The sequence below is a fragment of the Campylobacter sp. CNRCH_2013_0671h genome (assembly GCF_025773055.1).
Lineage (GTDB): Bacteria > Campylobacterota > Campylobacteria > Campylobacterales > Campylobacteraceae > Campylobacter_D > Campylobacter_D lari_D.
The window spans coordinates 57,672-115,342 of sequence record NZ_JAKMTG010000001.1 but is presented as its reverse complement, the minus strand read 5'-3'; the positions used below and the strand labels follow the sequence as shown (position 1 = coordinate 115,342).

Genomic DNA, 57,671 nt, shown 5'->3' with positions numbered 1-57,671 from the left:
TAGGACATTTTTTAGCTGCAAAACATATGAGGGTTGATGTAGAAATTTTTAGCATAGGTTTTGGAAAAGCTATTTTTAAAAAAACTTACAAAAATACAGAATATCGCTTATCTGCCCTACCATTTGGCGGTTATGTTAAACTTAAAGGACAAGATGATTTAAATCCTAGTGAAAAAAATTATGAGCCAAATAGCTATAACACTTTAAATCCTTTAGCTAGAATTTATATACTTTTTGCGGGACCATTTTTTAACTTTTTTCTAGCATTTTTACTTTATATAGCCATAGGTTTTTTAGGGGTTCAAAAACTTGCACCTGTTGTTGGAGATATAGCGCCAAACTCAGCTGCACAAAAAGCAAATTTACAAATTGGAGATAAAATCCTAGCTATAGATGGAGTTAAAATTCAAAGTTTTGAAGAAATTGGCAAACTTGTTCACGCAAAACCAACCCTGCTTGACATAGAACGCGATAATAAATTTATCAATATCACTTTAACACCGCAAATTGACCAAGGCTATAATGAGTTTTATCAAAAAGTTCAAAAACCTCTTATTGGTATAGCACCTAAGGGTGAGTTTGTTACTATTTATCACTCAGGAATTAGCAGTTTAAAATATGCTTATGAAGAAAGCATAGAAGCTTCTTTGCTTATTTTTAAAGGTCTTGCTAAAATCATCAGCGGGGAATTAGATGCTAAAAATATGGGTGGAATCATCACTATGGTGGATATAACCTCCAAAGCAGCAAATACTAGTATAGTAGTTTTATTTTTAATCACAGCTTTAATTTCCATCAATCTTGGAGTATTAAATTTACTTCCGATACCAGCACTAGATGGAGGACATATACTTTTTAATCTTTATGAATTAATTTTTAAAAAAGAAGTACCAAAAGTATGTTTTGAATATCTTAGTTATTTTGGCATGGCTTTACTTTTAAGCTTAATGGTATTTGTAACTTACAACGACATTACTCGTTTTATGAGCAATTAATAAGTCCTAGTAGCAAAATCATAGCGATTAAACTCGGCTATACTATTTTTACGATAAAAGCTATTATAAAATTGCTTACTTAAACTTTGCTCATAATTTAGTCTAAACTTAACCCACATTGCTGTTTGATCTTTTGCACTTGTTTTTTCATCTTGATAATTAAGCGATAAATCCAAAATAGAAATTGGAGAATAAGTAATGTTATACTGATTTTGTGTTTCTTTCATGTTAGAATTTACATTTAAAACATTTAAATAAGGTAAATCAAATATAACCCCAAACTCTGTACTATCATCACTATTATTTTCTTTTATATCATAATGATTAGCATATGCTTTAAAATATTGACTAAATTGCAATTCAGCGCCAAAACTATTTTTTGCATAAGCTTGTTTATATTGATCATTGAAATAATTAAAACCAAAATTGATTTCATCAAATTCATAACGATTAATAATTCCCAAAGAATAAGCTTGCTCTAACTGCCCTATTCTTGCTTGTTTTTCTAAAAGTAAAGTAGCATTATCATAATCTAAAATTGAGTTGATATTTTTAATATTTACATTTAAAGCGTTATAATCTAAACTAGCTTCTGTTTTGTCCTTTGAGCTTAAATTTAAAACCTGTGCTAAAGAATTACTAGCAAAAGTACCAAAATCGACATTTTGAGCTTGATACTCCTGCGGTTTTTGAAAAAATACTTGTTTAGAAATTGCATTTGTTTTTTGTTCTTTAGTTATATTAACATCACCCTCACTTAAGCTTTCTTCTAAATTAGAAGCAAGCGCATTTAAACATATACAACTTAAAAAAATGTATTTTTTCATTTAACCTCTTATTAAATATGTTTTTTATGCTCTATTTCGCTTATCATTTTTTCATTTATATCTTGAATTTGCTTAATATGTGCATAAATTTTTCTTTCCTCTTTGACTATTTGATTGTTTCTTATACAATCAAATAATTTTTCTATATAAGAATTTAAATTTTGATTTAAAACATAAATATTACTTGTAGAATCAAATTTGGCTAAATTTTTATCTTCTATATCTTCTATTTTGGAATTAATCACACAAGAGCAAGCTAAATATGTTTTTAAACAACACTCTAAATAAAGCAATATTTTATTAGTATCAACACTTGTCTTAGAAATCTCATCTAATAAAATTTTAGCTTTTTCATCAACACCGGTAAACACCTCTTGGAATTCTTCTAAACTTGAGTTAGATTTTTTAGCAACTTTATAAGCTTCATTAGTTATGTTTTTAATATTACTCATTTGCTCTATTGATACTTTAATCATCACAGAAATTTCTTTGGCGGCCTCTTGAGTTTTTTCAGCTAAATGTCTTACCTCGTCTGCAACTACCGCAAAACCTCTACCATGCTCTCCTGCACGAGCTGCCTCAATAGCTGCATTTAATGCTAAAAGATTGGTTTGCTCTGTAATATCTTCTATAATAGATATAAAAGAAGAAACATTATTAATTTGCTGTGAAAAAGTATCCATTAAAGTATGAATTTGAGTGATATTTTCACCTAAATTTTGCAAATCGACTGAAATTAATTCTGCATTTTTGGCACTTTTTGAAGAATGAGTAGAAATATCATTTGCTTGCTCATATATATCATGCATAGTGCTTGCATTATCATTTAATTTCACATTAATCAAAGCTAATTCTTTTTGCAAAGAATCTGACATATCCTTAGAAACATTTTCAACGACAATACTTCTTATGGATAAATTTTGAGTTTTTTCTATTTCTAAAGTAGCTTCATTAATAATTTTAGCATTATATGCGAAAGTACCCATTAAGCCTTCTAATCTTGCTTTTCTATAAAATCTTTGTTCTTTTACAGCTAAAATAGCATTAAGAATTTCTCTATTAAAAGCCTCCATTTGATCGGCTAAATCATTCACAACCCAACTTAATTTTCCTACTCCAGATTTTGGAACAGCTATATGAGTAATTCTTGCTTCCAAATTTCCTTTTGTAAGCTCATTTAAAACTTGAGTAATCCTTAAAACTTCTTTATTTCTATAATAAGCACTAGCAAGTCCAAATAACACCACTAAAGTTCCAATCACACAAAAAATAAAACCAAAAATATTATTTTCTACTATTTCCAAGATTGCCATCAAACAAAATAAAAATAAAGCAAAATAATTTACAGATTGATTGATATTATATTGATAAAACCAATTCTTCATAACTCATCCCTTTTGTATTTAAATAATCATCAAGTTTCTTCCTTGATGCACCTTTTCCACCTTTTTGCTCTTCAATCAAAAGCTCTTTGTATAATTTTTCTATTTTTTCAACTGCTTCTTTTTTGGGTTTTAAACGCATAGAATAATACCCAACAACTTCTCCTTTGGAATCAAACGAAGGACTAACAAAAGCCAAAACCCAATAAAATGATCCATCTTTTGATAGATTCTTAACATAAGCTATAATCTCTTTTTTACTCTTAAGTCTTTCCCAAAGTAATTCAAAAACAACTTTTGGCATATCCGGATGACGCACTATGTTATGAGGTTTTCCCAATAATTCTTCCTCACTATAGCCCGAAAGAGAAATAAAGATTCTATTGCAATATATGATTTTTCCTGTAGTATCTGTTTTGGAAATAATCATTTGTCCGTCATTGAAAAATTTTTGATTATTATTTGGCAAAATTTTTCTTTTCATATACCCTCCTTAAAATATTAATTTTAATATATCAATATATAAAATTAATAAATCAAGGATTAAATAAGTCCTTTTTTAAGCTTTCTAATTAAGAATCTTGCAGGATGTAAGGCATATAAAAATTCTTTTTTTATTCTTGGCTCATCAAAAATCAATGAGCTCATCACTCTAGCACAAACAATAGCACTAGCAAAAGCTCTAGATCCATGAGCAATAGAAAAATACAAAGGAATAAAATCATTTGGTATGACTTGATTTTTATTTTTATGCCATAAAAGTGCTTTATAATTTTGCATATAAAAATTTTCATCATAGGCTTGACCTGCTATGGCAAATCTATCACTAGAATATGATCTAAATCCTACTTTACCGCCCATTATCTCTAAATTTTCATCGTGCAAAAACTCTTTTACATTTTCAATATTTTGCAAATCATCATTTTTTAAAAGCGTTGTATCTTGATTAAGCCTATCATAACTTGCGCCAATAAGTTGTAAATTAAGCTCCTCATTAATAGGACAAATATATCCTTTAGAAGATAAGGCATGCGGGTTTTTTAAAAATGGTTTTAAATGAGTACATTGACCTCTTACACTACTTAATTTCATATATTTATACTCTAAAAATTTCTTAGCATCAGCACCTTGAGCATAGATTAACACATCATAATCTTTTAAAATTTTTTGATTATTAAAATTTAAAGAAAACTTTTCATTTTTATAAGAATAATCTTTAAATTCATACTCAAAAAATACCCTAGCCTTGCTTTTTTGCAAAAGTGTCTTCACAAGCTCTTGAGGTTTTATACAAAATCCATCTTTTAAAAAGGCTTGATTGTTAATAATTTCAAATAAAACATTATCTTTTTGACTATCAAAACGCTCTTGCATAAGCTCATTATGAGCAAATTCATAAACCCCTTGTGGAGTTAAATTTAAAATTTGTCTATAAAATCTACTTGCTTCTAAAAAAGCATATTGTGAAAACTCACCCAATAAAACATCGGGTTTTAAAATCAAAGAGCTTAAAATTCCATTGATATTTCCAGAAGCGCCTTTTCCTAATGAATTTTCTTTTTCAAAAACATCTACTTGAACATTTCTTAAAGAAATCTCATAAGCCATGCTTGCTCCGGCTATACCTGCTCCGATAATAGCTATTTTTTGAATCTCTTTTTTTAAAGATGGGGTATTAAAATATGCAAATTTATCTTCAAATTCTAAACCATTAAAAATGGCTTGTATCATTTCTCTTTTTCTAAAACCTTTTATCTTTTGTACTTGAAAATTGTTGTTAATTAAAGCCTTTTTTAAAACACTAGCAGAAGAAAAAGTTAAAACCTTAGCATTTATTTTTGAATTTTTAGCAACATCGTTTATAATATTATCATCAAACATATCTTGATTTTTAGAAGGTGAAAAACCATCTAAATACCAAATATTTGCCTTAAAGTCTAAATTTTGTAGATTTTCTTTAGCATCACCAAACACCAAATCTAAAAAACAATCTTGAAAATAAAACCTATAAACTCCATCCTTACATGGAGGATAAAAATTTAAAAATTGCTCTAAAACTTCTTTAAATTCCTCATAAAAACCAAGTTTTTTATAAATTTCTCTTAATTTATCTTTTTCTATATAAAAATTTTCAAAGCTAAGATAAAAAAGTCTTTGATTATGTTTTTTTTCTTTTAAAAAACGCTTTAATGTAAGAAAGAAATTTAAGCCTACACCAAAACCAAGTTCTGCTACAATAGTTTGTTTGTTTTCAAAGTCAAAAGCATTTGTATATATAAATTTGCTTTCACTTAAACCATCACTAGAATTAAAATAATAATCATCAAAATCCAAAGAAAAAGGCGCATTATTTTTTATAATAATATTTGCTTTTTTCATTGATTCTTATAAAAATAACTTTCAATTCCATTGGCAATACCAATGGCTAATAATTCTTGGAAATTTTTATTTGTCAATCTATTTCTTTCACTAGGATGGCTAATATAACCTGTTTCAATCAAAATCGCTGGCATTTGTGCTCCTACTAAAACCCAAAACGGAGCCTCTCTAACCCCGCCATCAACAACTTTATATTTTTTTCTTACATTGCTCAAAATTTTTTTCTGCACATCGATAGCTAATTTATTTGAAGCAACTATTTTTTCACGATTTAAAAAATTTAAAAATGTTTGCTTGGAAAAATAATTCATTTCTTCAAAATCTGATTGATTTTCTGCTTCAGCAGCTTTTTTACTTCTTTCGCTTCTTGCAGGAGATAAAAAGAAAGTTTCAATTCCTTGTAAAGTCTTAGCTCTTTGTTTATTTGGTGCTGCATTTGCATGGATAGAAATAAACAAATCTGCCATTTTCTCATTAGCCATGGAAGTTCTATCTCTAAGGTTTATAAATTTATCAGTACTTCTTGTGTAATAAATTTTATATCCTCTTTTTTTTAGCTCATTTCCAAGTTTTAAAGCCACACTTAAAACTACATCCTTTTCTCTAACACCCTTATCTCCTAAAGTTCCTGGATCCTTACCTCCATGACCTGGGTCAATTACTATAATTTTGCCTGATTTTTTGATAGTAGCTTTTGCTGCTTTTGAAGTATTTTTTACTGGCGTTTTTTTAATCTTTTTCTCAAATCCTACAAATAGCTCATCATCATCCAAATCAAGACTAGTCTTAAAATCACTAGTAGAATTTAAAACAATTCTTACTGTAGTTTTATTAAACTGCACTATTGTGATAGATTGATTTTTATTAATATCAATTTTTTTTCTATCGCCTTCTAGAATGGCTTCAAAACTCACAATAGAGCGATACATTTTACCATCTTTAAAAGAGTTGATTTTAATATCTTCAATATCAATATCATTATTTAATTTTAAATTAACACCACTTTTATCTTTACTTGATTTTAAAATATATAAAGGTTCATTTCTAACAACTTCTTTTTTAACTTCTGTTTTTTTAATCTCGCTTTGTTTTTTAACTATAGGTTTAGGTTCTTCTTTTTTTTCTATTTTTTCAAGTCCCATAAAAAGACTTTGATCTTTAAGCTCTATTTTTACTTTTAACTCTTTTTTAGAACTCAAAACTAAACGCATGCTAGTTGGATTAAATTGTGATACAATAATATCAAAATCTTTAAATTCAAAATTTCTCTTTGGCCCTTTTAAAATTCCATCAAAATCTGCAACATAACGAAAATTATCACCTTTTAAAGTAAAATTTTTTATATCTTTTTGGCTAATTTTTTCACTCAAATCAAGCAAAATACCATTATCTAATTTTTTAACATCAAGAATAAAAAGCTCTTTTTGTGCCGAAGTTTTTTTATCTTCTTTTTTATCTTCTTTTTTATCTTCTTTTTTATCTTCTTTTTTATCTTCTTTTTTATCTTCTTTTTTATCTTCTTTTTTATCTTCTTTTTTATCTTCTTTTTTATCTTCTTTTTTATTAGTAAAAGCCGTAGTATTAGTTTCGTTTTTTACTAGCTCTTTTTTTATTTTTTGATCTTGTATAACTTTTAAAGCATTTTTTAAACGCGAAATTTCTTCTTCATTTACTCCGCTTTCTTTAAGCTCTTGCACATAAGCCTTATCATCAAAACCTAAAAAATTTGAACTAATGATTAATCTTTTTAAAATCTCATTTTTTTCTTCATTATTATCATTAATTACGCTTTGTATATATAAAGATTTTAGTTGTTGATGTAATTGCAATTTTTCTTCTGCATTAGAGGTTAAAAAGTTTTGATCAAATTTTTTAACCTCTACATTAGCAAAAACACCAATATAAAATAATAAAAAAATAAAAAATATTCTAAGCATCTTCACCATAAACTAATTTTTTCACTAGTTCTTCTACACTAATAAGTTTATCTAATCTATATCCATTAGCTCCTGTAAAAAATAAACCTGTTTCTTTTTTGCCACTCCAAGCATCGTATAATCTATCCGCTATACAATAACCTACTTTAGTAGCTTCCTTGCCTCTACCACATGGTGCAACGCAGTTGCTCACACAAGAAATTTTTGGCCCCATTCTTTTATCTACTAAATTTAAAAGATTAGTTCTTACTCCTCTTGCAGGATAACCAACCGGGGATTTTAAAAGCTCAATATCTTCTTTTTTACAATCAAGTAATACTTGTTTAAAATCATCACTCGCATCACACTCAAAAGTTCCTATAAAACGAGTTCCCATTTGAACGCCACTTGCTCCTAAAGACATCATCTTTTCTATATCTTGCTTATCCCAAATTCCACCTGCAGCAATCAGTGGTATATCACCCCAATTTTTAATTTCTTGCGCAACTTGTGGCACCACATTTTCTAATTGATATTCATCCATTAAACATTGCTCATAAGTAAAACCCTGATGTCCGCCGCTTTTTGGTCCTTCAACTATAACTGCATCAGGTAAGCGATTGTATCTACCTTGCCATCTTTTACAAATAATTTTTAAAGCCTTAGCTGATGATACAATAGGTACCAAAGCAACATTAGGATAATCTTGTGTAAATTCAGGTAAATTTGTAGGAAGTCCTGCTCCTGAAACTATCACATTAAAACCAACCTCACAAGCATTACGAGCAATTTGCGCATAATTATTACTTGCATATAAAATATTACAGCCCAAAGGTGCGTCTTTGCAAACCTTTCTAGCATTATCTATCAAAGCTTTTAAGCCTGCTTTTGAGTAAAAATTATCACTACCATAAGGTTTTGCATTAAGTTCTTTATCTATATGTGTTCTATTTTCATAATACCCAGTTCCCACTGAAGAAATAATCCCTAAACCACCATTTAAAGAAACTGCAGAAGCAAGCTTATCCCAACTTATACCAAGCCCCATTCCACCTTGAAAAATAGGATATTTTATCTCATGCTTTCCAATTTTTAAAGCTTTAAAACTCATTATATTACCTTTAATTTTGCAAATTTTCTTTTTCCAACTTGTATAATATATTCTCCACTTTCTAGTTGGTATTGTTCATTTTGAACTTTTTCTCCATTAATACTTACTGCATTAGAACTAATCAATCTTCTAGCAGCTGAAGTAGAGCTTTCCATTTTACATTCCACTATAGCTTTTGCAAGCCAAATACTACCTTCTAAAGTAAAGCTTGACATATCACTAGGAAGCTCTTTTGCACTATGAACTTTGTCAAATTCCTCCTTAGCTTTTAAAGCACATTCGCTTGAGTGAAAACGCGCAGTAATTTCTAAAGCTAAATTTTCTTTAGCTTTTTTAGGATGCAATGAGCCATTTTTAATATCATCTTTTATTTGTGAAATTTCATTTAAGCTTTTTTCACTTAAAAGCTCATAATATCTAAACATCAACTCATCACTTATACTCAAAACCTTAGCATACATATCTTTGGCATTTTCAGTCACACCGATATAATTTCCTAAGCTTTTACTCATTTTATTTACACCATCAAGACCTTCAAGCAATGGCATCATCATCACCGCTTGTTCTTTTTGACAATTATATACTCTTTGAAGCTGTCTACCCATTAAAAGATTAAATTTTTGATCCGTTCCACCCATTTCTATATCACTTTTTAATGCAACGCTATCATAACCTTGTAAAAGTGGATATAAAAACTCACAAATTGATATAGGACTTTGCTCTTTAAAACGCTTAGTAAAATCATCTCTTTCAAGCATTCTAGCAACACTAAAAGTCGAAGTAAGTTCTACTATACCAGCAGCACCAAGCTCATTTAGCCATTTAGAATTAAAATGAATTTGAGTTTTACTTGGATCTAAAATCTTAAAAACTTGCTCTTCATAAGTTTTAGCATTTTTAAGCACTTCTTCTTTATCAAGTTTTTTTCTTGTTACACTTTTTCCTGTTGGATCGCCTATTTGAGCAGTAAAATCACCTATTAAAAATTGTACTATAGCTCCATGCTTTTGAAGTAAAGCCATCTTGCTTAAAACTACAGTATGACCCAAATGCAAATCAGCGGCCGTAGGATCAAAACCAGCTTTTACAAAAAAGTTTTCACCTTTTTCATAATAATTTTTTACCAAAGAAATCAATCTTTCCTCATCAATAATTTCTGCTATTCCTCTTTTAATTTCTTTAATAATTTCTTCAATATTCATTATAAAACCTTTTTTAGTGATTATTATATGCATCATTTAAAGATGTAAAATCTAAAATTTTATACCTAGCTTTTAATCTTTCTTTTGCATTTTCAACATCTATATTATTAGGTAATTCAACTTGCACTTCAAAATAATTTGCCACCACAGGCTCTGAATCGGCTGAATTAATACTTAAAACATTAATCTGCATTTTAGCCAAAGTAGTTAGAAAATCCGCTAAAGAGCCTTTTTTATTTTCTATAGAAACAATGATTTTGTAACTTTTTATCGAGCTATCATTCCAAGAAACAAAAACCATTTCTTTGTTATCTTCTATCATCTTCATTGCTTGTTCGCAAAGTTTATGGTGTATTGTAGCACTAGTTGAATGTCTAAAAGCGATGATTTCATCTCCTCTTTTAGGTCTACAACAATAATCAAAATTAATAGTAGTTATTTTATAATTAGAACCAATCACTATGCTTTCAAATTTTTGTTCATTTTGTTCAAATTTAGCTGCTTGATTTTGTCCTACATATTTTCTAAGAGCTATAATTACCTCTTTAAAATAATTAAAATCTAAAGCAATTTGTCTGAGCTTTTTATTAAATTTTTCTTTTTCAAGCCATTCTTCTATAAGTTTAGAATCTTTATTAAATGCCGTAGATAAAAGATTAATGGCGATTTTATTGTTTAATTCTTTTTTCTTTTGCTTACAAAAATCTCTTATACTAGCTCTAGCTTTTCCTGTTTTAACACTATCTATCCAAGAGCATCTAAAAAATTCTTCCTCTGAAGTTTCAATACTAACTATATCTCCATTTTTAAGCACAGTTAAAAGCGGAACTCTCATACGATTTACAAAGGCGGTTTTTGCATGAAGTCCTACTTTAGTATGAACCTCATATGCAAAATCCAAAGCCGTAGCTCCACGCGGTAAGGTAAAAATTTCACCTTTAGGAGAATATACTGCTATATCCTCAATATATAAACTATCCTTTGCATATTCATAAAGCTCAATAGCATCACAATCTTGTATATTATTTCCTTCTTCTTTACCATGCATAGAAATATCTTCAAGCCAATCTAAATTTGGTGTTGCAATATTTCCTTCTTTATATTTCCAATGTGCTGCAACGCCAAATTCAGCAGTTTTATGCATATCAAAGGTGCGAATTTGAGCCTCTATGATATTTTTTGCATCAAAAAGTGTTGTATGTAAGGTTTGATAACCATTTTGTTTTGGCAAGGCTATATAGTCTTTAAATCTTGAAATCAAAGGATTAAAATGCGTATGTAAAATTCCCAAAGCCAAATAACAATCATAAACTTTTTCAACCAAAATTCTTACACCCAAAAGGTCTAAAACTTCATCAAGCCCCACACCTTTTCTTTGCATCTTTAAATAAATAGAATAATTATGTTTAATTCTTTTATGTATAACAAAACTACCTTGTCTAAACCCATTTTCCAAAAATAACATTTCTATTTTTGAAATAAATTCATTAAATCCAAGTTGAATTTGTTGATCTTTTGCATTTATATAATTATCAATTTGTGCATATTCATCAGGAAGCAAAAATTTAAAACTTAAATCCTCAAGTAAATTCTTTATACTTGAAATTCCAAGTCTATGAGCTATAGGTGCATATACCACCAAGGTTTCTTCGCTAATTCTTTTTTGCTTATCTTCTCGTAAATAATTTAAGGTAAGCATATTGTGCAATCTATCACAAAGCTTTATTACAAGCACACTCACATCTTCAACACCCGCTAAAAGCATATTTCTAAAAGTCAGAGCAGATTTTGCAAGTTTCTCATTAGAATTGGAATGAGTAAGATGATCTTCTCTAATACTAACTATTTTAGTTAAACCTTGAACTAATTTTGTTACTTCTTCGCCAAAATTTGCATTTAACTCTTCTTCATTACAATTTGTATCTTCTAATACATCATGTAATAATGCGGCTATAATCATAGATTGTATAGGACTTAAAAAAGCTACAAAAGAAGCTACTAATATAGGATGAACCGCATAAGGTTCTCCACTCTTTCTAAATTGTCCTTCGTGTTTTTGGATACAAAACTCCACTGCTTTTTCCAAAACAGCAGATTGTGGAAAAACCATAAAAAGAATTTCTTTTGCTCTTTGTAAATCCCTGCAATTTTTTACATCATCAACAAGTTTATCTAGCAATAACTCATCATTTACCAGCTTCAATAAATCCCTCTAATACGATTTTATCTTCTGCTATTTCATATAAAGCAATATCAGTATATTTATATTTATTTTTATCTAAATTTACTAAAGGTTCTGCGCCATTTGCAAGCTCTTCAGCTCTTTTAGCTACTACAAGAGCTAATTTGTATCTATCATCTTTTAATTTTTTTAATGCCTTTGCAGCTATTTGTTCTACTCTCATTTTTTACCTTTAATCTTGATTTTTAACAATAGAGCATAAGCTCATATCGCCTTGGATAATTTTTAATAAATTTCCTTCTTTAAACATATTACATACCACAATAGGTAAAGCATTATCTTTAGCTAGGGCTATTGCCGTATCATCCATAACTTTTATATTATCATGTAAAGCTCTTTCATAGCTTAACTCATTAAGCATAATAGCATCATCAAATTTTTTAGGATCTTTGTTATAAATTCCATCTACCTTAGTTGCTTTAATGATCATATCTGCTTGAATTTCAACCGCTCTTAAAGTTGCAGCAGTATCTGTAGTAAAATAAGGATTGCCAGTACCACAAGCAAAAATAACTATGCGTCCTTTTTCTAAATGTCTATGTGCTCTTCTCATAATATATGTTTCGCAAAATGCTTCCATTTGGATAGCACTTTGAACCCTCACATCAAGTCCAGCACTTTCTAATGCTTCTTGCATAGCTATAGAATTAATTACAGTAGCAAGCATACCCATATGATCGCCACTTGTTCTTTTTATCAGTCCATCTCTTGCAGCAGATACCCCTCTAATGATATTACCACCACCTATTACAATACCTACTTCAACATTTTCATGAATCAAACTTTTTATTTCAGAAGCTATATATTTTAAAATAGAATTTTCTATACCAAATCCATTTTCTCCAGCCAAAGCTTCTCCAGAAAATTTAACCAATACTCTTTTTCTTTTATTGTTCATTAAATTTCTCCTTTGATTTAAAACTATATCAAAATTCGCATTAAAAAAAACTAATTTATTTAATCATTTCCAAAGGATTGATATGAAAATTCTTTTGGGTTACTTCAAAAGTTAAATCACTTTCAACCCTACCTATAATATAACCTTTCTTGATATTTCTACCTACTTTAACCCCAGGAGCAATTTTATCTAAATGTGCATAAATAGTATGTATACCATCTTTATTTTCAACAATCACAACTTGCTTTAAAGTTGGAGTTGCTTTTGCAAAAACTACTTTTCCATCTAAGACATTTCTTACCGCAGCATTAGCACTATCACTTTTTAAAACTACATTTTCATTATAGATCTTAATATTATAAATAGGATCTATATAATTTCCAAATTTTTGCTTTACTGTATAAGATTCTAAAGGAGCTATTGTCTTAGGACCATTATATCGCTTAACACTGCTTGTTTGATAGCTTGAACCCACTTGTTTTATATTTGAATTTGGCTTTTGATCATCCTTTTTTTGTGCTAATTTTTCTTCTTCTTTTTCTTTGATAATTTTTAATTTATTGAGTGTTTTTCTTAATTCTTGCTGCTGGGCTTGCAAATTAGAAAGTTTTCTAGTATAAATTTCTTTATCAGTTTTTTGTTTAGCTATTTCTTGCTCTTGTTTTTTTCTAAGATTTTTAAGCTCATCAATTTGATCTTTATAAACTTTTAAATTATTATTAATTGTAGTAATTTGTCTTTGCTTTTCTTCTATTTTTTTGCTCACATCTTCATAATCTTTTGAAATTTGATAAAATTCTTCTTTGAAAATTTTATCCAAAACCCCAACTAACTCCAAAGCAATAATACTATCTTCACTTTCAATATAATTTTTAGGGATTGCTAAATCATAAGCAAAATCTTTAGCAATTAAATCAATTATTTTTCCTTCGATCTTATTTTTATTTTGCAAAAGATCTTTATTTTGTGCATTAAGCTGTTCTAATGCTTTTATTTGAGTTTTCACAGATCCTTCAAGTTTAGAAGTTTTTGAAGTTAAGGTGCTAATTTCTGAAGCAATTTTTTTTAAATTTTTCTCATTATCTAAAATTTCACTAGCTAAATCTTCTAATTTTTTAGATAATTGCTTTACTATGCGTTCATTTTCTTTAATATCTTTTTGCTTTTGTGCAATTTCATTTGCAAATAAAACAGAAAAGGAAAATAAAAAAAGCAAAAAGCATTTTTTCATTTTCTAACCTTAAACATCACAAAATTCACACAAGCAAAACAAACACAAAGCATTGCTAAAAAAATCAAAAATAAATGCGTGAAAATACTTATTTTAGGTAAGCTAATGTCTACACTCTGTAAAGCTAGTTTAATGGATTCAAGATCATAAACTTGGGTAAAAAATAATACAAGCAATAAAAATGCTATAAAACAATCAATAAAAACTATCTTATAAAGCATAAAAGATCTAAACCAAAATGGGGCGCCAAGCAAGCACATGATTTCCACTCTTTGAGTATGCTCGAAAAGCCAAATTTTCATTTGTTTAAGCAATAATACAAAACTAAGCAATATTATAATAAACAAGAAAAACCATAATAAAAATTTCACTAAAACTAAAAGTTTATAAATTTTTGTATGCGTTTTTGCAAAAGTCTCCACTCTAGTAATGTTAGGATTTTTTAAAAGTTTATCTTTTAAAATGTTTAACTCATCTTCTGACAAAAGCTTATTAAGCTTCAAAGTATAAAATTTTGGCAATGTAGCCTTTAAAACCTCTATGTTTTTAGCTGATATATCATTTTTAAGTCTATCTATCATTTCATTTGGATTTAAAATTTCTAAAGACTGAAAATGACTAACCTGCTCTTCTATGCTTTTTTTATCTAAGTGAGTTTTTCCTACTAAAATGATATTATAGTCTTTATTTAAAAGTTTTTCATAATATTCAATAGTTTTATTTGTGATAATCAAAAACTCAAAAGCAAACATCATCACCATTAAAGCAAATATCAAAGAAAGATGATTTTTAAAAGATTTCATTCATTCTCCCATTTTCTATATTAAAACGACGATAATCAAGTCTTAAATTAGTAGGAATTCTATGTGTGACAACTACCACGCAAGTTCCAAGTATTTCTCTAGCTGATTTTAATAAAGTCCATATAATATCTGAAGAATACTCATCTAAATTTCCCGTTGGCTCATCGCATAAGAGTAATTTTGGATTATGTGCTAGGGCTCTTGCCATAGCCACGCGTTGCTGCTCTCCACCTGAAAGTTGAGCTGGCTTTTTATCAGCTTTGAAAGTTAAATTTACATGCTTTAAAAGCTTTGCAGCTTGTTCTTTACATACATTTTTACTATAACCTTTAATCATCAAAGGTAACATTACATTTTTTTCTACACTAAATTCTTGAACCAAACGATAATCTTGAAAAATAATTCCTATTTTTTGCCTAAGCTGCAAAAGTTCAGCATTAGAAATATCCACTAAATCATTATTGCAAACCTTTAAATTTCCACTTATTGGCTCCAAATCCCCATAAAAAGATTTTAACAAAGTTGATTTTCCACTACCACTTTTTCCTGTGATAAAAACAAAATCATTATCTTTTAGCGAAAAACTAGCATTTTCTATAACAAGCTCATCATAACCAAGACAAAGCTTTTTGGCTTCTATCATCACTGCTTTTTCCTTATCATTTGTTTGATAATTATTTAAATCATTATTATTTAATATAAGAATACAATATTTCTCTTAATTTTTCTATAGCTTTTAAATTTTCTTTAGTTTTAAAAGGTTGCTCAAAGATAAATTCTATCTTTTGTAAGTTTAATACTATATAAACATGTTCAGGTTTATAAAAAGCACCAAAAGCTATTTTAATAACAAGTTCTTCATCTTTAATATACATTTTTTCAAAATGCAAGAAAAAATCTTCGCCTTTAAAAACTTCATTTTTAAAATTCTTTTTTATACAAGCTAATTCTTTTGTATTTAATTTTAAATCCTCAATAGCAAATTTTTGATTTTTATTCAAGCTTTTACTCTTGCTAAAACCACTAATGATTAAATCATATATATCTTTATTTTGTCTTTTCCAACGATCTTCATATTTACTTGAAATTTCTAAATTTTCATTTTTTTTGATTAAAGCTTTTAAATGTGAGAAAGTTAAAAAAGTCTCCAAAGTAAAATCAAAATACAAAAAACTATCCGTTCTAAGTTCAAATTGTCCATCTTCTTTTAAAACCCTAGCGCATTCATTTGCAAAATTTAACCCCACTACTCTACGGTGAGGCTTTTTATCCCAAGGAACAGGAAAATGCAAAAAGATTTTATCCACAAGATTAGATTCAAGTACGCTTAATAATAATCTTGCATCAGTTTCTATTAATAAAACATTGTTTAAATTTTCACTTAAAGCAAGTTTAGCTACTTGTTCTAATGCAGGAGTGTAAATTTCTATACCAATTATCAGTACATTAGGATTTTGCCTAGCTTGATAAAGCAAATGTCTACCGCTTCCAAAACCTATTTCAATATAAATTTGTTTTTTATTTTTTATTTGTTCTAAAATTTCTTTTAAATCATTAGCAATTAAAGGTGTTTTTTGGATTAACCTTGTGTGTTTTAGCGCCACAGCTTCACAAACTACATCTTGAGTAAAATTTTCTTTAAATACAAGTAAAGCCTTTTGCAAATACCCAATTTGCGAAGGCTTAGTATGTTTTTCACCCTTTATAAGCCATTCTTGACTTTTTTCATCTTTTTTAATTTGTAAAAAAAATTTTTCTTGGTTTATACGCGTAAAAAGCAAATCAACATTTTCACCTTTAGCAAGCCATAAGAATTCAACTCCATCTTTTTCAAAAGGAAGTTGAATTTCTTTTAAAATTTTACACTTAAAATTTGGCATTATTTTACTGCTGTAAATTTATCAGAAGCTTTTGATTCTATGCCATTTGCATCGATAGCAATAACTTCATAACTATATACTTTTCCAGGAGCTGCAGTAATATCTTTTAATTGTTTAGATTTAATCTCTTTAAACACAGCATTACTTCCACCACCACTTCTTTTAACTATGTATTCTTTAGCTCTATCATCATTATCAATCCACTCTACTCTAATACCATCATCTTCAACAGCACACAAAACAATACTTGGCGCTAATGGTGCTCCTAGGGTAATACCTTCCACAGGCTCACTTGCTATAGGACTTTCTAGGCCATCTTTATCGACCATACTAACTTTATAATATCTTTTTTCAGCCACACCTTTAACCACATCTTCATAAGTATTTTCAGAAGTTTTAGCTACCACACTAAAAGGTAAAAAAGTAGTTGAACTTGAATAAATTTTATAATAAGCAAAATCAGCATAATCAATTTTATCCCAAGTTAAAATAATTTTTCTTGGTGCGTCTTTACTTGCTTGTAAATTACTTACCATAGGAGGAAGGGCTTTGGTAGTTGATTCTACTATTTTACTTGGAGTGCTTTTAATACCATCATAAGTTAAAGCTATGATTCTATATTGAAAACTTTCATCAGGTTTTAGCGAATCATCTATATATTCAGCACTTAAGCGATTTTTGATTCTAGCTAATTCTTTAAATTTCATATCTTTCATATTTGCACGCTCAATGATGTATGAATTTACTCTTACATCAGGGTGTGGTCTCCAAACTATTTTTACACGATTTGGCAAACCAACAATAGCTTGCACAAAAGGCACTGGATCAATCACTCTATTTGTAAAAGCTTCTATACTTACACCATCTTGAGAAACTTGTCCAAGTTCATTAAAGGTTTTCATAGAATAATAATATCTTGTATTTGGTGCTAAATTTGTATCAGTATAGTGAGTTTGAAATTTATTTTTGATTTTTGCTATAAGCTCCATAGGTGCACCAGCTGCATTTGCTCTATAAATATAATAACCTGCTATATTTTGATCATACAAAGGTTCCCATTCAAACGCTATACTTGTAATATCACTTATATTTTTAATACTTGATATTTTTGGTAAAGTATCATTTACTTGAGCAATTTGCGGTGAACTTACGCTACAAGCACTAAAAGCTAAAGCAGAACTTAAGATAATCCAATGAAGTTTTTTCATCTATCTCTCCTTGTGTAAAATTTTCTTTTAAAATTTGATAAAAATCATCAAACATAGGAGCTTTTACAAACATCAACTCTTTAGTCCTAGGATGAATAAAATAAATCAAATACGCATGAAGCATTACTCTATTATACTTTATTTTTCCTTTATATCCGTATAATTGATCTCCTAAAATATATCGATTAAAATCTGCTAAATGCACCCTGATTTGATGAGTTCTTCCTGTGTATAACTTAGCAGCTATCAAAGAGCAATTTTTAGCGCTTAATAAATTTATAAAATCTGTTTTTGCATTTTTTGCTAAAGGGTTTTTAGTATTTGTAGTAATTTTTTTAAGCCTATTGCTAGGACAACGCATAATAGCTTTTTCATTACTCATTTTATCATTTTTCAAAGGCAATTCACTCAAAGCAAGATAAAATCTACCCATACTTTTATCCAAAAGCTGATTTGCTAAAAATTGATGTGCTTGATTGTTTTTAGCTATGATGATAGCTCCACTTGTGCCCTTATCAAGTCTATGCACAAGCCCTGCTCTATGTTCTCCATTTAAATTTGACAAAGCATAGCCCTTATGCAAAAGCCAATCCACCAAAGTCGCTTCTTTAACACTACTTGCACCATGCACGACAACATTAGGAGCTTTGTTTAAAACCAAAACATCATCATCTTCATATAAAATTTCTATATCAAACTCAGGCGTGTAGCTTTCTTTGGCTTCTTTTACTAAAGGTAAAAAAATACTTATTTCATCTTTTTGTTTTATTTTTTTAGAACTTTTATTTTCTATTTTTTCATTAATATATATGCAGTTTTCTTTGATTAGTTTAGCAACTTGCGAACGACTTTGCTTAAGTATATCTGATAAAAAAACATCCAATCTTTCTTCACAAAGTGATGAAATTTTTAGCATATTATATTTCCTTGTGATAAAATTTGCAATTTTAGCATATAATTATGTAATATTTTATAAAAAGGGTAGCTTTGATAAAACTTGATAGAAGAATTTTAACACATTTTGACTTTGTACAACCTCTTTTAGTGTTACCTATCATAGCTATATCTTTTCTTTTAATTTATGAGGCAAATACGCGCTTAGCTGAAAAACAATTTATCTATACTTTAGTGGGTTTTGCAGGATTTGCGTTTTTTTTCTTTTTACCCTTAAGAAGACTAATGTGGCTTATACCTGTGTTATATTGGATTAATATAGCTTTACTTTTAAGTGTGGATATTTTTGGTGTTGAAAAACTTGGAGCTAGAAGATGGCTTGAAATACCTTTTACGCATTTTACCATACAACCTTCTGAAATTTTTAAGCCCTCTTTTATTTTAATGTTAGCTTATTTGATTTATCAAAATCCTCCACCGCCTAATGGCTATGGTTTAAAACAATTTTTAAAGCTAAGTTTTTATATTTTGCTTCCGTTTTTGCTTATAGCAGGAGAACCTGATTTGGGAACAGCTTTAGTGCTTTTAATAGTAGGCTTTGGAACGCTTTTTATCATAGGAGTAAATTATAAAATTTGGCTTAGTATTTTTTTAGCTATAGCTATAGCCTCACCTATTATTTATAGTGATTTTTTAAAGCCTTATCAAAAACAAAGAATTCATGATTTCTTAGCTGAAGAGCCAAGTTACCATGTAAAACAATCCATCATCGCTATAGGAAGCGGTGGTTTGAGCGGAAAAAAAGCAGATGAAGCTACACAAACACATTTTAAATTTTTACCTATTTCTACGAGTGATTTTATCTTTGCATATTTGTCTGAAAGATTTGGTTTTATCGGCGCAGTTGTAATCATACTACTTTACACCTTACTCATTTTTCATTTATTGAGTTTAAATTATAAGCTCAAAGATGATTATTTTACAAGAGTGGTGACAAATTGCATTGCTTTATTTATTTTCATATATGTAGCGGTAAATATATCAATGACTATAGGTTTTGCTCCTGTTGTTGGTATACCTATGCCATTTTTTAGTCATGGGGGAAGTTCTTTTGCTACCTTTATGATTTTCTTTGGAATTTTACAAAATTTAATAACTTTTAGGTATTTAGCAATAGAAAAAGCGGTAAAAATAAAATTCTAAATTTAAATTAAGGAAATAAAGATATAATAACATTTTTATTTTAACTTCTGGCGGATTTATAGCTCAGTTGGTTAGAGCAACCGGCTCATAACCGGTTGGTCGCAGGTTCGAGTCCTGCTAAATCCACCATTTATTTTGCATTACAACTTGATTTTCAAAAAAAACATTTTCCAATGAATTTTTAGTATTTTTATGATATTTTTGCAAATTTCTTTCTTTTTGCTTTCTTCTATTTGGAGTTTATCTAAAAAAGTTTCTTCAAGAGTGTTAATAAGTTGTATACATTCTTTTGCATTAAATCTTTCTACTTCGTTTAAAGGTGATAACGCTTTTAACAATAAATCTTTATATTCCATAAGAGTTTTAATATCTACCTCTGAAAGCTGGGCTAACAGAGATAGAAATTGTTCAAAATTATACAGTGGCATATATTTCTTTCTTTTTCCATAACATTATAAAATGTGCCTATATATCCGACTAATAAATTATTTCATGATCTCCACCACCAAAAGTAACATCTCGTATTCTTGTGACATCTGCACCTAAAGTATTAAATCTCATTGTAAAAGTAGGAGTTTCGGTCAATGGTTTAGTGCACCATGTAGTTGATATTACAACTTTCGCTTCACCGGAATTATCAAATTCTTTATCCCATCTTTGTATTTTTGGCGGAGTTTGACCATGGCCAACATCGAGTTTGGTTCCATCAAAATCAACTTTTTCTCCTGCAATTCCATCGGTTAATGTTAAAGTTGCACTGGTATAGCATGAAGCAGGATCTTTCCAAGTATCATATATTGCATGAATGCGTTTTTGCACCTCAATACTTCCTACAATTGCCTCATGATCAGTTCCATCCCATTCTTTATATTTCACTTTAAGACTAAAAATTCTACCGGTGTGTTGAGTAACTTTTCCAATAGGTTTAAAATTTAAATAAACTGAACCTTCATCATCAGTATGAAGCTTGCCTTTATTTACAAAATTAGTATAACCAAGATACTGATCTGGTTGAACATCTACACTAGAGTTTGGAGTTAATCCATATAGCTCTATAGTTGCTCCTGTATCAAATGGAATATATCTCATATTTATTCTTGGACGAATTGGTCCATCAAATACAGCTGTTTCAGTAGCTTTTTCACTTCCATCTTCATATTCAACGCTTACTTTTACCGGATGAGCAGTAGGATTAATTGTTTTAAACTTAGTTAGTGCAACACCTTTACTATCAAAATATTTTGGAATTAGATCTTCTTTTTTTGGAAGTACTCCATCGCCGGCAATACTCCATTTTATTTTTGCATAAGGGGTGCCTTTTGCCGATATACTGACAACTTCAAACAAATATGGATTTAGCTTTGTTTGACCAAGAGTTAATTGAATTGGAATCTTCTTATAATTTAATTCTTTACTTAAATTTTGACCCATAGCATTTACACTAATTACAGGGTTAGCTTTAAATGGAGCTTTAGAAGTAATAGTTGCTTTAGCTTCACCACTAGCATTAAATGTTGCTTCTTGATTACTTAAAGTAGCGTCTCCACTTAAACTCCACTCTACTTTAGAACCTGTTTTTCCACCTTTTAATACAGCGTGTACTACTTCTCCTTCTTGAGCATTTAAGGAATTCTTATCTATATCTAAAACAAGAATAGTTTTTCCATTATAAGTAATAGTTTTACTTATTTCTTGACCCATAGCATTTACACTAATTACAGGGTTAGCTTTAAATGGAGCTTTAGAAGTAATAGTTGCTTTAGCTTCACCACTAGAATTAAATGTTGCATCATGACTACTTAAAGTAGCGTCTCCACTTAAACTCCATTCTACTTTTTCATAAGGTTTTCCACCTTTTAATATTGCGTGTGCCTCTTCTCCTTCTTGAGCATTAAAGGAATTCTTATCTACAATCAAGGTAAGCTGTTTATATATATAAATTTCATCTGTAAAAAAATCCGCTGACTTATTTTTTGTTTTCATATATTTAAATTGAATATTGAAATTACTACACAATGGATTCGATACTCCATAAAATTCCAAAGTAGCCTTACCACTAGAATTTACTCTAACATGATCTTGCTTTGGTTTAGCCGCTGATAAAAAATCATGATATATTTCAATTTCTGTATTCGGGATTAAATTACTTACCTCAAGATGAAAATCTTGATTTAATTCTATGGTTTGCTTATAACCATTATAGCTAGGATAAATAATACTAGGGATATATTCTTTATCTACATATGCAATAGTAGTGCTAACACTTTGTCCAATAGTATTTACACTAATTACAGGGTTATTTTTAAATGGGGTTTTAGAAGTAATAGTTGCTTTAGCTTCACCGCTAGCATTAAATGTTGCTTCTTGATTACTTAAAGTAGCGTCTCCACTTAAACTCCACTCTACTTTAGAACCTGTTTTTCCACCTTTTAATACAGCGTGTACTACTTCTCCTTCTTGAGTATAAAGTGTTTCTTTATCAAGTTCTAAATTCAATTCTCTTTGATAAAGATTAATTTTATCTGCAGTTATTTCAGCCTTAGTAATAACTGATTTCATATAACTAAACTTAATAGTAAGTTCTTTAACACTAGGATCACTAATACTACTAAATTCTAAAGTAGCTTCACCTTTATCATTAACATTAAAGCTTTCTTTTTTAGCTTTCACTCCTTTACTTCCACTGATATTATCAATGGTTGAATTTGGTAATAAACCGCTTATTTTTAATACATAATCTGAGTCATAATCTATAGTTTTATCTAATTTTTTCCAAAAACTGACTTTATAAGAAGGATATTCTATTTTTGGAGTATATATAGTTCCATCTATATAAGTTAATGTTTTAGTGAGGTTTTGGCCTAAGGTATTTACATTAATTATAGGATTAGTTTTAAATGGAGCTTTAGAAGTAATAACTGCCTTAGCTTCACCGCTAACATTAAATACTTTATCAGTCTTAGTTAAAGTAGCACCCCCACTTAAACTCCATTCTATTTTTTCATTAGGCTTACCACCTTTTAAAGTTACTTCGGCATTTTTATTAGGTTCTGCAATGATAGTACTTGGATCAGCATTAAAGGAAATAGCGTATTGATAAAGTTTGATTTTATCTAAATTAAGCTCCTTTTTAATACTACCTTGTTTGATATAATTAAACTTAATAGCAATATCTTTAACACTATAATCACTAATACCACTAAATTCTAAAGTAGCTTCACCTTTATCATTAACATTAAAGCTTTCTTTTTTAGCTTTTACTCCTTTACTTCCACTGATTTTATCAATAGTGGAATTTGGTAATAAACCGCTTATTTTAATATTAAAATCATCTATATAATCTATAGTTTTTTCTTGGGTTTTAAAGCTTGGATATTCTACTTTAGGAGTATATTCTTTAATCTCATAAGGCAATTCTTTTTTAAGATCTTTAGTCATAGTTTTAACTTCTAAATTTGGATTAACTTTAAATGGAGCTTTAGAAGTGATAACTGCCTTAGCTTCACCACTAGCATTAAATGTTGCTTCTTGATTGCTTAAAGTAGCGTCTCCACTTAAACTCCATTCTATTTTTTCATTAGGTTTACCACCTTTTAAAGTTACTTCAACATGATCAAGTTTTGGATCTTTTAAAGCTTTGTTATTATCACTTTCATAAGCATGAATTTTATCTTTACTAAAACTAATGCTTGGGGTATATTGGTGGAGTTTGATTTCTCCACTTACTTCTTGAGTGCTAGCTGCGCTTTGATTACAAGTAGCAATGATTTGTAATCTTTTAATATTAAAATCTTTTACTCCTTCAAATACTACCTTACTCTCACCTTTATCATCAGCTGTACTTTCTTTATCGTTACTAATTCTTAAAGTTTTATTGCTTTGTATATCTTTAGCCTTCCATAAAACTTTTGTTTTTGGCATTAAACCTTTAAGTTTTACTTCAAAGTCGCTTTTATAATCAATCATTCCTTTTTCAAAGTCTTGATGAGTCACAGGATCTTTTCCAGCAGGAAGCTCCATAGTGGCTGTATAATTTTTAATCTCTAAATCTTTACTTCTTTCTTTTACTAATTCATCACTCATATTCTTAGCAATGATTTTTACTTTTTCATTTCCACTAAGTCCTATGATTTCTACACTACTCTCACCTTTATCATCAGCTATTAAATTAAGCTCCTTAGTAGTTTTATCTTTATCAACAAATAAAGCATTATCTCCTTGTATACTCCATTTAACTTTTGTAGAATTAGCTTTTAAGTTTTTATAACTTGCATGAGTTTTTTCTTTATTACCTATAATAGCTTTATCTAAGATAATATCATTATCTCCATAAATTGCTATTTGAACAAATGTTTTTAAAGTAACTCCCAATACATTAGCAATGATTTCAGCTTTTTCTTTATCTTTCATGTTTACATCAGGTTTATAGATGATATTTGAATTTCCATCTTTATCAGTTTTATCTGAATTTGGCGTTTTTTCTAAACTTCCTTTACCATTTAATTTCCAATGAATTGCCAAATCGCCTGCTAAATCATTTCCTGTAAATGTGATTAGAGATTTTTCATATCTTTGTATATTAGAAGGTTTAGCAAATATCCTAAAGTCTTCTTTTGGAGCTATGATAGTAATAGGGAAACTTTCTTGAGCATTCCCTGCTTTAGCAATTAAATTGGTTTGGCGTACTCCATAAGAGTGGATTATTTTTACAAAAACTTTTCCATTACTATCAGTAATATAATGATTTCCATCTTTTAAGATTACACTTTTTTGTTCAGGAGTTACACTCATAGCAACATTTTTAACTGCTTGATTAAAGCCATCTTTAAGCATAATACAATGAGTATTACCTCCCAAATTTCCGCAATAAGAAATATGATAAGTATTGTTAATAGCTTTATATTCAAGCACCATAGAATAATCTCTATCTATAAAATGAGTTCTAGAGCCTTCAATGGTATTATTTATACCTGCTAATTTTGTATCAAAAGCGTGTTTGAAGGCATCTTTATCTAAAGGTATGTTAAAATTCATAGCTATATTTGTGCCTTGTTTATCACTTTCATTACTTCTTTTATGGCTTAGCGAAAAAGTTAATGCAGGACAGGGTGAGTAAGTAATACCTCCTTCATACACTAAAGGATTTTTTTCTAAATCTTCATAGCAGTTTACATTGCCAAATGGAGCTACCTTTTCTCCATACCATTTACTCATATTAGCAAAAACAGCTACATTACTCATGGAAGGAAAAGCATATTTAATACCCATATCCCAGCCATTAGCAGGGCGTTCTAAGAAAGTTAGATCATTATTTGCATTTTTAAAATCATAACTATTAATCCAATCACTTAATCTTTGATAAATATTAGCATGGAAAGCTAGTGTATCTAACATACTTTCAAAGCCCAAAGATATTCTTTTATGCTCTCTACTAAAATCATGATCATAAACTAAATTTAATCCTAGCATGATATTTCCTGAATTATCTAATGCTAATGCATTAGGATAATATCTTATACCACCACCAAAATGACCTATGATTCTATTATTATCATATCCACCTATACCGCTTTGTAAAAAATAAGATATTTTTGGATTATCTTCACTCATAATAGGTAAAAGAACTTTAGCATTACCACTTAAACCACCCCTATCATTATAGTTTAAATTAAACTCACTATTAATGGAGTGATTAAGAGCATGTAAATATTCTTGGATTAAAGTATTAGCTTGTAAGCTTAAATAATTGCTTGCTAAATCTCTTATAAGTTCATCTCTTTCTTTACTATCCTTGGCATTATATACATTGCCTATAGTTTGAATAACACCAATAACATTATTAGATAATTCTTCATCTTCTTTACTAAGATTAGAATCTTTCTTTGATTTTTCTTCTAATAGCTTTTTGACTCTTGGGTCAATGCTATCATATTCTTTAAGTATTTGCTTTTGATCATGGTTTACATGATTAAGTGCAAGAGTTTGATTGTCATCTATAATGATTTTATCTTGATTTTTTAAAATCATTATTTGAGAAAAAAGAAAAGTGTGAATGATTAAAACAAGTAAAAGTGTTTTTTTCATATCCCCCCCCCCGAATCCTTTGCATAAAATTTTTTATTTGTGATGAGAATATGATAACACAAAAAATACAAAAGTGATAAAAAAGTTATAAAAATATTGAAAAATAGCCAAAAAATTAATAAATATAATAATTATTTATAAATTATAATCAAAATTACTTTTATTTTTTATTAAAAAAATGCAAATAGATTTATTATTATTTAAATATATATGAAAAAAACTTATCATTTACTTTTTAAAAACAATGAAAAATAATCTTTTTGAATTTTTATATTTATATTTTATTATACTATTTAACATTTTTAAAAGTATTAGCATTTAGTATTTTAGATAACAGTGTAAGGTGTATTTATCATATTTGGTATATAAAGTATAAATACTAAGCTTATATATAGTAATAAATAAAGAGTATAAATACCTTATTATACTCTTTAGATAACTACAATATAGCGTTTTTGTATAAATTTGATAATAGTTGTTATAATCTTAAAATTACTTATTAAAAAAATATATTTAATTATAATTTGTATGTTTTTATAATTTGGATAATAGGTAAAAGAATATATATAATATTTAACAGAAAATAAAAAGTGATTAAATAAAGTTAGATATATAAAGATATTTATAGTTTTATATATTATTTTTATAAATTAAAACAAACATATTTCACAATTAAGCAAGATTGGCACAACCAAGAATTATTTAGAAACAAAAATTTTTTGAGAAATATAAAAAATGACTTTAAGTAAAAAAGAATTTGCTGAAGTATTAGGCGTTTCTTCAGGAACTATTGATAATCTAAGAAGAAAAATACAATCTATGGAAGTATCTTGCTATGTATTATTTTCCATTGAAGAAATAGCTAAAGTTATATCAGGGGTTAAATCTTTAAAATGAGATTTAACTATACAAATTATTGAATTTTCAAAAGTATATGTTATTTAGATATTTAATTTCTAAAGTATGGATACTTAGGTGTTTGATTAATAAACCACACGCTTTCTAAATCCACCATTACTTCTCTATCACGAATTATTACTACAATTAAAATCTTTTGACAAATTAAAAAAATATTTTTTTGTACACACTTTAAAGGAAAATCAGCAATTAAGAGCTTAAAAATTTAACTGTTGATAAAAAACTTATATCAAAGTGCTTGTACTAAAAATTTATATATTGAAGCTAGGGTTTTTCATGGAAATATTGATAAGAATTTTTATTTTAGATATAAACTTAATAAAAAGGGTATTCTTTTAAAATAGGAAAATATCCTATAACCATATTAACACGGGCAAGAGAGATTGTAAATGATTATAACGACATGCTATCATAAGGCATTAATCCAAAAGAACATATTCAAAAAGAAAATACTAAAAATCAAAATATAAAAAAGCACTTTATGGTACTAATAAAGTTCAAAGTTATAAAACTTCACAGATGAAGCAAGATTTAAAGAATTACTGCTTGCGATTAATAAGTATTTTTACAAAAGTTGCTTTGCAAATTAGTCCATATTTATTTTAAGAAGTACTAATATTATAAATTTAGAATGGAAAGAAATAGATTTTGATAAAAAAATTATTATTCGTGCTAATAAAGTTAAAGCAAGAGAGGATTTTATTATTCCGCTAAGTCAGAGTGTTTTAGACTTGCTTTTATATGTTAAAAATTTTTCTTACTCAAATTCAAAATATTTTTTTCCAAGTAATATAAGTAAATCTAAAACAATGAGTAAAAACACATTAAATCAAGCCATTAAAAGATTAGGTTTTGGTGATAAAATACTATATCATGGTTTTAGAGCTACTGCTTCAATTTTTCTTTATGAGTATAAAAATATTCATAAACAAGATAGTGAAGTTATAGAACTATGTTTAGATCATAGAGAAAGAAATAAAGTAAAAGCAGTATATAATAGAAGCTTAAGACTTGATGATGGAAGAGAGTTAATGCAATGGTTGAGTGATTTTATCGATAAATTAAAAAGAGATAAGTAGTTTAATTTTTAATGTTTGTAAATTATAAACGCATAAGAACTTTTTAATTTTTGTAAATTTAATAGTATTTTATTGAATATCTTTAACGCAATTATTCTATTAGTAGCTTTCTTAATACACTATTTTGTGAATTTATATATTCTAAAACAACACTTTTTTTTATTTTATTTTCATCTAAATCTAAAAAATCTAAATAAGCTTGAAATAAATTATTATTTAAATCATCATCAAATTTATGACTTGCAACTATATTCATAGAAAAATGATTAAAAAATTTCTTACAAAAATCGTTATTATTTTTAAATAGCTGTACTAATTCTTCTTTTTTAAAAAAATTATACTGTTTGATTGCTTCAGGATAAAAACTACTTTCTATATTTTCATAGCTATTAATAAAAGCATTAATACTTTCATACTTACTTGTTTTGTATTTTTCTTTGGTATCTTCATAATAATCTTTCCATTTTTCATCTTTTAATAATTTTAAAAGTGCTATGTCAGATCTATAATCATGATTAAGATCAAACTTAAATTCTTCTATAACAAGAGCTTCTATATAATGCTGATTAATTTTTTCTTCTATGTTGCTTAATTTTTTCTTTGTAATTTGCGCATAGGTTGAAAGTAAAATTTGATAAAAACCATAAGAATAATGTGTCATTCCATTTTTTGAATAAAAGTCTATTTTTAGGAGTGAATTTTCAATACCTTTTACAAATTGCTCATCACTTAAATTACCTACCAAATATTCTATCTTGCAGTTTTGAAGTTTATAATAAAGATCGATTTTTAAAGTTTGATAAAAATCGCGTCTTAGTTGGTATTTTTCTTCTTTATTTAAATAAAACATATTTTTTAGGTATTGTTCATAAAGATGATAATAGCCTGAAGCTAAATCTATTTTCTCTATTTTAATAGAAAGGTATTTTTTAATTTGAAATATTAATGAGATATAATTTAATTTTAGAGCATCTGAAAATGTTTTTTTATTGTCATACTTGCAAAATAATAAAAAACATTGCTTGTTAAAATAATCTATATGTTCTAACACATGATATAATAATCTTAGATTTCCATTGCATTGTTCTTTATATCTTTCGAAAATAATATTTTCAATAATATTTCTTATCTCATCTGTAATTTTAGTATATTTATTTATTCTATCTTTTATGATTGCTTTTGCTACTTCATCATTGTCTTTTATCGTTATTTCACAATATCAATAACTTTTTCTTTGTATATTTGATACCAGTTTTTACTATTGTATTGTTTAGTCTGTTTTTCTTTATTGTTTTTAGCCAGATTGTTATCTTGTTCTTTTAATTCTTCCTCATGAAAAATCACAACAACATTACATTCTTTTTCTTCTTTAAGTAAATTTACAAGTCCTAAAATTTCTTTCAAAGAAAGATTGTCAGATTTTCTTTCTATGTTATCAAAACACACAATAATATTATAAAAGTCTTCCTTTTTTAAAAAGGAAAAAATAGCATCACTATCTATATCTATTAAGCCGCCACTTATACTTTTAACCAAACCTTCTAAACCTTTAAAAGTTGTTTTGGTAATTTTATTATAATCTCCATGTAGGCTTACAACTATTTCTTCTAATATTTGCTTATAACTTTCTTTGCCAAAAAGATCTATATAAACAACTTTTTTATCTTTAGAAAGTTTATTTTCAACTTCTTTCCATAAATAAGTTTTACCTATACCCCAAGACCCATTTATAGCTAAACATTTTTTAGAGTTGTTATCTAAAAAATTTGCGATAGTGTCAATCTTATTCATTATACACTCCTATAAAATATTTATGTAATTATATAAAATTATTTAAGTTTTCTATGTAACTATCCTCCAAACCTTAAAGCTATAGATAGTTACATATTCTTTTTAAAATACCCCTTACAGCTACGCACTCAGACAGCCTTTCTTTTTTTAAAAAATATATAAAAAAATACATACGCATACGCGAGAGAAAAAACAAAAAAAGTTGAGTAATTTTTTTTCAATGTTTAAACAAATTTTTGTTTTTTCTGTTATTTAATATTAAATTAATTTTTTGACTTTTATAATTATTCATATATCAAAAATAATCATAGAAAGACTCAAAAATGAAAAAAATTATCTTAGGTTTAGCAGTTATTGCTTCATTATCTAGCCTTGTTTCAGCTTCAAATCATAGTTATCATAGCAAGAAAAATTTTAATAATTCACAACAAGAATATATAGAAGGTAGAAGTATAACTTGTGCAACTTTTCATAATTGCCAGACAATACATCAACCTATTTACCAAGAAGCTGGGCATAAAGTACTTTGTAAATTTGGATATTGTTTCTAATGTTAAATATGTTAAATCCTAATTCAAATATTCGCTTCCACAAGTGTATGCCTAAGGAAGTTCATCAAATATATGACACCTTAAAGCTTATGGAACAAGAAGATACAAAAAAAGTAGAAGCTGAAGCTAAAAAAGAAGAACAAAGTAATTCTACAAATGCTGATAATCAAGCAAATACTAGCAAAAAAGATCAGCTTTTAGATATATCTGCTTAATCTTAATATTAGGGCAGTGGGTTTTGTCCATCTTCCGTGCTACGCACTCAGACAGCCTTTCTTTTTTTAAAAAATATATAAAAAAATACATACGCATACGCGAGAGAAAAAACAAAAAAAGTTGAGTAATTTTTTTTCAATGTTTAAACAAATTTTTGTTTTTTCTGTTATTTAATATTAAATTAATTTTTTGACTTTTATAATTATTCATATATCAAAAATAATCATAGAAAGACTCAAAAATGAAAAAAATTATCTTAGGTTTAGCAGTTATTGCTTCATTATCTAGCCTTGTTTCAGCTTCAAATCATAGTTATCATAGCAAGAAAAATTTTAATAATTCACAACAAGAATATATAGAAGGTAGAAGTATAACTTGTGCAACTTTTCATAATTGCCAGACAATACATCAACCTATTTACCAAGAAGCTGGGCATAAAGTACTTTGTAAATTTGGATATTGTTTCTAATGTTAAATATGTTAAATCCTAATTCAAATATTCGCTTCCACAAGTGTATGCCTAAGGAAGTTCATCAAATATATGACACCTTAAAGCTTATGGAACAAGAAGATACAAAAAAAGTAGAAGCTGAAGCTAAAAAAGAAGAACAAAGTAATTCTACAAATGCTGATAATCAAGCAAATACTAGCAAAAAAGATCAGCTTTTAGATATATCTGCTTAATCTTAATATTAGGGCAGTGGGTTTTGTCCATCTTCCGTGCTACGCACTCAGACAGCCTTTCTTTTTTTAAAAAATATATAAAAAAATACATACGCATACGCGAGAGAAAAAACAAAAAAAGTTGAGTAATTTTTTTTCAATGTTTAAACAAATTTTTGTTTTTTCTGTTATTTAATATTAAATTAATTTTTTGACTTTTATAATTATTCATATATCAAAAATAATCATAGAAAGACTCAAAAATGAAAAAAATTATCTTAGGTTTAGCAGTTATTGCTTCATTATCTAGCGTTGCTTTAGCTTTAAATCATAGTTATCATAGCAAGAAAAATTTTAATAATTCACAACAACAAGATAGAATTTTAACTTGTGAAAATTTTCATAATTGCTAGACAATACATCAGCCTATTTATCAGCATCAAGCTTGTGCTAAATTAGGTATTTGTATAAATCACTAAAGGATAATGATGGGATTAGTATATTCTCAATGTTGTAATCAAGTTATTGATACAAGCTTGCGTTATACAGCAAAACCACTATTAAAACTTGAAGAAGCTAAATTTGAACAAGAAAAAAAAGCTGAGAATGATAATACAAAAAAAGTAGAAGCTGAAGCTAAAAAAGAAGAACAAAGTAATTCTACAAATACAGATAAAGCAGACAATAAAAAAGATCAGCTTTTAGATATATCTGTTTAATCTTAATATTAAGCGGCAGACTTTGTCCGCTTTCCGTGCTACACACTTAGACAACCCTAGCACCCATTTTAGTACAAAACATATAGCACCTATAAGGTGTATTTTATTTAGAGAAGAAAAGAAAAGGTGCTTCTTTTGAAAACCTTATCTTGCTTCTTCTCTTCTTCATCACGGTGATTGCTATTTAATGGCATTAAAAGCCGTATTTTTAAAAGTGTTTAAAAAAGATTTTCTAAATCATTCATTGGTGTAGTTTCTTTGATATTTACAACCGCACTCCATTTATAGTTTTTTACTTAAAAATTTTATCCTATAAGTTTGATATATTTTTCATAGCATTATTTATGATTTCATTTTTTAACGCAATTGTTTGTTTAAAATAACTAAGTGATGAAAATCTTTATTATGTTGGATTTGTATAAAATTGGATTTTAAAATTAATACTATATATTTATCTCATTGTCATGTTTGTCTATAATTATTTTAAAATAATTGATAATTTTTTCAGGATTTTTATTCCATTTCTTCAAATGTTTAAAAATCAAAACTACCATATTTATTTTAAGTTTCATTGCAATTGGTTTTAACAAGATCAAATCAGTGATTTACATATAAATATGGCTTAGTTATATCAATCAAGTGATGAAGAAGATCATATTTTTAAAAAAAGAAAGAATTTTACTTGTAGTTCATACTATATAGAAGGCAGTACGGCATACATTATTTCAACATCAAACTTAATCAATATTTTTTAAAGATTATTGCAGTGGTTAGATATTTATTATCTTTAATATTCAAGAAGAGTATAAAATAAATATTATTTCATGTTATCAACTTAGAAAACAAGAGTATAATTTATTCTTATATCATTTAATGACTCATAAAAAAAGAGAGAGTAATCATTAAATAAATCTTGATTATTATTACAATAACATAATAATTGCTACAATATACCTTAGAATAATTATACAAAATATTTTAAAATTAATTTCTTATACTTATTTTATATTGCTTCAATGTGAAGATTAAAAACATCAAGATAAAATATTATCACACAAGTTCGAACACATTTGGCACTTTCTTAGTTAATAAAACTACTATCTTTTATTTACCAATCAAGAAATATTTGATTAATAAAACTAACTAAGGAATATTTATCCAAACAGATTATTTATTTAGATGTATAAAAGGATTTGCTAAATTAAGAGAATATAGTTATATTTTTGAAATAAAACATAAAATAATAGAACAAAGAATAAAAATTATATCTTTCATAAGCATCATGGTTTAAAAGCTACTTTAGAAGCTTTTAATATAGATAAAAAGACACTTTTTAGAAAACAAGAAATTTATCACAAAAATAATGATAATTTAAATACCCTAAATACAAAATACACTAAAGTAAAAAATATAAGAAGTTCTTTTGATTTGGAAATTACTTTAAATATTAAAATACTTAGGCATATTTATATAAATTTAGATAAAGAAAGATTGTATTATTTTTTAAAGCCTTTTTTATAATAAAACCTCCTAGTGTTTCCACCATAAGAAGAATCATCTCTAAAGATAAAATGAGAATAACACTTACAAGAATTAATTATCTAGGCCAAAATAAAAGCTACAAGAGAGAGTTAAAAATAGATAACTAAAAAAATCTTAAAACAACTCCTATGAATACTTGGGCAATAGATACTATAAAATATGTCGATAATAAAATAAAAATATATACTTACTATGATAGATTTAGTTACAAGAATTGATTATACTGTAGCTTTATCTCCTAAAAAGACAAGATATACTAGCATATCTTAAAAGTTTTGTTATTATCTTAAAAACTAATAATATTCATAAAAGAATTTAGCATACTCACAGATAATGGCTGTGAATTTAAAAAACTATGAATGTTTTATTAAAGGAACTTAACACTACTCATTATTATACTTATCTAAAGAATCTTAGAATGAATATTCATAATGAAATATTTAATAAAACCTTAAAAGAAGCATTTGCTAATCATTATAAAGATTTATTATTTATAGATCTTAAAGAATTTAATCAAGAAACGATTAAGTAGTTAGCAGCTTATAATACTATCTTGTTATATCCAGCTTTAAAATATAAAGTCTCCTCATTTGCTCTTCATCAATTAAGAAATATTTTTATTTGTTAGACTTTAAATCAATATTGTTTTTCTTGCACTCTAAAAATTTTAATACATTACCTATTTAACAAAAAATATCATTTTTTTACATTTTTACAATAAAATACAAAGCATGTGCAATATTAATTAATAAATCATACGCCTATTAAACTCGCCATTTATTCTTGTTAAATATATTTTATCTATTTTATTCTTTGTATTGTATTTTTAAAATTTCAATAATTTTAGAAATTTTAAATTAATTTGATTTCAATATTGCTAAAAAATATCTGTTGAAATAGATTATAAATTATTTTTATATAATGGTTGCGAAGGGGAGATTTGAACTCCCGACCTTCGGGTTATGAGCCCGACGAGCTAACCACTGCTCTACTTCGCGGCATCATATGAAGTGGATGGGGTAAAGGGATTCGAACCCCTGAATGACAGGACCAAAACCTGTTGCCTTACCGCTTGGCGATACCCCAATAGAAATTTTTTATTTAAATTAAAAGTGATATTATATATTATTTTTTATACAATGTCAAGAAAAATGCTATAATATTTTTAAAATATTTTCAAGGAATGATTTTATGGGATATATAAGTATAGAACAAGCTATAAAAGAACTTCAAGATGGTAAAATGTTAGTAATGGTGGATGCAGAAGATAGGGAAAATGAAGGGGATTTGATTTTCCCTGCACAATTTAGCTCACAAGAAAAAGTAAATTTTACCATCACTCACGCAAGAGGTGTGGTATGTGTAGCATTAAGTGAGAACTTAGCTAAAAAATTTGAACTACCTTTAATGGTACCTAAAAACACATCAAATCACGAAACAGCTTTTACCATCACTGTCGATGCAAAAAATGCAACAACAGGAGTAAGTGCCTACGAAAGAGATATGACTATACAAATTTTTGCTGATGATAATGCAAAGGCGAGTGATTTTGTGCGTCCTGGACATATTAATCCTTTGATAGCAAAAAAAGGTGGAGTTTTAGAAAGAACGGGCCATACAGAAGGAACAGTGGATTTATGTCGTTTGGCAGGATTAAAAGAAGCATGCGTAATATGTGAAATTGTTAAAGATAATGGAGATATGGCTAGAAGAAGCGATTTGCTTGAGTTTTGCAAAAAACATAATATTAATATGATTACTATTTCAGATTTAATCGAGTATCGTTTAAAAAATGAAAGTTTGATTTCTTTAATTAAAGAAGAAGAAAGTATTTTAGCAGGTTTTAAAGCTAAAAAAATGACTTTTAAAGATCACAATGAAAATGAACACATAGCTTTTAGTTTTGGCACTTTGAAAGAATGCGAGAATGTTAAATTTTATCTTAGTGGAAGCGACTTTGAGCTTCTAACTTCTAATAAATTTAATGAATTATTAAAACAAATTGAATTTTTAAGTCAAAAAGGTGGTGTAATCATTTTCATGAAAAATGAAAAACAAGAAAACATACAATTTAAAAATTATGGCATAGGAGCGCAAATTTTAAGGTATTTAAAAATTTCAAAAATCAAACTTCTAAGTCAAAATACCGATAAAGAATTTATAGGCTTAAAAGGCTTTGGGCTTGATATTACAAGCAGTGATTTTAAAGCTTAAATTCTAAAAACTTAAACTTATCGCCAAAGTTAAACATCAAATTTTTACTTTGGTTGATAAAGTTTTTATAAATTTGGAGGTTAATATTTTTAACTTGCTCGATAATTTCTTCTAAGCCAAAATCAATTAAAGCTTGATTTTGATTTTTATATTCTAACACCTCAAAGCCCTCTTCTTTTAAAACTTGTAAAAAATGATCAAAATTTACATTATATGTAATATCGCTTTTAGCAAAAAAATCTTTTAAGTTTTCTTCAAAAAGATTATACACTTGGTGATTTTTATACATTCTAATACTAATTTTTTCTTCTTTTTTTGCATAATCAAAACATGCAAAAGTTAGTTTTTCACAGGTTTGTTTTAATTTGGATAAAAAGGGTTTATAAGAAATACAAAGCTCGCTATTAGTGATAGAATATTTTTCACATTCTTTTAAAAGATCTTCATTCATAGCTTTAAAAACAATGTTTAAATCATCATCAACATATGCCATTGTTCTATCTTTTATAAGCTCACACGCAAAACAATCAAATAATTCATTAGCGTAAAAAAAGGCGTTTTTAAAATGACATTCTTCTAAAGAATTATAAATTTTTACATCCAAATCATACTCATCAAAAAGTTTTTTTTGAACACATTTTAATTTTTCATGTGGCTCTACGATAAAACACTCAATCTGCTCTAAAATATCAGCCCTAAGAGTGTATAGAGCTTGTATAAAATCAAGCATTAAATGCCCTTCATTTGCCCCTATTTCTACAACTTCAACCGGTAAAATTAGCTTTTTATCATCTATAAGTTTTAAAAAATGATTAGCTAAGAGTGTTCCAAACAGATTTCCCACGCTAACTGCGGTATAAAAATCTCCATTTTTACCAACACTCACAGCTTGGGAGTAATATTTATCAATCCAATTTTGAAAAAACTCACTAAAAGCTATCATTATAAAGCATTAAATTTGACTATAAAATCAAGTGGATCAACTTGCACACCATTAACTAAAATTCCAAAATGCAAATGTGGCCCTGTAACCCTACCGCTAGCTCCACTCAAACCTATAAGCTCACCCTTTTTTACCTTTTGTCCTACTTTTACATTAAGTTTTGATAGATGATAATACTGAGAATAAATCCCATATCCATGATCAATTACCACTGAATTTCCTGCATAATAACGATTTGAAGCAATCCTTACAATACCATCATTGCTAGCATAAATTTTTGTCCCACTTGCTGCTCTAAAATCAGTTCCGCTATGATAACTTTTAAGAGTATCATTAAACAATCTTGCTTTTCCAAAAGCACTTGTAATTTTACTTTCTAAAGGGTATGTAAAATTGCCTTCAAATAAAGCCATATTGGTATAAGTATTATAAACCTTAATAGCTTCTTGATATTCTTTGCTAATGCGATCAAGTGTTTCTTTAGGTGGATTAACCTTAGAAGCACTAACTTTTAAAAATTCTTTTTTATAGTTTCCTTCGCTAAATTTTATGTTAATTTCTTCTTTGGAATTATCTTTAAATTCAGCTATTAATTTTCTATCTTTAGGATTTTTATAAGGTATGGCTATACTAACAATGACTTTATTTTTATACTCAAAAAAAGGAAGTTTTTTAGAATTTGAGCTAATTTGTAAAAAATTATTTTTATCAAATTCTAAAAAAATTACTTGCCCTTTTACAAGCTCAATCTCTCTAGCTTCTAATGCAAATACCAAAAAACAAAGTAAAAAAAGAATTTTTCTCATACACTAAGCTCTTTAATATCAGCTATTTTTAAAAACTCACGATAAATTGCACATACTAAAGCTTGACGATTGTTTTTAATATTTTCATCTTTGTCATTAATCATTACTTTATCAAAAAAAGCATCAATTTGTGGTTTTAGTGCAAAAAGGCTTTCTAAAAGCTCTTGGGTGTTATTTTCTTTTGTTTTACACTGCATAAAAGCTTGGTATAAATCTTTTTCCTCTTGAGTGTTAAACAAATTTTCATTAATTTGAACTTCACTTAATATTGCAATATTTGCCAAGCGCTTAAAAGTAGCAAAATTTTGACTAAAATCTGCCTTATTTGCACTTTGTATTAAAGCTTTAATACAAGAATCAATATAAATAACATCATAAGTTTTAGAGCTAAGCACAGCTTTAACAAAAGAAGCATTAACCTCATAAAAAGTATATAAACGCTCTAAGATAAAGTCTAGTAAAATTTTCAAATCAAAGCTTTTATATTCACTAGCTATTACTTCTAAAAATATCTTAAGATCAAAATTTTTATTTAAAGCTAGAATAATTTTTAAAACACCATTTGCTGCTCTTCTTAAAGCATAAGGATCTTTTGTACCACTTGGGATTTTCCCCATTGAAAAAAGCCCCATGAGTGTATCAAATTTATAAGCTAAAGCTACAATAGAACTAAATTCATTACTTGGCATAGCTGAATTATCGCCATTTGGAAGATATTGTTCTTTAATCGCCAAAGCAAGCTCATCGCTCATACCCATAGCTTTAGCATAATAAGATCCCATAATACCTTGAAGATCAGTAAATTCATACACCATTTGAGTGCTTAGATCAGCTTTTGAGTATTCTATGGCTTTTAAGATTTCATCTTTTTGAGTATTAGCAAAAACTTCACAAAGCTTAGTAGCGATTTTTTGCTCTCTAATGATTTTATCTTTTAAGCTTCCAAGTCCTTCAAGATATACCATTTGACTTATTTTATCATTATTTAAGCCCTGTGCTAAGTCATTTTTCCAAAAAAACATCGCATCGCTCAATCTTGCTCTTAAAACCCTTTCATTTCCATTAATGATTTTAGAATAATCTTTACAAACCGCATTAGAAACTACGATAAAATGATTGCTTAAAGTATTGTTTTTAAATACTGCAAAATAGCGTTGATTTTCTCTCATAGAAGTAATTATCACTTCGCTTGGGATTTCTAAATACTCTTTTTCAAAATGCCCTAATAATGCCTTTGGATACTCTGTGATAGCTACAACTTCAGCTAAAAGCTCATCATCTTCTGCAATAGTAATATCATTTTCTTTTTCAAGTGTCTTTAACTGCTCAATAATAAGCTTTTTTCTTTGTTCTTGATCTAAAATAATATAATTTTGCTCTAGAGTTTTAAGATACTCATCAATATTTGAAAAAGGTATTAAATCATAACTAACACTTCTATGAACAAAAGTGCTTTTTGCGCTTTTAACGCCATAGCTTTCAAATTCAATCAATTCATCATTTAAAATACAACAAAGCGAGCGAATAGCTCTGATAAATTCAAAGCTACCATCACCCCATCTCATAGTTTTACCAAAACTCAAGCTTTTTAAAAAAGCCTCGATCATTTGAGCTAAAACCACCTTGCTTTGCAAGCCTTGTACTTGTTTTTGACAATACAATACTTCTTTACCCTTAATTTCTTTAAATTCAAGCTCTTCTTCTTTTAAACCACTTTTTTCTAAAAAACTAAGCCCTGCTTGAGTAAGCTTTCCATCTTTATAAGCTATCGCCCTAGGTGCACCTATAAATTCCACAAAAGAATCATCTTGTTTTTCTTTAAAATTTTCATGAATAAAAACTAATCTTCTAGGAGTATAGAAAAATTTAAATTCAGATTCTAAATGATACTCTTGTAAAATCTTTTCCCATTTTTTAGTAATATTTGGAAGTTCTTTTAATAAAGGAATAGCAGGAAGTTCTTCTGTACCTATTTCTATTAACAATTTCATTTTACACTCTTTTTTAAAAATTTTTTAGTGTATTTTACCTATTTTTTTTAAAATCTTTCTTTGTTTTTAATTTTTCTTCTCTTTGTTTGGCTTTTTCTTGCATTTGGCGGTTAAAGCCAAACACAAGAAAAACCATAAAAGCTACAAACAAAGCAATAATAATATAATCTATCATTAGTCCCAACACTCTGCGTTTTTAATACCAAGCTTTGAAGCACTAAACACTGGATCTCTACCTTGTCTTTTTTGCTCGCTAAAATCTTTTAATACCTTTTTCACTATACCACCAAGCAATAAAATAGAAATGATATTAATCGTAGCCATAAACGCCATAGTAGTATCAGCTAAATCCCATGCAAATTTTAAATCCATATTTGCACCAATAAAAATCATAAGCACGGCACTTGCTTTAAAAAGATTAATAATAATAGGATTTTGAGTAAGGTATTTAATATTTGCTTGAGCATAATAGTAATTTCCTATCAAAGAAGTAATAGCAAATAAAACTATACTAACAGTAGTAAAATGTACACCTAGATTTCCATAATATTCTTTCATGGATTCTTGTACTAAAGGTAGTGCTGTTAAAATAGGCTTACCGTCTACACCAATATTATTAGCATAAGCAAGTGAAAATAACACTAAAAATCCTGAACTTGTACAAATAATCACATCAATTAATACAGAAAATGCTTGAATAACCCCTTGTTTTGCAGGGTGAGTTGTAAGAGCTGAAGCTGCTGCATTTGGTGCTGAACCCATACCTGCTTCATTAGAAAATAATCCTCTTTTTATACCTATAACTAAAGCAGAACCTGCAAATCCACCAAAAATAGCTTCAAAATCAAAAGCACTTTTAAAAATCATAGAAAACACTTCAGGAATTTTATCAAAATTCATAAACATTGCTATGATAGATAAACCAACATAAATCATCGCCATAATAGGAACGATAACCGAACTTACTTTACCTATTTTAGTATGATCACCAAAAAACATATAAGCTGCAAAAACAGCCAAAATAGCCCCTATTACAATAGGCCACCAACTTTGGGCAAAACTCACTTCACTAGCATCAACCATACCTTTATAATAAAACTCAAATGCTGAAGTCATAGTTTGACTTTGAAGTCCATTAAATCCATAAGCATAAGTAATGATTAAAATCACCGCAAAAACAGCTCCAAGCCATTTTAAATTTAAAGCTTTACTAATATAATAAGCAGGGCCACCTTTAAAACTTTTTCCATCACGACTTTTATAAACTTGTGCTAAAGTGCTTTCTGCAAAAGCTGAAGCGCCACCAAAAAATGCCATAGCCCACATCCAAAACAAAGCACCAGGTCCGCCCAAAACAACTGCTACTGCAATACCTGCAATATTTCCTATACCAACTCTTGAAGCTGTTGAAATCATCAAAGCCTGAAAAGGAGTAATATGGTGTTTTTCATGTTTTTCTTGCTTTTCTGTCAAAATGTCAAACACATAAGGAAGCATTCGAAATTGCACAAAACCTGTCAAATAACTATAATAAAACCCTACAATAATAAGCAAAATAACCAAAATGGAATAATACTGATTATTTACAAAGCCAACAAATTGGGATATTAAATCCATATTTATCTCCTTTTTATAATTTAATCGAGTGTAAATTTATCATAAAAAAATGAATTTACTACAAAAAAATATAATTTTATATTAATTTTATTTTATTTTTTACAGCTATGTGAAAATTTAACTCACGATATTTACCAAAAAACACATAAAAATGCTTTTAAGTAAAAAGAAAACTTAATTTTTATACACTTAGTTTTTTTAAAATTTTATAAGGTGTTTAAATTGAAACAAAATACGATGAAAATTTTTGTATTTTTTGCCATTATTGTTTTTTGGGCTTATTTTTCATTTCCTATTGAAATTTTACAAGTTAAAGATCAAAATGGCTTAGCTACAGGAGAATATGCTTATACTATAGAAGCCAAAGCTTATGTTCATAGTTACTTCACAACACTTGGTTTAACAGTAGGTGGAATTTTAATAGGAATAGCACTTGGTTTTTTCCTAGCATTTTTAAGATTTTTAGAAATCCAAAGTTTAAATTTCATCATAGATGAATACATAGACATTATACGCGGAACCCCTCTGCTTTTACAGCTTTTGATTTTTTCAGTAGTGATTTTTGCTACTTGGAGTGATAATTTTTATGTAGCTATTATTGCACTTGGACTTAATAGTTCTGCTTATGTAGCTGAAATCGTAAGAAGTGGAATTCAAAGTGTAGACAAAGGACAAATGGAAGCATCAAGAGCAATGGGACTTAATTATTCTGCTTCTATGAGACTAATCATCTTTCCGCAAGCGATTAAAAATATCTTACCTTCTTTAATGAATGAATTTATTTCTTTATTTAAAGAAACTTCAATAGTGGGCTATATTAGCGTTATGGATATTACCATGCAAAGTAAAAGCTTACAAGCAATTTATTACAACCCTAAACCTATTATTTTTACAGGACTTGTATATTATGTAAGCGTTAAAATTTTAACACTAATTGCAAGATTTATAGAAATGAGATTAAACAAACATGATTAAAATAGAAAATTTGATTAAAAAATATGGAGATTTGGAAGTTTTAAAAGATATTAGTGTTGAAGTGCATAAAGGCGATATTATTGCTATTATAGGGCCTAGTGGAGGTGGAAAAAGTACTTTTTTACGCTGTTTAAATAAACTTGAAACACCAGATAGTGGTAATATTTATATCAATAATATCAATATACTTGATAAAAAAACAGATATCAATAAAATTCGACAAAAAGTAAGCATGGTATTTCAACATTTTAATCTTTTTAATAATAAAAATGTTTTGGAAAATTTATGCCTAGCGCCAGTACAAACAAAAATCATGGGTAAAGATGAAGCAGTAAAAAAAGCACGAGAATTACTCAAAAAAGTTGGCTTAAGTGATAAAGAAAATTATTTTCCTCATAAGCTTTCAGGTGGACAAAAACAGCGTATTGCCATAGCAAGATCATTAATGATGAATCCTGATGTGATTTTATTTGATGAGCCAACTTCAGCTTTAGATCCTGAAATGATAGGTGAGGTTTTAAATATCATGAAAGAAGTAGCTAAAGAAGGTCTAACCATGCTTGTAGTTACACATGAAATGGGATTTGCAAGAAATGTAGCTAATCGAATTTTCTTTATGGATAAAGGCATTATAGCAGTAGATGAATGTCCTAAAATAGCTTTTGAAAACCCAAAAAATGAAAGATTGAAAGAATTTTTAAATCAAGTTTTAAATCATTAAAATTTTTCAAAAGAGGCAAAATTTTGCCTCAAAGCTTCATAACTCACTATGCCTACACTTGTAGCTAAATTTAAACTTCTACCACAATCTTTCATCGGTATAGTAATGGCATTTTCCCATTTTTTTTGCATTAAATCCATAGGTAAGCCAAAACTTTCACTTCCAAAAAATAAAAAATCACCTTTTTGATAATTTACATCAAAATAAGCTTGAGTAGTTTTAGTTGTCGCAAAGAAAAATCTATCTTGAAATTTTTCATACTCTTTTAAAAAATCTTCTAAATTATCCCATAAAAAAGGATTTAATTTTTTCCAATAATCAAGTCCTGCTCTTTTAACTGCCTTTTCATCAATACTAAAAAGCGGATTGACAATATGTAAAGCAAAACCTGCATTAAAACACATTCTGCCTATACTTCCTGTATTTTGTGGTATGCGAGGCTCAACTAAGACTATATGAAACATCTTTTTCCTTGAAATGGTGTCCCCAGCAAGGTTTGAACTTGCGGCCTCAGAATTAGGAATTCTGCGCTCTATCCAGCTGAGCTATGAGGACAAATATTTTTATTATTTTAAGAAAAAATTTATTTTATAGAGCTTAAATTTTAAGGTCTATAAAAAAACATTTTGGATTTTCATCAAAACCTAAAACTCCATTATGCGCATCAATAATTTGTTTTGATAAAGAAAGACCTAAACCATTACCTTTTAACTTAGTTGTTTTAAAAGCCTCAAAAACCATTTTTTTATCTTTGATACTTATACCATTATCATAAACTTTAATAAAAACCCTATCTTCTTTTTGTTCGCACTTAACCTTTATATAACCATCATCATTTTCGCTTTCTTCAATAGCATCTATGGCATTATAAAGTAAATTTTGCAAAACTAAAGCAAGTAAAGATTTATCTGCATTGATTTTTAAATCTAAAAATTCAAATTTAAAATCGATGCTAGCTAGATAATTATAAGCTCCAATAGCTTGCTCACACTCATCTTGTAACTCCTGTAAATTAAACTCATTTAAATTAACATGTACTCCTTTTGTAAAAAGTAAAGTAGAATTTACAATACGCTCTACTCTTGAAATTGCTTTTTGGATTTCTAAAACTATATGCTTATTTTTTAACTCACTTCTTTCAAACAAAGTAGAGCTTAATAAAGAAATAGAACCTATAGGATTGCGTATTTCATGTGCTAGGTGTGCTGCAACTGTTCCCATGCTAGCTAACCTTTCATTTCTTTTTTCATCACTAATATCTGTTGCATTTACTATAAGTTTATCAGTATGAGAGGTGATTTTGATTAGATAAAATTTATGATCAAACTCAAGCTCATAATGTGTTTTATCAAGATCAATGCATTCTAAAAGCTTTGGCTTTTGTGTAGCTAGGTTGTTTTGCAAAATAATATTTTTATTTGCGTCTAAAATCCACAAAGCCATAGGCAAAACCTCTATAATCTCACTTACCATTTGTCTTAATGCAGTGTAGTTTTCATTAAGTTGCTTATATTCATTTTCTATAACATAGGTTTGCTCTATTAAGGCTTTTAATCCTTGTTGTAAGTTTTCTTTTTCACTAGAATCTAAACTTTTTAAAATATTCTCATCCACACTTAATCCTTAATTAAAAATTGAAAATCTTCTAAAGTATATAAAAGCAAATTACGCTCCTTATTTAAAATAAGCTCTTTACTAAAGCCACTCTTTGAAAAAAGCACATATAAATTAGGTTGAATTTGCAACTGTTTTGCTTTACTTTTTAAAATATTTAAAACATTTTTACATATTTTTCTTTCTTTAAATTTAACTTCACCTAAAACACAAAAATTGTTTTCATGATAATACAAGTCTATTTCATGATAATAATTCCAAAAACTATACACTTGATCCACTTTAAGTTTTTTTGCTAAAAATTCTTTACATAAAAGTTCAAAAGTAAAACTTTGGTATTTTTCCAAATTTTCTTGGATAAGTTCTATTAATTCATTGTATTTTTTCATCGCGATTAAATTAAGTTTAGGATATATAAAATAAAAGAAAAATCTTAATCCTTGATTTTTAAAAACAACCTTATCTTGTATATTATAAGAGCGTAATTCTTTTTTAACTTTCTGTCTTTTGTTTTTTATAATTGGCTTTTCTTGACTTTTTTCTAAGATCAAAATATTTTTCTCTAAAAGTTTATTAATAAGCCCTAGAGCCTGAAAATGCGGAATAGATTTATTAATAGAATAGCGTTTTCTATCGTTTTTACTTAAAACACTCAAAGCTTTTAAAGCATTCTCATCTAAATTTAAAGAAGCTAAAATATCAAAGGCTTTCAAAATAAAAACATTTAAGATATTTTCATATAAACTTAATTTCAAATCAAATTCAAACTCATCAAAAATACTATAAAAGTCAAAAATACTTTCAAGCTCCAAAGTTTCACAGCGTTTTGAAAAATCACCAAATTTTATAATCACATCCTTAAAATAAATATTTTGTATGTTATAATTTTAACAAAAAATTAGAGGATTTTTTTTGGATATTGAAAAACTAAAACAAGATATTATTTTAAAAAAAGGAATACATTATTTTGATTTTACAGCTAGCGCTTTAGCACTAAAAAGCATAGAAAAAGAAATTAAAAAAATTCTTACCACCTATGCAAATACACATTCAGATAGCTCTTTAAATTCTTTTATCACACAACAGCATTATGAAAACGCGAGAATAAATTTAAAAAAATACCTTGAATTAGATGATAGTTTTGCTCTTATAGCTTGTGGGAGTGGATCTTCAGCAGCTATAAAAAAATTTCAAGAACTTTTAGGTCTATATATACCACCACTTATTAAAGAAAAATATTTTAAAAATACAGGCAAAAATACCTTACCTTTGGTTATAGTTGGACCCTATGAACACCATTCTAATGAACTTTCATTTAGAGAAGCTTTGTGTGAATGCGTTCGAGTGCCCTTAGATAAAAATGGAGAATTAGATTTTATTTTTTTAGAAAAATTATTACAAAAATCCAAAAACAGACAAATCATAGCAAGCTTTAATGCAGCTTCTAATGTTACAGGAATTTTAAGTGATTATAAAAAAATTTACACTTTAGTCAAACAACACAACGGTATAGTTGCTTTTGATATTTCCACTTTAGCTCCTTATGCTAATTTAGATCCTAAATTTTATGATGCAGTGTTTATTAGTTCTCATAAACTACTTGGAGGTGTAGGATCTTGTGGCTTACTTGTTATCAAAAAAAATCTATGTGGCAATACCCCTAGCTTTGCGGCAGGTGGAACTGTGGGCTATGTTTCAAGAACATCTCAACAATATTTATGCGAAGTTGAAAATTTAGAAGAAGGTGGCACACCTGGAATTATTCAGCTTGTTAGAGCAAGTTTGGCTTTTAAAATACGCAATGAAATAGGTTTAAAAAATATAGAAAAAAAAGAAAAAGAACTTTGTGAATATTTTTTCAAACAATGTACAAATTTTCCAAAAATGATCTTATATGCAAAAAATATCACTAATAGATTACCTATTTTTGCTTTTAATATAGAAGGAATTTCTCCTTTTGATTTAGCTTATAAACTAAGTAAAACTTATAAGATAGAAACAAGAGCAGGTTGTGCTTGTGCAGGACCTTATGGACATGATTTACTCAATCTAAAAGACAATCAAGAATTAAAATCTAAACCAGGTTGGCTAAGAGTGGGTTTTCATTATACGCATACAAAAGAAGATATAGAATATTTTTTTAAAGCCTTGAATATAAGTATCAAGGCTTTAAGTTAATTATTGTAAATCGTATTTTTCTACGATTTTTTGGTAAGTACCATCAGCTTTAACTTTTTCTAAGCCTGCATTAATTTTTTGAACAAGCTCACTTTGTTTTCCTTTATCAAAAGCTATACAAAACCCTGAACTTCCATCATTTTCTTCTAAAAATGCTTCTAGCTCTTCATTAGTTTTTAAATAACCTTTACCAATATCTTTATCCGTTAAAACTGCATCTACTTTGCCAGCTTTTAAAGCTAAAATTGCTGCTAACATTTCTTCACTTGCAACCACTTGAGCATTTGGAATAGTCTTAGCAGCACTTTCTTGAATAGTTCCAAGTTGAACACCTATTTTTTTACCTTCCAAACTTTGTTTATCGCTAATACTAGAATCTGTTTTTAATTTTAAATATAAATTTTTAGTATTGAAATAAGTATCACTAAAATCCATACTTGCTAATCTTTGAGGAGTTGAACTCATAGCAGAAGCTATCATATCAATCTTTCCAGCTTTTAAGGCAGGAATTAAACCATCAAAACTCATATTTACCCATTCAAGTTTTAAATTTTCTCTTTTAGCAATTTCTTCCAATAAATCAACATCAAAGCCGGTAATTTTTGCATCTTTAATAAAATCAAAAGGAGGATAATTTGCAGCTATACCTACTTTATAAACTTTTTCACCAGAAGCACTAGCTTGATTTTTATCGCTTGAACAAGCACCTAAAGCTAATATACCAAATAACGCTAAAACAACATATAATATTTTTTTCATTTTTTTCCTTTGTTAAAATTAAAATAAAATTGATAAATGATTATAATGTGTTTAAACGCCTGTATTTCTTCATATCCGCCTCCTTTATAATAAATGTGAGCATAATTATAGCAGAAAAAAGTTTTTTGTAAAGAGTTGTTATAGAATATTTTTTATTTAAGTTAATTTTTATATATTTTAATTAATGAGTTTAAATTTTTACCTTCTTGCTAATCATTAAAACATAACCTATTCCAAGACAAATAGACCACATAGAACTGCCACCATAACTTAAAAGTGGCACAGCAACTCCTTTTAATGGAGTTAAAGAAATAATTCCAAAAGCATTCATAAAAAATGAAAATAATAAAAGTAAAGCTACACCTGAACAAAATAAAAAATGGACCTTATTTTCACAGCGCCCAGCAATTCTAAAAATTCTAAGTATAACCATCAAATAAATCAAACATATAATGCTCAATCCCAACAATCCTATTTCCTCAGTAATCCCTGATAAAACAAAATCCGTATGCACCTCACTTAAAAATCCCAATTTGAAAGTTCCAAGACCCAACCCTTCTCCAAAAAATCCACCATGAGCTATAGCATTTAAACTATGTGAAATTTGATAAGGTTCTGAGTTATGGCTTACTCTTAAAGCACTTGCTAGCCAATCAGGAAAAAAAGGTAAAAACGCATCTTGGATATTTCCCCACCAAGCAGAAATACGCTGAATTCTTCTTTGATTACTTAAAATCACCAAAACCCCAATCATTCCAACAATAACCACGCCAAAAGCAAAAAGTCTTTTACTAGCTCCTGCAAAAAATGCTAAAGCAAAAACCAAGAAAAAAGAGATAACACTTTGGCCTAAATCATTTTGTGTCATATAAATATAGCCAATAACAAAAGCAGCTAAAATAAAATAAGGAATTAAAATTAAAACTTCGTGTTTGATTGCTTTTTTGCTATCATCAATTCTTCTTGTATAAGACCAAGCAAGGAAATAAATCAAACCTATCTTAAAAAATTCAACAGGAGAAATAGATAAAGGACCAAGCCTGATCCACCTTTTAGCACCACCTGCTGCAGTAGCAAGAAAGGTAGGTAAAAAAGGCAAAATAAGTATAAATAAAAAAGAGATTAACAAAACACTTATCATTAAATAATGTGCCATTTTACTATCAGGATTTAATCTTGAAACAAAATAAATAATAGCTATACCACTAAGTCCAAAAAAAAGCTGTCTGATAAAAAAATGAAATTCATTATATTCTAAATAAAGCACAGTAAAAGCACTTAAAGAATATGAAAAAAGTATCCCTATAGTTATTAGAATGCAACTTAAAAAAAATAATTTTCTATCAGCAACCAAAATTTCTTCCTAGAATTTTATAAAAATTAATTTTAATAAATTGCAACTTAAAATGATGTTATTTGGAGATTATGTATTGTTTTTATATAAAGATTTTAAACTCTCATAAGCAAGCTGAATTTTTTCAAATTCCTCACGACAATAAGCTTGTTCGATTTTGCTTTTACCTTGATGGCGATCAGGATGATAAATTTTAACTAAATTAAGATAATTTTGTCTAATAGTAGCAAAATCATCACTAGAATTACATCCTAAAGTTTGGAAATAATTCTCAAAAAGTTTAGCCAAAGCATTAAATTTCCAATTAGTATTGGCTTTATTTTTCATTTTATTTCTAAATTCTAAAAGCTGAGTTTCATTGATTGTAAAATCCACACAATATTTTAAATGCTCATTTACGCTTGCTAAAATTTCTAAAAGATTTAAAGTATTATCATCTTTGTATTCTACTGAAAAAATACAATTTTTCTCATCATACATGCTTTTATGATCTTTAAAATATTGCTCTAAATATACAGCAAACATTTTTTCATTAGAACTTAAAGTTATTAAGATATTTTTTTGTGCAAAACCTATTTTAGCAAAGATTACAGGCTTTAAAGTATTTGCTTGAGCAAGATTTAATTTAAAGGTCTTATAATGCGCAAAAGCAAGATTATCGATTTGGTTTCCAGTATTTTTTTTATACTTGTGATTAACAAGTTTTAAAAAATATCTTCTTTGAGGAATTTCATTTTCCACAAAAAAAGATAGGGTTTTATTTTTATTACCTATAACTTTAGAAAAATTTTTACGGATAAGATCTTGAAAATATTTAAACATTAAAAAATCATCAGTATTAACACTAACAGATTCTAAAGTTTGCACTACTTGCATAAAATCCTCTCTATAAACCTAACTCCACAAAAATGCCTGTTCATCTAAAGCACTAGTGTGTTTTAAAATTTCATTTGGACTATAATCGGCTTTATACGATAAAGATTGACACCCTTTTACAAAATATCCTAAATAAATATATTTTAATTTTTTTAATTGTGCAAGCTTGATTTCTGTTAAAAGCGAGTATTTTCCAAGACTTAGATGTGAAAAATCAGGATCATAAAAACAATATATACTAGAAATTCCATCTTCTAAAATATCAATCAAATCAACACACACTAACTTATTATCTATATAAAAATCAAGTTCATATCCAAAAGTACCTGCATTATCTACATAAAGATTGTAATATTTTCTAAAATTTAAATCATAAATTTTCCAATTTCTTTTATCTTTTTGATAATGGTGGTATTTTTCATAAAGCAATAAATGCTCATCACTTAAAGAAGGTTTTTGTAAGATTATTTTAGTAGCTATATTTTTTTTTAAAACCCTACGATAGCTTTTGCTAAAATGGAAATTTTCTACCAAAATACGCAAATTTTGACATTCATTACAATCATTACATATTGGTCTTGAAAAATATGATCCAAAGCGACGCCAACCTCTTGAAACTAATTCTTGATTTTGCGCTTTGTTAATAAAAGATATATAATTATACTCATTTCTACAATATCTATTTTCAAGATAAGGACATTCTTCTTCTAAAGTACAAAAACCAATAATATTATTCATTAGATCTTTTTAATATCACTATTTTTTACAAATTCCATAAATTCATTAGCTAAACGCTCTTCTTTTAAAAACATATCTTCAAATTCTTGTTCTTGCTTTTTATCTTCATTTTGCTTAGCTAAGTCTTTTTGTATAGCATCTAAGTCAGTATTTTTCATACTAACTCCGCTTTTACTCGCTTTAACCTTTTCTTTTTTTGTTTGACCTTGTTCTTTTTGGAGTGCTTTTTTTATATCTTTTAATTCATCTAAAAAACTCATGATTGCCTACTTTCTTTTATCTTTTGTAAGGCTGCAGCTATAGCAGCAATTACTTCTTCTTTATTTTCTTGGTGTCTATCTTCTGTCTTTTCCAAAAGCTCTTCCATATGTGTTTCTATGAAAGAAGTATCAAAATACCCTCTTCTAAATTCTCTTATTTTGGTAATTGCAATCAAAAATGGAACAGTTGTTCTAATATCATCAATCACAAATTCTTTCAAAGCTCTCTCAAGTCTATTAACTGCACTATCATAACTTGAACCCTTAACAATTAATTTTGCAAGTAAAGAATCATAATAAGGTGGTACAGTATAGTCTTTATATAAATGACTATCCACTCTCACAGATGGCCCTAAAGCTGGAAAATACTCTGTAATTTTGCCTGGACTTGGAATGAAATTTTTCCATACATTTTCTGCTGTAATCCTAGCTTCTATCGCGAAACCTCTTGGTTTTATATCGCTTTGCTCAAGATCTAAAATTTCCCCATTTGCTATACGAATTTGTCTTGTAATAAGGTCAATCCCCGTAATTTCTTCAGTAATTGGGTGTTCTACTTGAATTCTTGTATTCATTTCCATAAAATAAAATCTATTATAATCATCAAGTAAAAACTCAACCGTCCCAACATTCGTATAACCTACAGCTTTTGCAGCAGCTACTGCAGTAACTCCTATGGTTTTTCTTAGTTTTTCTGAAATACTTGGGCAAGGTGCTATTTCAATGATTTTTTGATGTCTTCTTTGTATTGAGCAATCTCTTTCACAAAGATGAATGATATTACCATAATTATCTGCTAAAATTTGAAATTCAATATGCCTTGGATTAATAACATATTTTTCCATAAAAACTTCATCATTTTTAAAAAAACTTAGTGCTTCTCTTTTGCATGCTTCAAAAGATTTTTCCAAATCCTCTTCTTTATGTACTACGCGTATGCCTCTACCGCCACCACCACCACTAGCTTTTAAAATTACAGGATAGCCTATTTTTAAAGCTTGAAGTTTGATTTCTTCTAATGTGCAATGATTTAATTTTTCAGTACCTGGAACTACAGGGATTCCATTTTTTTTCATTAAATATCTTGCTATGTTTTTATTACCCATTTTACGGATAACATCTGATTTTGGACCTATAAAGATAATCCCTGCTTCTTCGCATTCTTTTGCAAATTCATAATTTTCACTTAAAAAACCATATCCAGGATGTATAGCATCAGCTCCACAAGCTTTAGCAATCTCAACTATTCTTTTACCATCTAAATACCCTCTTATGGCATCAGTTCCTATTCTATATGCTTCATCAGCAACTTTTACATGCAAACACTCATAATCAGGTTCAGTATAAACAGCAACACTTTGTATATGCAAATCTCTACAAGCACGGATCACCCTTACTGCAATCTCACCTCTATTGGCTATTAAAATCTTATGTATCATGGACTTTGCCTTAAGCTAAAATATTAAAAAGAAGATTAGCATAAAAATATAAAAATTCTATAAAAATATTTATTTTTGCTAATTTTAAGAATTTTTTGATAGAATTACTCTTTATTTTTGCGCCCATAGCTCAGCTGGATAGAGCATTTGATTGCGGTTCAAAAGGTCAGAGGTTCGAATCCTCTTGGGCGTACCACTTACTTCTTTTTTACAGAAAATTCATCCAAATCCAATTCTTTTTTATCTTTAAATTGATACCATAAAAATAAAATAAAAAATATCGTTAAAATCACAGCCAAAACATAGTAAGTTCCGTATTCATTTTCAGATAAAAATAAATTTTTGGTATTCATACCAAAAAATCCAACGATTAAATTTAAAGGTAAAAAAATTGCAGACATAATACTTAAAAAGTAAATATTTTTATTTATTTTTTCATTTCTTGCGGTATTAATATAAGTGTAAATCCCTTCTAATCTTGATATATTTTCTTTAATATTTTTTTCCAAAACAGCTAAATTTAAAATAATTGTTTTTAAACTTTTCTTTATAAAATGATGCTTACTATGACAAATTTTACAAGCCTCTAAAACAGAAGAAACCATGTTATAACTTTTACTAAGCTTAACTTTTAATATAAAATATTTTGTCAAGAAATTCTTTACTTTTTTATTTTCTAAAATCAACTCCTCTCTTTTTTCTATAGAAAGGTTAATGGTATTATTTTTTTCTTTTTCATTTTGCAAAATTTCTTTTAATATAGCTATAAATTCCGTATTAGAAAATAAAATCAAATTTTCATCTTTATACTCAAAAATTTGATTTTCTTTAAAAACAAATACACTTTTAGAATTTTTAGTTATATCTAGAGTGAAAATATCAAAATCATCAAATTCATAATAAGCATTTGATATATTAATATTGCTAATAATTTGTTTTAAAACATCATTTAACACATTCTTTGCCTATAAAATTCTTTTCTAAAATTTTCAAATTCATCTTTAATAATAGCTTCACGCATTTGCTTGACCAAATTTAAATAATAATGTAAATTATGAATACTTGCAAGTCTAAAAAAGGTTAATTCTTTGGCTTTAAATAAATGATTTAAATAGGCCCTTGAAAAATTCTTACATGTATAGCAAGAACATTTGCCGTCTATAGGAGCATGATCAGTGATAAATTCTGCTTTTTTGATATTAAATTTTCCAAAGCTAGTAAATAAAGTACCATTTCTTGCATTTCTTGTTGGCATCACACAATCAAACATATCCACACCTCTTGCTACATTTTCTACTAAATCTTCAGGCGTGCCAACTCCCATTAAATATCTAGGGCGATTGTTATCCACATAAGGCATCATAGCTTCAACCGTATCATACATAGCCTCATTTTCTTCTCCCACGCTTAATCCACCTATAGCAAGTCCATCAAAATCCATCTCGCAAAGTGCTTGAGAGCAAATTTTTCTAGCTTCAAAATCAGTCCCACCTTGGATAATACCAAAGATATTTTGCCCTATTCCCACACCTTGACTTTGTTTTAACTTATGATAATCAATAGCTTCTTTTGCCCATTTTATAGTGCGTTTTAGAGAAAGTTCTATCCTTTCTTTACTTGCAGGTAAGGCCACTAAATCATCTAAAATCATCATAATATCTGAATTAAAATCATATTGTGCATCTAAAACACTTTGCGGGGTAAAATAGTGCAAACTTCCATCGATATGACTTTTAAATTGAATACCTTTTTCATCAGGTTTTGAATTTTTACTTAAAGAAAAAGCTTGAAAACCTCCACTATCTGTTAAAAAAGAGCCTTCAAATTTACTAAAACCGTGCAGACCACCCATTTGCTTAATCACTTTAGAACCAGGCCTTAAATACAAATGATAAGTATTTGCTAAAATAATTTTTGCATTTAAAATCTCACTCATATCAACAGCATCTAAACTTTTAATCGCAGCCAAAGTTCCAACGGGCATAAAAATAGGAGTTAAAATTTCACTATGTGTAGTTTTTATACGACAAGCTCTAGCATTTGCACTTTTATATTGAACTTCAAATTCCATTATTTTTCCTATATTTTTTGCATAATCATACCAAAGACTTGCTTATAAGTTTTTTTGAAAGAAAGCCTGTTTTTAACAGGCTTAAGAAATTAGTAGTTTTTTACAAATTCAACGATTTTTTCACAACCTTCAATAATATCTTTTTCATTAGTTGCATAAGAGAGCCTAAAATACCCTTCCATGCCAAAACCAATACCTGGCACCAAAGCTACTTTTTGCTCTTCTAGCAGTCTTTTACAAAATCTCATAGAATCATTATCAACTTCTTTGCAAGATATAAATAAATAAAAAGCTCCTTGTGGAATTTGTTCTAATTTTAACTTATCGCTTTTGGCTAAAATTTCACAAGCTAATTCTCTACGCTTTAAAAAGGCTTGTCTCATCATTTCAATATCATTATCTGCTTTTCCAAGTAAGGCTGGTAAAGCTGCGTATTGGATGATTGAACAAATATTTGATGTACTTTGCCCTTGTAGTTTTTTAACAGCATTATTAAACTCGCTCATTTTACTTGCCATGTATCCAAAACGCCACCCTGGCATAGCACCACATTTGCTAAGACCATTAATACTTACAGTTCTATTTAAAGCATCTTCACTAACTTGTGCAAAAGTACAAAATTCTCCATCATAAACTAATTTTTCGTAAATTTCATCACTTAAAACTACTATTTTAGTTCCTTCTAAAACCTTAGCTAAAGCACTTATTTCTTCTTTAGAATATATAGCTCCTGTAGGATTTGATGGAGAATTAAACATCAAAACCTTAGTTTTTGAAGTAATAGCTTGTTTTAATTGTTCTGGGGTGATTTTAAATCCATTTTTTGCTTCACCTTCTATAAACACAGGAGTTGCGCCTGCAAATTTTACCATTTCAGGATAACTCACCCAATAAGGACTTGGAATGATAACCTCATCACCTTCTTCGACTAAACACTCAATCGCCATAAACAAAGAATGTTTAGCACCAACATTGGTAATGATTTCACTTGTTTTATAATCTAAATTATTATCATTTTTAAATTTATATTGTATAGCCTCTATAACTTCTTTTATACCCACAACTGGCGTATAAGCTCCACAACCTTTTTCAATAGCTTCAATTGCTGCTTTTTTAATGATTTCTGGAGTATCAAAATCAGGCTCACCTGCCGAAAAACTAATAACTTTCTCACCATTTGCTTTTAAAGTTTTGGCTATATCAGTCATTACTAAAGTTAAGGATTCTCCTAAATTTTGAGATCTTTGGCTTAGCATTTTCTATCCTTTTATCTTATACTAATTTTAATTTTTGTAATTGTTACAACTTGGAGCTTAAAAAATTCTACGAGTAAAATCAAGATTATATATTTTTAAAAAATTTTGTGTAGAAACTATACATTTTCTACACAAACTATTTTTATTTGTTTCTTTGGGTAATTATTCTAAAGCTTCTATGTCGCTTTCATTATGATGAATAAAGCGTTCATCTTTTTCTATAGTTTCAACTAAACGCCCTACTCTTTCCCATCTAACTTTTTTATTTTCATCCCATGAAAAATAAATAAACCAAGGTTGCCCAACTATATATTTATAATCTACACTTCCCCAAAATCGACTATCGCTAGAATGATCACGGTTATCGCCCATCATAAAATATTCATTTTCAGGTACTTTATAATAATAAGCATTAAAACCATAAATATTATTAGCACCTAATTCATCAAAAGAAGCAGGCTTCATAGCAAATTGCCCCAAATTTAAATAGCGAAAAAATACACTGTCTATATCCACTCTAGAATCATAATGTATTCCTTTTTCCACAAAAGGCTCTTTTACAAAAAGTCTTCCGCCTATAATTTTTGTTTTATTAGGATAATAATCTTTCATATATTCATCACCCTCAACCATACGCACATATAAGGTTTTATTTGCAAAAACTACTTCATCTCCACCTTTGGCCACACATCTTTTTACATAGTGGATTTTTGGCTCATGCGGATATCTAAATACCACAATATCCCCTCTTTTAGGACCTTCACCACTTACTAAATGTCCATTTTTATTAAAATCAGGTAAAACAGGAATTTCCACCCAAGGAATATGCGGGGTTGGAATACCATAAGAAAATTTTTTTACAAATAAAAAATCCCCTACTAATAAAGTATTTTTCATAGAACCACTTGGTATAGTAAAAGCTTGTATAAAGAAAAATATAATCAATAAAACAACTACTAAAGTTCCCGTCCAAGATTGTGTAAATTTATAAATTTTCTTCAAAAATTTCATTTTTTTATCCTATTTTTAGCTGATTTTATAGTATTTTCTAAAAGCATAGCAATAGTCATAGGCCCTACTCCACCTGGTACAGGAGTGATATAACTAGCTTTTTTACTAACATTTTCAAAATCGACATCGCCTACTATTTTTCCATCAACTCTATTAATCCCAACATCAATTACCACCACACCTTCTTTAACCATATCTTCTTTTAAAAGATTTGGACAACCTGCTGCTACGATAACAATATCAGCATTTTTTGTATAAGCTTTTAAATCTTTTGTATAAATGTGACAAATACTCACACTAGCATTAGCATTTAACAAAAGAGTAGCCATAGGACGGCCTACTATATTTGAAGCTCCTATTACAACTACACTAGCTCCTTGTAATTTTATATCATAATGTTCTAAAATTTTCATAACGCCTAAAGGTGTACATGGTAAAAAACCACCTTTTAAATTAAGATTTAAATTTCCGACATTAAAGGGGTGAAAGCCGTCTACATCTTTATTAAAGTTAATACTTTCTAAGATTATATCTTTATTAATATGCGATGGCAATGGAAGTTGAACTAAAATTCCATCTATACTATCATCATGATTTAAAGTATTAATCAAAGCCAAAAGCTCATTTTGAGTTGTATTTACATCAAGTTTATAAACTAAAGACTTAATTTCACATTGCTCGCAAGCTTTTGCTTTAGAACCCACATAAGTAGCACTAGCAGGATCCTCGCCTACTAAAATTACAGCCAAACAAGGCTCTATACTTTGAGCTTTAAGTTCTAATACTTCTTGTTTTAAATTTTCTTTTAACTTATCACTTAGCTTTTTACCATCTAAAAGTGTCATTTCTTTCCTTAAATTTTATAGCTTTCTTTAACTTAAAAAATTGTATCATAACAAAACTTCTTTTTTTGTTAAAGGCAATGAATGAAAATTGTATTATTTTTATTTTTTATAATTTATGGTGCTTGGGCTGAAGATTTTATCTCTCCTAAAGAATACCAAGAGTCCCTTTACAAAAATCCAAGAGGTATAAGTTGTGCTAAATGTCATGGCGATGGAGGTCAACAAATACTAGGTTATTACACTAAAAATGGAGAAAAAATTCCTTTTAT

General features: G+C 28.0%; 54 protein-coding genes and 5 tRNA genes (2 of these 59 cut by a window edge). 17 read left to right on the top strand and 42 right to left on the bottom strand.

The genetic code is table 11. From position 1 onward, the window contains the following. Positions 1 to 995 carry the 3' portion of an RIP metalloprotease RseP gene (gene rseP, locus L8X97_RS00590; RefSeq protein WP_263660262.1) on the top strand. The gene continues 112 nt to the left of window position 1, outside the view, so only the last 995 of its 1,107 coding nucleotides appear in the window; its start codon lies off the left edge, out of view; its stop codon occupies positions 993 to 995. On the opposite strand, the gene L8X97_RS00585 is transcribed toward rseP, so the two are convergent. The 16 genes from L8X97_RS00585 to L8X97_RS00510 form a co-directional block, all read right to left on the bottom strand. After that, positions 992 to 1,822, bottom strand: a complete 831-nt coding sequence (locus L8X97_RS00585) for a hypothetical protein (RefSeq protein ID WP_263662388.1) — start codon at positions 1,820 to 1,822, stop codon at positions 992 to 994. The two genes, rseP and L8X97_RS00585, sit on opposite strands and share 4 nt — an antisense overlap. Positions 1,823 to 1,833: 11 nt before the next feature. Beyond that, positions 1,834 to 2,631: a methyl-accepting chemotaxis protein gene (locus L8X97_RS08360; protein WP_259443340.1), complete on the bottom strand. Its 798-nt coding sequence runs from the start codon at positions 2,629 to 2,631 to the stop codon at positions 1,834 to 1,836. Positions 2,632 to 3,181: 550 nt separating this feature from the next. Then, a complete protein-coding gene (locus L8X97_RS00575; RefSeq protein WP_220566630.1) occupies positions 3,182 to 3,688 on the bottom strand; it encodes a PAS domain-containing protein in 507 nt (168 codons plus the stop codon). A 59-nt stretch (positions 3,689 to 3,747) separates the two neighbouring features. Continuing rightward, a complete protein-coding gene (gene mnmC, locus L8X97_RS00570) occupies positions 3,748 to 5,583 on the bottom strand; it encodes a bifunctional tRNA (5-methylaminomethyl-2-thiouridine)(34)-methyltransferase MnmD/FAD-dependent 5-carboxymethylaminomethyl-2-thiouridine(34) oxidoreductase MnmC (protein WP_263662387.1) in 1,836 nt (611 codons plus the stop codon). Continuing rightward, positions 5,580 to 7,520 carry an N-acetylmuramoyl-L-alanine amidase family protein gene (locus L8X97_RS00565; RefSeq protein WP_263662386.1) on the bottom strand — a complete coding sequence of 647 codons (1,941 nt, stop codon included), beginning with the start codon at positions 7,518 to 7,520 and terminating at the stop codon, positions 5,580 to 5,582. Before L8X97_RS00565 ends, mnmC begins: the two co-directional genes overlap by 4 nt. Beyond that, a complete protein-coding gene (locus tag L8X97_RS00560) occupies positions 7,513 to 8,610 on the bottom strand; it encodes a nitronate monooxygenase (protein ID WP_263662385.1) in 1,098 nt (365 codons plus the stop codon). Before L8X97_RS00560 ends, L8X97_RS00565 begins: the two co-directional genes overlap by 8 nt. Further along, positions 8,610 to 9,812 carry a tyrosine--tRNA ligase gene (gene tyrS, locus L8X97_RS00555; protein ID WP_263662384.1) on the bottom strand — a complete coding sequence of 401 codons (1,203 nt, stop codon included), beginning with the start codon at positions 9,810 to 9,812 and terminating at the stop codon, positions 8,610 to 8,612. Before tyrS ends, L8X97_RS00560 begins: the two co-directional genes overlap by 1 nt. A gap of 13 nt (positions 9,813 to 9,825) precedes the next feature. Continuing rightward, positions 9,826 to 12,015, bottom strand: coding sequence for a RelA/SpoT family protein (locus L8X97_RS00550; protein ID WP_263662383.1), 2,190 nt, complete (start codon positions 12,013 to 12,015; stop codon positions 9,826 to 9,828). Further along, entirely contained in the window at positions 11,999 to 12,217 is a 219-nt protein-coding gene (locus tag L8X97_RS00545; protein ID WP_133319250.1) for a DNA-directed RNA polymerase subunit omega, read from the bottom strand. Before L8X97_RS00545 ends, L8X97_RS00550 begins: the two co-directional genes overlap by 17 nt. Positions 12,218 to 12,226: 9 nt before the next feature. Then, a complete protein-coding gene (gene pyrH / locus L8X97_RS00540; RefSeq protein ID WP_133319251.1) occupies positions 12,227 to 12,952 on the bottom strand; it encodes a UMP kinase in 726 nt (241 codons plus the stop codon). 55 nt (positions 12,953 to 13,007) lie between these two features. Continuing rightward, complete coding sequence (locus L8X97_RS00535; RefSeq protein ID WP_133319252.1) at positions 13,008 to 14,183, bottom strand: murein hydrolase activator EnvC family protein; 1,176 nt, start codon at positions 14,181 to 14,183, stop codon at positions 13,008 to 13,010. Next, positions 14,180 to 14,986: an ABC transporter permease gene (locus tag L8X97_RS00530; protein WP_263659928.1), complete on the bottom strand. Its 807-nt coding sequence runs from the start codon at positions 14,984 to 14,986 to the stop codon at positions 14,180 to 14,182. Before L8X97_RS00530 ends, L8X97_RS00535 begins: the two co-directional genes overlap by 4 nt. Beyond that, complete coding sequence (locus L8X97_RS00525; RefSeq protein WP_039625813.1) at positions 14,973 to 15,629, bottom strand: cell division ATP-binding protein FtsE; 657 nt, start codon at positions 15,627 to 15,629, stop codon at positions 14,973 to 14,975. Before L8X97_RS00525 ends, L8X97_RS00530 begins: the two co-directional genes overlap by 14 nt. 46 nt (positions 15,630 to 15,675) lie before the next feature. Continuing rightward, the gene (gene trmB / locus L8X97_RS00520) at positions 15,676 to 16,866 is read right to left on the bottom strand and encodes a tRNA (guanosine(46)-N7)-methyltransferase TrmB (RefSeq protein ID WP_263660620.1); all 1,191 of its coding nucleotides are present in this window, start codon (positions 16,864 to 16,866) and stop codon (positions 15,676 to 15,678) included. Next, positions 16,866 to 18,074, bottom strand: a complete 1,209-nt coding sequence (locus L8X97_RS00515) for a fibronectin type III domain-containing protein (protein WP_263662382.1) — start codon at positions 18,072 to 18,074, stop codon at positions 16,866 to 16,868. The genes trmB and L8X97_RS00515 overlap by 1 nt, the downstream gene beginning before the upstream one ends. Then, positions 18,028 to 18,990, bottom strand: coding sequence for an RluA family pseudouridine synthase (locus L8X97_RS00510; RefSeq protein WP_263660618.1), 963 nt, complete (start codon positions 18,988 to 18,990; stop codon positions 18,028 to 18,030). The genes L8X97_RS00515 and L8X97_RS00510 overlap by 47 nt, the downstream gene beginning before the upstream one ends. 71 nt (positions 18,991 to 19,061) lie before the next feature. On the opposite strand from L8X97_RS00510, the gene L8X97_RS00505 reads away from it, so the two are divergent. Further along, positions 19,062 to 20,171: an FtsW/RodA/SpoVE family cell cycle protein gene (locus L8X97_RS00505; protein WP_087700555.1), complete on the top strand. Its 1,110-nt coding sequence runs from the start codon at positions 19,062 to 19,064 to the stop codon at positions 20,169 to 20,171. A gap of 52 nt (positions 20,172 to 20,223) precedes the next feature. Further along, positions 20,224 to 20,300, top strand: a tRNA-Ile gene (locus L8X97_RS00500). An 11-nt stretch (positions 20,301 to 20,311) separates the two neighbouring features. Here L8X97_RS00500 and L8X97_RS00495 read toward each other — a convergent pair. Next, positions 20,312 to 20,599, bottom strand: a complete 288-nt coding sequence (locus L8X97_RS00495; RefSeq protein WP_263662381.1) for a hypothetical protein — start codon at positions 20,597 to 20,599, stop codon at positions 20,312 to 20,314. Between the two features lie 49 nt (positions 20,600 to 20,648). Continuing rightward, on the bottom strand, positions 20,649 to 26,255 hold the full coding sequence (locus L8X97_RS00490; RefSeq protein WP_263662380.1) for an inverse autotransporter beta domain-containing protein: 5,607 nt from the start codon (positions 26,253 to 26,255) through the stop codon (positions 20,649 to 20,651). Between the two features lie 735 nt (positions 26,256 to 26,990). On the opposite strand from L8X97_RS00490, the gene L8X97_RS00485 reads away from it, so the two are divergent. Continuing rightward, positions 26,991 to 27,152: a hypothetical protein gene (locus L8X97_RS00485; RefSeq protein ID WP_263662379.1), complete on the top strand. Its 162-nt coding sequence runs from the start codon at positions 26,991 to 26,993 to the stop codon at positions 27,150 to 27,152. A gap of 614 nt (positions 27,153 to 27,766) precedes the next feature. Continuing rightward, the gene (locus L8X97_RS00480) at positions 27,767 to 28,252 is read left to right on the top strand and encodes a site-specific integrase (RefSeq protein WP_318529421.1); all 486 of its coding nucleotides are present in this window, start codon (positions 27,767 to 27,769) and stop codon (positions 28,250 to 28,252) included. Between the two features lie 91 nt (positions 28,253 to 28,343). On the opposite strand, the gene L8X97_RS00475 is transcribed toward L8X97_RS00480, so the two are convergent. After that, positions 28,344 to 29,303 carry a hypothetical protein gene (locus L8X97_RS00475; protein WP_263662378.1) on the bottom strand — a complete coding sequence of 320 codons (960 nt, stop codon included), beginning with the start codon at positions 29,301 to 29,303 and terminating at the stop codon, positions 28,344 to 28,346. 155 nt (positions 29,304 to 29,458) lie between these two features. Beyond that, complete coding sequence (locus tag L8X97_RS00470; RefSeq protein ID WP_263662377.1) at positions 29,459 to 30,043, bottom strand: KAP family NTPase; 585 nt, start codon at positions 30,041 to 30,043, stop codon at positions 29,459 to 29,461. 323 nt (positions 30,044 to 30,366) lie between these two features. On the opposite strand from L8X97_RS00470, the gene L8X97_RS00465 reads away from it, so the two are divergent. The 6 genes from L8X97_RS00465 to L8X97_RS00440 all read left to right on the top strand — a co-directional run bounded on the left by L8X97_RS00465 (position 30,367) and on the right by L8X97_RS00440 (position 32,192). Continuing rightward, positions 30,367 to 30,594, top strand: coding sequence for a hypothetical protein (locus L8X97_RS00465; protein ID WP_263662376.1), 228 nt, complete (start codon positions 30,367 to 30,369; stop codon positions 30,592 to 30,594). Next, the gene (locus tag L8X97_RS00460; protein ID WP_263662375.1) at positions 30,594 to 30,809 is read left to right on the top strand and encodes a hypothetical protein; all 216 of its coding nucleotides are present in this window, start codon (positions 30,594 to 30,596) and stop codon (positions 30,807 to 30,809) included. Before L8X97_RS00465 ends, L8X97_RS00460 begins: the two co-directional genes overlap by 1 nt. Positions 30,810 to 31,051: 242 nt before the next feature. Then, complete coding sequence (locus tag L8X97_RS00455; RefSeq protein ID WP_263662376.1) at positions 31,052 to 31,279, top strand: hypothetical protein; 228 nt, start codon at positions 31,052 to 31,054, stop codon at positions 31,277 to 31,279. After that, positions 31,279 to 31,494 carry a hypothetical protein gene (locus tag L8X97_RS00450; RefSeq protein WP_263662375.1) on the top strand — a complete coding sequence of 72 codons (216 nt, stop codon included), beginning with the start codon at positions 31,279 to 31,281 and terminating at the stop codon, positions 31,492 to 31,494. The genes L8X97_RS00455 and L8X97_RS00450 overlap by 1 nt, the downstream gene beginning before the upstream one ends. Before the next feature lie 242 nt (positions 31,495 to 31,736). Next, a complete protein-coding gene (locus L8X97_RS00445) occupies positions 31,737 to 31,886 on the top strand; it encodes a hypothetical protein (protein WP_263662374.1) in 150 nt (49 codons plus the stop codon). Between the two features lie 75 nt (positions 31,887 to 31,961). Continuing rightward, complete coding sequence (locus tag L8X97_RS00440; RefSeq protein WP_133319264.1) at positions 31,962 to 32,192, top strand: hypothetical protein; 231 nt, start codon at positions 31,962 to 31,964, stop codon at positions 32,190 to 32,192. Positions 32,193 to 34,656: 2,464 nt separating this feature from the next. Here the strand turns inward: L8X97_RS00440 and L8X97_RS00435 are convergent. Next, positions 34,657 to 34,732, bottom strand: a tRNA-Met gene (locus L8X97_RS00435). A 13-nt stretch (positions 34,733 to 34,745) separates the two neighbouring features. Beyond that, positions 34,746 to 34,820, bottom strand: a tRNA-Gln gene (locus tag L8X97_RS00430). 105 nt (positions 34,821 to 34,925) lie between these two features. Between L8X97_RS00430 and L8X97_RS00425 the strand changes: the two genes are divergently transcribed. Beyond that, positions 34,926 to 35,948, top strand: a complete 1,023-nt coding sequence (locus L8X97_RS00425; protein ID WP_220566773.1) for a bifunctional 3,4-dihydroxy-2-butanone 4-phosphate synthase/GTP cyclohydrolase II — start codon at positions 34,926 to 34,928, stop codon at positions 35,946 to 35,948. Here the strand turns inward: L8X97_RS00425 and L8X97_RS00420 are convergent. The 5 genes from L8X97_RS00420 to L8X97_RS00400 are packed head-to-tail and all read right to left on the bottom strand — an operon-like array spanning position 35,938 to position 41,305. Next, on the bottom strand, positions 35,938 to 36,888 hold the full coding sequence (locus L8X97_RS00420; RefSeq protein ID WP_318529480.1) for an SAM-dependent methyltransferase: 951 nt from the start codon (positions 36,886 to 36,888) through the stop codon (positions 35,938 to 35,940). The two genes, L8X97_RS00425 and L8X97_RS00420, sit on opposite strands and share 11 nt — an antisense overlap. A 2-nt stretch (positions 36,889 to 36,890) precedes the next feature. Beyond that, positions 36,891 to 37,697, bottom strand: a complete 807-nt coding sequence (locus L8X97_RS00415) for a M23 family metallopeptidase (RefSeq protein ID WP_263659975.1) — start codon at positions 37,695 to 37,697, stop codon at positions 36,891 to 36,893. Then, entirely contained in the window at positions 37,694 to 39,688 is a 1,995-nt protein-coding gene (gene glyS / locus L8X97_RS00410) for a glycine--tRNA ligase subunit beta (RefSeq protein WP_263662373.1), read from the bottom strand. The genes L8X97_RS00415 and glyS overlap by 4 nt, the downstream gene beginning before the upstream one ends. A 34-nt stretch (positions 39,689 to 39,722) precedes the next feature. Beyond that, a complete protein-coding gene (locus tag L8X97_RS00405) occupies positions 39,723 to 39,863 on the bottom strand; it encodes a hypothetical protein (RefSeq protein ID WP_087685579.1) in 141 nt (46 codons plus the stop codon). Further along, a complete protein-coding gene (locus L8X97_RS00400) occupies positions 39,863 to 41,305 on the bottom strand; it encodes an alanine/glycine:cation symporter family protein (protein WP_012661315.1) in 1,443 nt (480 codons plus the stop codon). The genes L8X97_RS00405 and L8X97_RS00400 overlap by 1 nt, the downstream gene beginning before the upstream one ends. A gap of 222 nt (positions 41,306 to 41,527) precedes the next feature. Between L8X97_RS00400 and L8X97_RS00395 the strand changes: the two genes are divergently transcribed. Both L8X97_RS00395 and L8X97_RS00390 read left to right on the top strand, forming a co-directional pair. Then, the gene (locus L8X97_RS00395) at positions 41,528 to 42,280 is read left to right on the top strand and encodes an amino acid ABC transporter permease (RefSeq protein ID WP_133319270.1); all 753 of its coding nucleotides are present in this window, start codon (positions 41,528 to 41,530) and stop codon (positions 42,278 to 42,280) included. Next, positions 42,273 to 43,001 (top strand): amino acid ABC transporter ATP-binding protein, encoded by a 729-nt coding sequence (locus tag L8X97_RS00390; RefSeq protein WP_263659972.1) that lies wholly within the window; start codon positions 42,273 to 42,275, stop codon positions 42,999 to 43,001. The genes L8X97_RS00395 and L8X97_RS00390 overlap by 8 nt, the downstream gene beginning before the upstream one ends. Here the strand turns inward: L8X97_RS00390 and L8X97_RS00385 are convergent. From L8X97_RS00385 to L8X97_RS00370, 4 genes are all read right to left on the bottom strand, one after another. Beyond that, a complete protein-coding gene (locus L8X97_RS00385; protein ID WP_263659971.1) occupies positions 42,998 to 43,465 on the bottom strand; it encodes a tRNA (cytidine(34)-2'-O)-methyltransferase in 468 nt (155 codons plus the stop codon). The genes L8X97_RS00390 and L8X97_RS00385 overlap by 4 nt on opposite strands. A gap of 14 nt (positions 43,466 to 43,479) precedes the next feature. Next, a tRNA-Arg gene (locus tag L8X97_RS00380) sits at positions 43,480 to 43,556 on the bottom strand. A gap of 42 nt (positions 43,557 to 43,598) precedes the next feature. Further along, positions 43,599 to 44,615: a sensor histidine kinase gene (locus L8X97_RS00375; RefSeq protein ID WP_263662372.1), complete on the bottom strand. Its 1,017-nt coding sequence runs from the start codon at positions 44,613 to 44,615 to the stop codon at positions 43,599 to 43,601. 2 nt (positions 44,616 to 44,617) lie between these two features. Beyond that, the gene (locus L8X97_RS00370) at positions 44,618 to 45,469 is read right to left on the bottom strand and encodes a DUF234 domain-containing protein (protein ID WP_133319274.1); all 852 of its coding nucleotides are present in this window, start codon (positions 45,467 to 45,469) and stop codon (positions 44,618 to 44,620) included. Positions 45,470 to 45,527: 58 nt separating this feature from the next. On the opposite strand from L8X97_RS00370, the gene L8X97_RS00365 reads away from it, so the two are divergent. Then, on the top strand, positions 45,528 to 46,793 hold the full coding sequence (locus L8X97_RS00365; RefSeq protein ID WP_263662371.1) for an aminotransferase class V-fold PLP-dependent enzyme: 1,266 nt from the start codon (positions 45,528 to 45,530) through the stop codon (positions 46,791 to 46,793). Here L8X97_RS00365 and L8X97_RS00360 read toward each other — a convergent pair whose 3' ends face one another. From L8X97_RS00360 to L8X97_RS00335, 6 genes are all read right to left on the bottom strand, one after another. Then, entirely contained in the window at positions 46,794 to 47,552 is a 759-nt protein-coding gene (locus tag L8X97_RS00360) for a basic amino acid ABC transporter substrate-binding protein (protein ID WP_133319276.1), read from the bottom strand. Between the two features lie 190 nt (positions 47,553 to 47,742). Continuing rightward, a complete protein-coding gene (ftsW, locus tag L8X97_RS00355) occupies positions 47,743 to 48,906 on the bottom strand; it encodes a putative lipid II flippase FtsW (protein WP_220566762.1) in 1,164 nt (387 codons plus the stop codon). Positions 48,907 to 48,975: 69 nt separating this feature from the next. Then, the gene (locus L8X97_RS00350; protein WP_133319278.1) at positions 48,976 to 49,782 is read right to left on the bottom strand and encodes an adenylosuccinate lyase; all 807 of its coding nucleotides are present in this window, start codon (positions 49,780 to 49,782) and stop codon (positions 48,976 to 48,978) included. Positions 49,783 to 49,800: 18 nt separating this feature from the next. Further along, positions 49,801 to 50,520, bottom strand: a complete 720-nt coding sequence (locus L8X97_RS00345; protein ID WP_133319279.1) for an arginyltransferase — start codon at positions 50,518 to 50,520, stop codon at positions 49,801 to 49,803. Beyond that, a complete protein-coding gene (locus L8X97_RS00340) occupies positions 50,520 to 50,780 on the bottom strand; it encodes a hypothetical protein (protein ID WP_012661304.1) in 261 nt (86 codons plus the stop codon). Before L8X97_RS00340 ends, L8X97_RS00345 begins: the two co-directional genes overlap by 1 nt. Continuing rightward, a complete protein-coding gene (locus L8X97_RS00335; protein ID WP_220566761.1) occupies positions 50,777 to 52,219 on the bottom strand; it encodes an acetyl-CoA carboxylase subunit A in 1,443 nt (480 codons plus the stop codon). The genes L8X97_RS00340 and L8X97_RS00335 overlap by 4 nt, the downstream gene beginning before the upstream one ends. Positions 52,220 to 52,338: 119 nt before the next feature. Here L8X97_RS00335 and L8X97_RS00330 point away from each other — a divergent pair. Beyond that, positions 52,339 to 52,415 (top strand) — tRNA-Arg (locus L8X97_RS00330). A 1-nt stretch (position 52,416) separates the two neighbouring features. On the opposite strand, the gene L8X97_RS00325 is transcribed toward L8X97_RS00330, so the two are convergent. The 5 genes from L8X97_RS00325 to folD form a co-directional block, all read right to left on the bottom strand. Beyond that, positions 52,417 to 53,175 (bottom strand): CorA family divalent cation transporter, encoded by a 759-nt coding sequence (locus tag L8X97_RS00325; protein WP_263659363.1) that lies wholly within the window; start codon positions 53,173 to 53,175, stop codon positions 52,417 to 52,419. Then, positions 53,169 to 54,290, bottom strand: a complete 1,122-nt coding sequence (gene tgt, locus L8X97_RS00320; protein ID WP_220566759.1) for a tRNA guanosine(34) transglycosylase Tgt — start codon at positions 54,288 to 54,290, stop codon at positions 53,169 to 53,171. The genes L8X97_RS00325 and tgt overlap by 7 nt, the downstream gene beginning before the upstream one ends. A gap of 89 nt (positions 54,291 to 54,379) precedes the next feature. Then, positions 54,380 to 55,546 carry a pyridoxal phosphate-dependent aminotransferase gene (locus L8X97_RS00315; RefSeq protein ID WP_263662370.1) on the bottom strand — a complete coding sequence of 389 codons (1,167 nt, stop codon included), beginning with the start codon at positions 55,544 to 55,546 and terminating at the stop codon, positions 54,380 to 54,382. 162 nt (positions 55,547 to 55,708) lie between these two features. Next, entirely contained in the window at positions 55,709 to 56,557 is an 849-nt protein-coding gene (gene lepB / locus L8X97_RS00310; protein WP_220566758.1) for a signal peptidase I, read from the bottom strand. Then, positions 56,554 to 57,402: a bifunctional methylenetetrahydrofolate dehydrogenase/methenyltetrahydrofolate cyclohydrolase FolD gene (folD, locus tag L8X97_RS00305; protein WP_133319286.1), complete on the bottom strand. Its 849-nt coding sequence runs from the start codon at positions 57,400 to 57,402 to the stop codon at positions 56,554 to 56,556. Before folD ends, lepB begins: the two co-directional genes overlap by 4 nt. An 81-nt stretch (positions 57,403 to 57,483) precedes the next feature. Between folD and L8X97_RS00300 the strand changes: the two genes are divergently transcribed. Then, positions 57,484 to 57,671: the 5' portion of a c-type cytochrome gene (locus tag L8X97_RS00300; protein ID WP_263659360.1), read on the top strand. It continues 166 nt past the right edge of the window; only the first 188 of its 354 coding nucleotides appear in the window; the start codon lies at positions 57,484 to 57,486; its stop codon lies off the right edge, out of view.

Coding starts and splice junctions, on each gene's coding strand:
- tgt (WP_220566759.1), bottom strand. CDS start 54,290: ATGGAATTTGAAGTTCAATATAAAAGTGCAAATGCTAGAGCTTGTCGT.
- L8X97_RS00425 (WP_220566773.1), top strand. CDS start 34,926: ATGGGATATATAAGTATAGAACAAGCTATAAAAGAACTTCAAGATGGT.
- L8X97_RS00455 (WP_263662376.1), top strand. CDS start 31,052: ATGAAAAAAATTATCTTAGGTTTAGCAGTTATTGCTTCATTATCTAGC.
- pyrH (WP_133319251.1), bottom strand. CDS start 12,952: ATGAACAATAAAAGAAAAAGAGTATTGGTTAAATTTTCTGGAGAAGCT.
- L8X97_RS00515 (WP_263662382.1), bottom strand. CDS start 18,074: ATGAAAAAACTTCATTGGATTATCTTAAGTTCTGCTTTAGCTTTTAGT.
- L8X97_RS00335 (WP_220566761.1), bottom strand. CDS start 52,219: ATGATACATAAGATTTTAATAGCCAATAGAGGTGAGATTGCAGTAAGG.
- L8X97_RS00525 (WP_039625813.1), bottom strand. CDS start 15,629: ATGATAGAAGCCAAAAAGCTTTGTCTTGGTTATGATGAGCTTGTTATA.
- tyrS (WP_263662384.1), bottom strand. CDS start 9,812: ATGAATATTGAAGAAATTATTAAAGAAATTAAAAGAGGAATAGCAGAA.
- mnmC (WP_263662387.1), bottom strand. CDS start 5,583: ATGAAAAAAGCAAATATTATTATAAAAAATAATGCGCCTTTTTCTTTG.
- L8X97_RS00415 (WP_263659975.1), bottom strand. CDS start 37,697: ATGAGAAAAATTCTTTTTTTACTTTGTTTTTTGGTATTTGCATTAGAA.
- L8X97_RS00485 (WP_263662379.1), top strand. CDS start 26,991: ATGACTTTAAGTAAAAAAGAATTTGCTGAAGTATTAGGCGTTTCTTCA.
- L8X97_RS00400 (WP_012661315.1), bottom strand. CDS start 41,305: ATGGATTTAATATCCCAATTTGTTGGCTTTGTAAATAATCAGTATTAT.
- L8X97_RS00535 (WP_133319252.1), bottom strand. CDS start 14,183: ATGAAAAAATGCTTTTTGCTTTTTTTATTTTCCTTTTCTGTTTTATTT.
- L8X97_RS00575 (WP_220566630.1), bottom strand. CDS start 3,688: ATGAAAAGAAAAATTTTGCCAAATAATAATCAAAAATTTTTCAATGAC.
- L8X97_RS00445 (WP_263662374.1), top strand. CDS start 31,737: ATGAAAAAAATTATCTTAGGTTTAGCAGTTATTGCTTCATTATCTAGC.
- L8X97_RS00530 (WP_263659928.1), bottom strand. CDS start 14,986: ATGAAATCTTTTAAAAATCATCTTTCTTTGATATTTGCTTTAATGGTG.
- L8X97_RS00490 (WP_263662380.1), bottom strand. CDS start 26,255: ATGAAAAAAACACTTTTACTTGTTTTAATCATTCACACTTTTCTTTTT.
- L8X97_RS00345 (WP_133319279.1), bottom strand. CDS start 50,520: ATGAATAATATTATTGGTTTTTGTACTTTAGAAGAAGAATGTCCTTAT.
- L8X97_RS00405 (WP_087685579.1), bottom strand. CDS start 39,863: ATGATAGATTATATTATTATTGCTTTGTTTGTAGCTTTTATGGTTTTT.
- L8X97_RS00360 (WP_133319276.1), bottom strand. CDS start 47,552: ATGAAAAAAATATTATATGTTGTTTTAGCGTTATTTGGTATATTAGCT.
- L8X97_RS00565 (WP_263662386.1), bottom strand. CDS start 7,520: ATGCTTAGAATATTTTTTATTTTTTTATTATTTTATATTGGTGTTTTT.
- L8X97_RS00340 (WP_012661304.1), bottom strand. CDS start 50,780: ATGAGTTTTTTAGATGAATTAAAAGATATAAAAAAAGCACTCCAAAAA.
- L8X97_RS00390 (WP_263659972.1), top strand. CDS start 42,273: ATGATTAAAATAGAAAATTTGATTAAAAAATATGGAGATTTGGAAGTT.
- L8X97_RS00495 (WP_263662381.1), bottom strand. CDS start 20,599: ATGCCACTGTATAATTTTGAACAATTTCTATCTCTGTTAGCCCAGCTT.
- L8X97_RS00545 (WP_133319250.1), bottom strand. CDS start 12,217: ATGAGAGTAGAACAAATAGCTGCAAAGGCATTAAAAAAATTAAAAGAT.
- L8X97_RS00460 (WP_263662375.1), top strand. CDS start 30,594: ATGTTAAATATGTTAAATCCTAATTCAAATATTCGCTTCCACAAGTGT.
- L8X97_RS00465 (WP_263662376.1), top strand. CDS start 30,367: ATGAAAAAAATTATCTTAGGTTTAGCAGTTATTGCTTCATTATCTAGC.
- L8X97_RS00510 (WP_263660618.1), bottom strand. CDS start 18,990: ATGCTAAAAATTTCATCACTTTGTGAAGAAAGATTGGATGTTTTTTTA.
- L8X97_RS00350 (WP_133319278.1), bottom strand. CDS start 49,782: ATGCAAGTAGTGCAAACTTTAGAATCTGTTAGTGTTAATACTGATGAT.
- L8X97_RS00560 (WP_263662385.1), bottom strand. CDS start 8,610: ATGAGTTTTAAAGCTTTAAAAATTGGAAAGCATGAGATAAAATATCCT.
- L8X97_RS00440 (WP_133319264.1), top strand. CDS start 31,962: ATGGGATTAGTATATTCTCAATGTTGTAATCAAGTTATTGATACAAGC.
- glyS (WP_263662373.1), bottom strand. CDS start 39,688: ATGAAATTGTTAATAGAAATAGGTACAGAAGAACTTCCTGCTATTCCT.
- L8X97_RS00450 (WP_263662375.1), top strand. CDS start 31,279: ATGTTAAATATGTTAAATCCTAATTCAAATATTCGCTTCCACAAGTGT.
- L8X97_RS00315 (WP_263662370.1), bottom strand. CDS start 55,546: ATGCTAAGCCAAAGATCTCAAAATTTAGGAGAATCCTTAACTTTAGTA.
- L8X97_RS00470 (WP_263662377.1), bottom strand. CDS start 30,043: ATGAATAAGATTGACACTATCGCAAATTTTTTAGATAACAACTCTAAA.
- L8X97_RS08360 (WP_259443340.1), bottom strand. CDS start 2,631: ATGCATGATATATATGAGCAAGCAAATGATATTTCTACTCATTCTTCA.
- folD (WP_133319286.1), bottom strand. CDS start 57,402: ATGACACTTTTAGATGGTAAAAAGCTAAGTGATAAGTTAAAAGAAAAT.
- L8X97_RS00585 (WP_263662388.1), bottom strand. CDS start 1,822: ATGAAAAAATACATTTTTTTAAGTTGTATATGTTTAAATGCGCTTGCT.
- lepB (WP_220566758.1), bottom strand. CDS start 56,557: ATGAAATTTTTGAAGAAAATTTATAAATTTACACAATCTTGGACGGGA.
- trmB (WP_263660620.1), bottom strand. CDS start 16,866: ATGCCAAATTTTAAGTGTAAAATTTTAAAAGAAATTCAACTTCCTTTT.
- L8X97_RS00385 (WP_263659971.1), bottom strand. CDS start 43,465: ATGTTTCATATAGTCTTAGTTGAGCCTCGCATACCACAAAATACAGGA.